This window comes from Paenibacillus sp. VTT E-133291, assembly GCF_002264395.1.
Lineage (GTDB): Bacteria > Bacillota > Bacilli > Paenibacillales > Paenibacillaceae > Paenibacillus_AQ > Paenibacillus_AQ nitricinens.
On record NZ_NFVA01000030.1, the window covers coordinates 1 to 57,671 of the forward strand.

Below are 57,671 nucleotides of genomic sequence, written 5' to 3' on the forward strand. Positions count from 1 at the left end.
GGCTTCATTGAATTACTTCGAACAAAACTCACTTCGTAAGCACCGGCTTTAGTTTTATGAGCATAGGCTTCATTGAATTACTTCGAACAAAACTCGCCTCGTAAGCATCCGCTTAGATTTATGAGCGCTTACTACGTTGAACTACATCGAATAAAACTCGCTTCGAAAGCATCCACTTAGTTTTGTGAGCGTTTCTAGAATTTCTTTGAACAAAAAGGGGACTGCCGAAGAATGCTCTCTTCAGCAACCCCCGTTGCATTTGTTCATAATGCGCTCAAGGCGTATGCCTTAAGCTCCCTATAAGCACTACTCAGCCAAGATGTATTGGTTAAGTGTAGCTCTCAGGTATTCTTGACGTCCGGATTGGTTAGGACGTGGGTTCTCATTGTTCAAAGCATATTCAGCCAAAGAAGCCAGAGTTGCTTTGCCGGACACGATATCCGCACCAACACCTTCATTGAAGCTGCTGTAGCGTTTGTCGACGAAATCTTCGAATACGCGGTCTTCGATCAATTTAGCAGCTACTTTCAAGCCTTTTGCATAAGTATCCATACCCGCGATATGTGCTAAGAACAGATCCTCAGGCTCGAAGGAAGGACGACGTACTTTAGAGTCAAAGTTGATTCCGCCTTTGCCAAGACCATCATTCTTGAGTACTTCATACAGTGTGAGTGTTGCATCGTAGATGTTCACTGGGAATTCATCAGTATCCCATCCGAGCAATGTATCCCCTTGGTTGGCATCAAGCGATCCAAGCATGCCGTTGATACGAGCTACACGAAGCTCATGTTCAAAGGTATGACCTGCAAGTGTAGCATGGTTAGCTTCTAGGTTCAGCTTGAAGTGCTTGTCGAGATTGTATTTTTGTAAGAATGAGATCGTTGTTGCTGCATCAAAATCATATTGATGTTTCGTAGGCTCTTTTGGTTTAGGCTCGATCAGGAATTGACCGTCAAAGCCGATTTCCTTAGCGTAATCTACAGCCATGCTGAACAGACGAGCAATGTTGTCTTGTTCAAGACCCATATCTGTATTCAGCAATTCTTCGTAACCTTCACGACCGCCCCAGAATACATAGTTGCTAGCGCCCAGACGTTTACCCACTTCCAAACCTTTCTTCACTTGTGCTGCTGCGTGTGCAAAAACATCAGCATTAGGTGTAGAACCTGCACCGTGCATGTAACGTGGGTTAGTGAACATATTAGCTGTATTCCACAACAATTTCTTGCCGGAAGTCTTCATGCCTTGTTCTAGGATATCAACGATAGTGTCGATGTTGCTATAGAATTCACGCAAAGATGCGCCTTCAGGTGCGATATCTACATCATGGAAGCAGAAGTAAGGCAGATCCATCTTGTCCATAAATTCAAATGATGCTTCAGCGCGAGCCTTAGCTTTGTCCAGACCATTCAATTTATTCCAGCTGCGAATTGCTGTTTCAGCGCCAAACGGATCAGAACCGCCAGCAGTTAATGTATGCCAATAAGCCATTGCAAATTTCAGATGCTCTTCCATAGTTTTGCCGGCTACGACTTCTTTAGGATTGTAGAATTTAAATGCGAAAGGGTTGGTGGAACGGCTTCCCTCGTAAGAGATTTTGTTCACTGTCTCAAAATAAGCCATTGTGTAATCCTCCTCAATTTGTGCTTCGCCCGCAAGCGTTTACAGGATCATCTTAACACATCTTTCGGACTTTGTATATTGGTTAAACAAAGTTTTGAAAAGTTTTTTATATCCATTTTTTTTGACCCTATCTAGCCTCCTCTCTCCGCTTCCCAAATATAGGAGAGCCCTGTTGGAAATTTCCCTCTAGACGCTATGTATTGCAATTTCCAGCACATCACTCTAGACTAAGTGGCATACAACAAATGGGAACAATGCCAAGCTAAAACGCCTTTAGCGTCCTTTTAAGGACGGTAATCGTTTATGCGAGAATTATAAGGAGAAAGTATACCGTGAAGCTTATACTTTCTTATAATTTAAGAAGGATGTGTGATTTGTGAAGGTTACTGGAGACCAAGCACTGGTCAAAAAAATAAATAAATCGATTGTACTACATACCATTCGAAAACACTCTCCACTCTCGCGCGCGAAGGTCTCAGAGATGACCGGACTGAATAAAGCTACTGTGTCCAATCTGGTAGCCGAGCTGTGCACGCAAGAATTGGTAACTGAAGTCGGACCTGGGGAATCAAGCGGTGGCCGCAAACCATTAATGCTGCATTTCAACACGATGGCTGGTAGTGTAATCGGCATAGAATTGCGGGTAAAGCAACTAACAGCGGTCTTATGTGATCTGAGCGGGGGCATTCTTTACGAAAGCGATTTCTCCTTAGAAAACCATGATTTCCCTTACGTTCTGGAACAAATGAAAAAACTTATCTCAAGCTTGATTATCAATGCTCCAGAATCCCCTTACGGCATCGTCGGTATCGGAGTAGGTGTCCCCGGCATGGTGGATGAAAATGGTGTTGTACTCTTCGCTCCCAACCTTGGCTGGGAAATGGTCCAGCTGCGAGCGATACTGGAAGCTGAATTTTCAGTTCCTGTCACCATTGATAACGAAGCGAACGCAGGTGCACAGGGTGAACTCAACTTTGGTGCCGCACGAGAGGTAAGGCATCTCCTTTACATCAGTGCGGGATCAGGGATTGGATCTGGAATTATTATTGGTGGAGAGCTATACAAGGGTGCAAGAGGATATGCCGGCGAAACCGGACATATGACGATTGAAGCACAAGGCAAGCCTTGCAGTTGCGGGAGTCGTGGCTGTTGGGAGTTATATGCTTCTGAGAGAACTTATGATAATCCCGATCTCTCCCTCCCTGCACATACTACGCCAAAGCTGGTTCGATATGCAGCCAGCGGGCAAGAAGACGCTCTGCATCACTTCTCAACGATGGGCGAATATCTCGGTATCGGGGTGACCAATCTAATCAATAGCTTCAATCCCGAGCTTATTGTGATTGGTGGGGCATTGTCTGAGGCTGAAGAATGGCTAGGCGAACCGCTGCGCCGGGTTGTAGCTGAGCGTACTCTTCCTTACCATAAGCAGCAACTCGAAATTACATTCTCTAAGCTCGGCAGCCGTGGAACGATGATCGGCGCAGGTTTCTCTGCTGTTATGCATTTCCTGGGCGACATTCGAGTGACCCTATAGTCCATAACGGTAGGCGTTTTATGTGAGAAATATAAGAATAATTTATAGCGTGGAACATATACATTCTTATATTTTGAAATAATTGACGTAAAATTGACGCATTTGAGTGAATCAAAAGTGCAGTAAAAGGAACAGAAATCCTATATAATAAAGGTCAAGCTAGTGTGACATTTATCACTACAACCCCTTTTTTGAAATGGAGAGCGAGTCCATGACCTATGTTGATACGTCTGATATCTCGGCACAGATGTTCATCACTGTGTTGCTTTTTCTGCTCATTATTGCCCCTTTGATCAGCCTCGGTGTGCTCCGTTTTTTTCAAGCTAAAAAGAAATCAGGATTTATTCTTATTGGCAGCGGGGTTGCTGTATACGCGCTATTTCAGATCATTACATCTTTCACTCAAACCTAAATTCTACTTCTAGATCTACTTTCATAAAAATAGTCTGCGCACAGATGCGTCAGACTATTTTTTATATGCTAAAAGCTCACAACAAAAAAGACCGCCTCCTGACCGGAAGAGGTCTTTTACAATTCCCTTGCGGAAATCTTATTTAATTAAACAGTTGAAAGCGCTTTGTCGAACTGCGTTTTGTTCATGCCAACAATTTTATGCTCACCGATTACAGTTACAGGAATAGCTCTCACGCCCATGTCCCATACTTGCTGCGCAAAATCATCGCTCTGCTCGACATTGCGTTCTTCGTAGGATACGCCTTTTTCGCTTAAAAAGCTCTTCACCTGACGGCAATGCGGGCAATTTGTTGAGGTATATACAATTACTTTCTCCATGATATGACCTCCTATAAAAGATATACAGTGATGATATCAATGTAGCATTGAAGGCTTTTCAAACCCAATTATAGAATGACTGCACTGTGCTCCAAGCTTTCGATATATTTCTCAGCATCCATAGCTGCCATACATCCACTACCTGCTGCAGTAATCGCTTGTCTGTAACGAGTATCCTGCACATCACCACATGCGAAGACGCCTGGGATATTAGTTTCGGAAGTGCCTGGGTTCGTCATGATATAGCCATCCGCATTGGTTGTGATTTGTCCACCTAAGAAAGAGGTATTAGGATGGTGACCAATCGCAACAAACACACCGCTTGCTTCGATGATTTCTTCTTCTCCAGTCTCATTGTTAAGCACTTTTAGTCCATTGACGCCTCTTTCGCTCGAAGTCACTTCCAAAGGAGTACGGTTCAAGTTCCAGTCTACTTTAACATTTGCGCGTACACGATCCTGCATGATCTTCGAAGCACGCAATTCTCCACGACGATGTACCAAAGTCACTTTGGAAGCAAAACGAGTCAAGAAACCCGCTTCCTCAAGTGCCGAATCTCCACCGCCAACAACCACGATTTCTTTATTACGGAAGAAAAACCCATCACAGGTAGCGCAAGTGCTAACACCACGTCCCACGTTATCTTGCTCCCCTGGGATACCGAGGTATTTTGCTGTAGCGCCTGTGGAAATGATCAATGTATCTGTAGTAAGAACACCCATTCCTTCAACATTCAGCTTAAAAGGACGCTCTCCAAGTTCTACACTGTTCACCCAGCCCGTACGGAATTCCGCACCAAAACGTTCAGCTTGTTTACGCATATTATCCATCAAGTCAGGGCCCATGATTCCTTCAGGAAATCCAGGGAAATTCTCCACTTCTGTAGTTGTGGTTAATTGTCCACCGGGTTGGGGTCCTTCGATTACTAGTGGGTTCAAATTGGCACGAGCCAAATAGATAGCGGCGGTTAATCCTGCCGGTCCAGTACCAACAATTATTGATTTATACATATCTATGTCCTCCTTGAGCTAAACGGCAATGACGTCGCTTCTTATTTAAAATAATTATAATGTAGTGTTAATTATGATAACTGAAAGCAAATATGTCAATATGCCAGACTCCCAAGTCCCGAAACTATTTTGTGAACAATTTAATTTTAAGAAATATTATCTCAATAATCTTAGTCCATTTAGAATCACTAATATTGTACTGCCTTCATGACCTATCACGCCAAAAGGAAGGGCAATCCCTTGCACAAAGTTGCTGATCATAAGCACTGCGATCACAGTCACAGCAAAGATCATATTTTGTTTCACAATACGCTGTGAACGGCGTGCCAATGATATCGTGGAAGCAATCTCTTCTATATTATCATTCATTAGCACTACATCGGCTATTTCGAGTGCTGCTCCGCTCCCTTTCATGCCCATACCCATGCCTACGGTAGCTGTCGCCAAAGCTGGTGCATCATTCACACCATCACCTACCATAACGACGTGACCATACTTTTCACGCAATGCCTTGATATGCTTCACTTTATCCTCTGGTAATAGATCGGCAAATACCATATCTACGCCAGTTGTACCTGCAATAACCTGAGCCGTAGCCTCACGGTCACCTGTAAGCATGGCTACTTTAATCCCAAGTTCGTGCAGCTTCCGCACTGCGGCTTCTGCTTGTGGACGAACCGTATCCTGCAAAGCAATCATTCCGGCAATTTGCTCACCGTCCAGAATGATGGAGACCGTCTTTCCTTCTTCAGCCAACTGCTGCCGCTTAAGTTTCCAATGCTCTAGTTCAGGATTCATAGCAGATGGAGCCAGCTCATCGAGCAAATTAGACTTTCCTATTCTCCAAAGACGTCCGTCGATTTGACCTTCAATTCCCCAGCCTGTGATGGTCTTACTGTCCTCTACTCCCTGTAGCTCTAAACCTTCCTCTTCCGCTTTACGCACAATCGCTTCCGCCAGTGGATGGCGGGACATATGCTCAATGGATGCGCTAACCGTTAGCAACTCGTGCCGACTGTAGCCTTCACCTGCAATAAAATCAGTTACCTGAGGAGTTCCCTCTGTAAGCGTCCCTGTCTTATCGAATGCCACAACCGTTGTACGTGCCATATTTTCCAGATGGACCCCGCCTTTAAACAGAACCCCTTTTCGCGCACTTTTGGAGATGGCCGACAGCATCGCCGGCATTATGGAAGAGACCAAAGCGCAAGGTGATGCTACTACTAGAAAGACCATCGCTTTATAGAAAGTTGCGCTCCAGCTCCAGTCCAGCAAAAACGGTGGAAGTATAATCAGTGCCACTGTCGAGGCAACGACAACCCGTGCATAGATGGCTTCTAGTCTTTTAATAAAACGCTGCGAGTTTGGAACTTCCGTTTCTGCCTCTTCTACCATTTTGATGATTTTAGCAAAAAGGGTATTCTCAGCTGCTTTCGTTACCTCAATATAAAGGGGACCTTCTCCATTCACAGTGCCTGCAAAAACTTCGCTACCAGCACGTTTCTCTACAGGAACCGATTCTCCCGTAATGGAAGCCTGATCTACTGCCGATTCCCCCCGATATACTTTACCGTCTGCAGGAATCAAATCTCCCGGGCGCACAAGCAACAGATCTCCGATCACCAGCTGGTCGATATTGACCTCATTCATACTTCCTTTTTCAATGCGCATAGCCGTGGCCGGCTTGAGTGCCATCAGCGAGGAAATATCCTTTTTACTACGTTCCATCGTATAGCTCTCTAATGCTCCACTGAGTGCAAAAATGAAAATAAGCATAGCTCCTTCATTCCAGTACCCAATAGAGGCTGCGCCCAGTGCGGCTGCAATCATTAATAGGTTTACATCGAGATCTCGTTCTTTGACGAGCGTCTCTACGCCTTCCTTCGCTTTGTTCCAGCCACCAATCGTATAAGAAATGATATAGAGTGTTATGGAAAGAAACTCTGACCATCCACCAACTGACCAAGCAAAAAGCATTAGCAGTCCGCTGCCCAGAGCAGCCTGCATTTCAGAATTGCTGAGCATGGCACGCGGATCGAACCGACGCTTTGGAGCGCCTGGCTTCTTCATACTGCCAGAGATAGATGACTGCTTGGGTAAATGTTTTGATGTTGCTTGCATAATAATCGCCGTCCTTTAAAGTTTTGTGAAGCTTAACTTCATTTGATTTCTCTTCGAAACAAAACTCTCTTCGTGAGCATACGCTTTGTTTTATGGAGTTTTGCTTCTGCCAAATGAGAATGAGAGCCATTATTAAGACCCCTAAAATGACACATGCTGCCCCGGCTTAGCCGGGACAGCATGATTGATAACTATGGGTAGTGAGAATGATAATCATTGTTGCAATAGTACAACTATATTTCCTTAGTGCAACTTATATTTTAATCATACCATCAGAAATGAAAAAGTAAAGCCTATCTATTCAACTAACCCAAGAGGTCTGACCGCCGGTTTGGGCCAAGCACCACACGCCGGAAATCAATTTCAGCTACCCGCTTAGTGGCGTATTTTTCTTAATAGCTGATCCTCAAGCTGTGCCTTCGTTTCACGGGTTTTGGACTTTTCTCCGGCGGGGAAAGAAAAAGCTCCGCATGAAAACCGTTCTGAATCAGCTGTTCCAGTAAGGCTTGTCCATACAGCACTTCAACTTTGGAATCCGTAATTATTGCAAATTTGCTCACATTCTCTACGATTCCTTGTTTTAAGTCCTCTATTAATGAGTTAAATAAAGTTTCACCGATCTCAATGTCGTAAGAATGGTCAACAATCTTCTTCAGGGCAACTCTAAAATTTGCGGACATGCGCAGCGCCTCTTTTCAGCAGGGTGCTAATAGATTCGATCCGCCTCTTCCATTATCCTTTTTATGTAAATTAATAAAGGTCTGAAAGCAAATCGTCTGGAGCAAGACGATTTGACCCTGAAGACAGGATTTATAAATGAAACGCTCAACATGAAGAAGATCCCCCAACAATAAATTACAGTGAGCATTCAATAACGAAGAGCAGTGATCCTCTAATCATAAAGAGCAGTGATTCTCCAATAACGGCAGAATCCCTGCTCTCTTGTCTTTTTATCTTATTTAGAAGAAGAAGCGGCTTATGTGACAGCCGCTTCGTTGTTGTCCTACTGCCTTCCACCGGCGGCAGTGTCCAGTGTTTTCTGCTGCCTGGCGATCCAGATCAGACAGGCTGCTCTAAGCAGCGCTTCGGTCCGCTGGCCGGCGCTGCAAAAGATCCCGCTGAAGCCGATCTGATACAGATCGGCCAAAGCCGACGCCGCCGGAGTCCCCGCGGCGAGAACTACCGCCGCCGGCTTCACGCTCCGCACGGCGGCAAGGATCTCCCCCGCCGCCAGGGCAAAGCCCTCTGCGGCGGCCCCCTCCGGCGCGAGCTCGCTCGCTGCGCCGTCGAGCACTAGGAAATCGGCGATGCGCGCGATTTCCGCGGCGGCGGAGGGCGCCACATCGGGCGCGATCAGCGCCCCGATGCGGCACGCCGCCGCATAAGCGTGGCCGAGGGTCTGATCGGCCACGACCTCGATGAATTCGCGCTTTGCCGCGAATTCGGCTCCGCTTGCGGTGTAGGCGGCCAGCAGGTCCAGGCGGCAATCGCCGCCTTGCCGCTGGCTCTCCGCCACCGCAGTAAAAAGCGCTTCGAGCTGCGCGTCCTGAAGCGCGGTGAGCTTTGCGGGCTGCGTCGCAAGCTCCTCTGGATGCAGCAGCGTAACTGCTGCCCATTCACCATCCGGTGATTCCAGCAGCGCTGTCGTCGCTGCCTGCAATCGATAATAAATCCGCTGCAGCATTCGATTGGCCTGCAGCTCATCTTCACTGGATAACCAGTTCTCATAAAGACAGAACAATTCAGGTTCGAGCAGCCATTCCTCACTTCGTATCAGACAAGGGCCAGCTTGAACGGATCTTATTCCTTCCCTTGTTGCAGGGCGCTCTTCACGTTCTTCTCGTCCTTCACGCAGCACTAAGAAGGCCGACGGTTCCCCAGGCCGCTTAAAATAAGAACGGTTCAAAGGTTCTACGACATCCTTCTGCTCTACTCCGTTGATAAATTCTGCGGCAGCGGAGGCTACAGATCCGGCTTGGCTCATCTCCATCCCAACAGCCCGATCACTGGCCTTATACATGAACTTGAACGGGCGCTCTTCACTACTCCGAAAACCATCCTGCTGACGTTCACCCTTCATCTTCGCACCCACCCTTTATCTTTGGATTGCTGCCGGTACGCCTAGTACATAAACATCATGCCACCGACATCTTATTACCACACTTATAAATACGGGAACCTCACATGAAATATGCAAGCGTTGCCAAATCATATGAAGATTTAGCCTTATTAAATCACAAAAAAAAGGCATCGCCGCATAGCAGCAGATGCCTTCCTTGAACTTCATTGTTCTATTGTTGACTAGCCGCAATGGCCTGTTCCAGATCATAAATAATATCATCAATAGATTCCGTACCAATCGATAAGCGGAGCAATTCCGGGGTTACTCCCGCTGTGGTTTGCTCTTCTTCGGACAGCTGTGCATGTGTTGTACTTGCAGGGTGAATAATCAATGACTTGGAGTCACCGACATTCGCCAAATGCGAGAACAGCTTCACATTTTCAATCAGCTTGCGTCCCGCAGCACTTCCACCTTTAATACCGAAGGTAAGGATCGCTCCTTGACCTTTAGGTAAATACTTTTGCGCTAATTCATGAGATGGATGAGTAGGAAGTCCAGAATAACTTACCCATTCTACATCTGCATGTGCCTCCAAATATTGCGCAACCTTCAGCGCATTCTGGCTGTGACGCTCCATTCGCAAATGGAGGGTTTCTAGCCCTTGCAACAGCATCCAAGAGTTAAATGGTGAAATAGCAGCACCTAAATCGCGAAGTAATTGAACGCGGGCTTTGATAATATAAGCAATCGGTCCAACAGCTTCCGTATAAACAACGCCATGATAACTTGGGTCAGGCTCTGTAAGTCCTGGGAACTTACCGCTTGCCTTCCAGTCGAACTTACCACCGTCCACAATAATTCCACCGATGGATGTACCATGTCCGCCGATGAATTTGGTTGCCGAATGAACAACAATGTCAGCTCCATGCTCAATCGGACGCAGTAAATATGGACTTGGGAACGTATTATCCACAATCAGAGGAATTCCATGTTCATGTGCAATCGCTGCAATGGCTTCAATATCTAAGACATTCCCCTGTGGGTTACCAATGGTTTCTGCATACAAAGCTTTGGTTTTGTCATTGATCGCAGCACGGAAATTTTCTGGATTATCTGAATCCACAAAATGCACCTTAATGCCAAGCTTAGGCAGTGTTGTAGAAAAAAGATTATAAGTTCCACCGTATAGGCTTGCCGCAGATACAATTTCATCTCCAGCGCCCGCAATATTTAGAATGGAAAAAGAAATAGCCGCTGCCCCGGAAGCTGTAGCAAGTGCACCTGCTCCACCTTCTAGTGCTGCCAAGCGCTGTTCAAATACATCTGTGGTCGGATTCATCAGCCGAGTATAAATATTCCCAAATTCCTTGAGTGCAAACAGATCTGCTGCATGATCAGCATCACGGAACCCATAAGACGTGGTTTGATAAAGCGGTACAGCACGTGCGAAAGTAGTTGGATCAATTTCCTGGCCTGCATGAACAGTCAAAGTTTCAAATGACAGCTTACGGTCTTCTGACATTGGTATTTCCTCCCTTTATAAATAAGAATAGAAATCTTTAACAAATAATAATTGTACCCATTCTCTCATAAACAGCACCATTTGAAAAGAAAAAAATCTTATTATTCCGGTGTGAATTATTATATTTTGATTCATTCGAAGGAAACCCTGTCCGACAAATATCAGATAACGCTTTCAATAAAAGTCTTTAAACTAAAAAACTTATGAAAACCTATGTAGCTAGTACAGAATGTCTACGTAATAAAAAAGAATAGCGGCGAATAAAGCTTGTCCACCTCATCTCACCGCTACCGATTCACTTATCTTTTTATCTTCTATTAGTAATTGCTTTGGCTTGTTTCTCCCTTAGCAATCGCTACACCACCGCTAGTACCAATACGGCTTGCGCCTGCTTGTACCATTACTTGGGCATCTTCTGCACTACGAACACCACCGGAAGCCTTCACACCCACATTAGGTCCAACCGTTGCACGCATCAGCGCGATATCTTCCTTCGTTGCTCCACCTGTAGAGAATCCTGTGGATGTTTTTACGAAGTCTGCTCCAGCTTCAACAGAAAGCTTGCAGGCACGGACTTTTTCTTCCTCCGTTAATAAACAGGTCTCGATGATGACCTTAGTCAGTGCTTTACCGCGAGCTGCGTCTACAACTGCTGCAATATCACGTTTAACGAGCTCATCGTTACCATCTTTCAGTGCTCCGATGTTGATGACCATATCCACCTCACCCGCACCATTAGCGATTGCATTGGTGGTCTCGAATGCTTTGGTCTCTGTTGTCGAGGATCCAAGTGGGAAGCCGATAACTGTACATACTTTAACCTCAGGCGTATCCTTCAGCACTTCATGGGCAGTAGCTACCCAAGCAGGGTTCACACAGACCGAAGCAAACTTATAGGCTTTTGCTTCCTCTGCCAATTTAACGATATCTTCTTTCCGTGCATCTGCTTTAAGCAGTGTATGATCAATGATCCGCGATAGTGTAATTTCGCTCATTTTTGTCATTCCTCCATGATTTGGATAGTGAATTTTTTTCATCTCTGTAATCATACCAATAGAACTCTGCTTTGCAAAGTCGACTGGGTGATCAGAACCACCCTAACCTGGGTTAACTCATATAAATATATTTAAAGCAGGTCATTATTAACTCAATTATCTTTTCAAGTTAATTTTATAGCTTCTTGTATTTTTTAAAATATAAAGGATAATCCCCCTAAACTTTCCCATTAAAAAATACGATAATACCTATATAAATAGGTTTTTTAGCCTATTTATTGAATTTTTTCTTTTATCTACTTAGGAGGAGATTGATTTAAAATGGGAAACTTTAATTTCACCTCAAACGCTACAGCCCAAAAACTGAATGTACAAGTGGAAGGTTCTATGTCCACTGAGGACGCCGGGCGCTTCATTCAGGAGTACAATCAAATTGTAAGTACATTTGACCCGGCACAATACGAGATCATTTTAGATTGCAAGACATTAAACGTATCCTCGCCGGACACTCTTCCTATGCTTGAGCAATGCTACATACTGTATAAAGAATCAGGATTTAAAAAAGTAACCTTCATTATTGCCAAAAGCCCTGTCTTAAAAATGCAGCTAAGCCGAGTAGCACGGGCAACGAAATTAGAAAATTACGAAATTATTGAAGCATAGGAGGTTTCATTTGGGACATATAACCATCCGCCAAGCCGCTTATTACCATCCGGAGCATGTCGTATCTAATGATTATTATCTGGAGCATTTCCAGAGTATGGGCAAGGACATCAAGCGATTCCTAGAAGTCATGGGTCGTGACCGGAGGTACATCGTAAAGGAAAAGGATGAAAATGCCCTAACGATGGGACTAAAGGCCGCCCAAAAAGCGCTACAAGAAGCCAATTTACAAGGTGAAGATATGGATATGATCATGTTCGCTTCACAGACACCGGAATATACCTACCCTACCAATGCACTCCTGCTGCACCGTATGCTTCAAGGTAAACATCGGACCATTACGCAAGATTCCAATGCCAACTGTGCAGGAATGGTGTCTGCCGTGGAGCAGACAAGTCGTTATATGCAGGCTAATCCTAGCATCCGGTATGCGCTCGTCGTGGGAAGCGACTATAGCTCGGTGAACTGCAATACGGATGATGAAATTACTTACCCTAACTTCGGGGATGCCGCAGCAGCTGTCATTCTGGAGCGAAGTAGCGAGCAATCAGGCTTCATTGACTCCCTTTATTACACTGATTCTGAGGGATCTGAGAATATTATGTTCCCTGCTTGCGGTTTATCGAATATTTATCATGAGGACATTACACCGGAGCAAATCCGGATACGCTGGACACCCTTTGACGGTACAGTTTGTGTAAATGCGGCGGTTGCAGACATGAAGGAGCTTCTCTCAAGAAACGGCCTGACTACAGATGATATCTCTGCCTTCTGCCTTTCACAATTCTCTCTCAAAAATATCGAACTTATCCAAGAGGGTCTTGGACTAACTAATGAGAAATTCATCTATGTAGGTGACGAGTTCGGGTATACAGCTACAAGCAGTCCTTTTATCGCCTTTCAACGCGGCATCGAAGACGGACGAATCAAACGTGGCGATTATGTCTTCTTCTGGTCGGTTGGCGCGGGTTGGCAAATTCCTACAATGCTTTATCAATATTAATAGTAAAAAGAGCTCTTCTTCTATTGAAGGAGGGCTCTTCTATATTTTCATAATTTCAATCAAAATTTATTTAGTCAGGGATTGAATATCTACAAATGGAGTGGCTCCCCCTGTTACAGACGGCAGCACGCCATTCCATTTTTCTAACGCTTTCTCTTGGACCTCTATTTGCTTCAGCTGCACCAGCTCAGGAGTAACCTCTTGCTTCTTAAGTCTTAAGGATTCAGCCTCTGCTTGCGCCTGGGCGATTTTTTGCTTCGCTTCAATCTCGATCCGCCGGAGATCATTTTCAGCCTTCAGCGCCTGCTGCTGAGCGACCTGCTTCGCTTCAATCGACTGATTGAACGCCTCCGAGAATTTAAAGTTAACAATGTTAATATCGTTGACGATCAGGTCATATTTTGCCAGCCTAGCAGTTAAATGCTCACTGATCTCACTCGACACTACATCACGACGTGTAATCAAGTCCTCTGCTGGATATTTTGCCGTCACTTCCTTGACGATTTCCTGAATAGCCGGATTAATAATTACATTATCAAAATTACCTCCGATATTGTTCATCAGATTAAAGGCGGAAGCCTTATTTACGGAATAGTTCACCGCCACATGTGTGGATACGGGCTGAAGATCTTTTGAAGAGGCGGATGTATCGGTCTCCGCTTTCGTTACCTGCGTATTGACTTGAATCACCGTCTGAATAAACGGAACTTTAAAATGAATGCCAGGTGACAACGTATTGTCATTTAATTTACCAAAGGTTTTGTACAAACCTACATGCCCATATTCCACAGATACAAAAGAGTTCGCGCCAATCAACAATACAATGAGCACTGCTGCAACACCGCTAACTATTTTTCCCGGACGCAGCTGTTTCAATTTCGGATTCATTTGCATATTCATCCAATACCCCTCCTAGATTATGGATAATCATTTAAGCTTAATCGTCTATACGGAGTTTTGAGGGAATTGGTCGCAGGAAATATTTCAGCAGCAGTAGTCATGGCGTTACCGCTCTGGGATCAGTCCTTCTAGGGTCAATCGGAATCTTTTGCTCTGCTTGTCCCCGATATCAGAAGCTTCATATATTCCTTCATCTGTTAGCACCACGGAGTCCGCCTTCAAAGCATCATTAACGTAAGTTACCTCAGCGTGATCAACATTCCAGCGGTAAATGTAGGCACTCATCGGATTTCCATGTGCAGCTACACTCTCTATAGAGCCATCCCCATCAACATCCAGCTCATTGGAATGTCCGGTATCTATTTGCAGCAAACCCAAGGGGTTACCGCTCTCGTCGATTAAATAATAGTTACTGAGCGAGTTATTTGCTCCTAGTCCTCCGGTGATTTTCAACACCTTTTCGTTAAACAGCCGCACTACTTCTACCTTGATATCCTCCGGTTGACGATAATTATAAGTTCCTATCGCCCCTAGACTGTATTGTCCTTGGGATGTAGAAATTCCGGCATACACATAGTCTTCGTCACTAGCCATCGTATACACACTCACTTGGATTCCTCCGAAATCATCCAGCTTCTTCTCTGTAATCAAAGTAGCGCCTGTGGGTGGAGCACTAAGTTGAGAGACTACGGGGATTGTATCCACCAGCTTCCACTCCAGCTTTATGAGGTTAGCAGCGGTGTCTGTTGGCTTCGGTCTTAAGGTGTGGTAGCCGTTAGCCGATTGAGGGGGGGATGGGTCAACCTGATGTTGGCAGCCTGCCAGCAAATTAATTAGAAGCAAGGCTGTCAGCGTAACGGATTTATGTAAAGGAAACATCTCTTGGTCACTTCCTATCCTCTTTTTAAAATTTAATCTTTCATTAATCATAGATGAAGTTAGAATTTCAAATGTTACTTTTAGGAGGCGGTAGGGTTAATTTATTGTCTTTTGAGGGTATGTATCGATCAAATGGCTAAATTGGCATACAAAAAACCCGCATCAAATGCGGGTTTGAGAGGAAAGAATCAAGAGCCTAGCAGTTCACGCGCCAACAGTCGATACACCTCTAGACGTTTCTCCTGCGAATGCGGAATGCTGCATATCATTGCTTCTTGGAATCCATATTGTGCTTGTTCTTCTTGCAAACGTACAGCGATGTCTTTAACCGCACCAACCAAATGAATCTTGCGCCCTTCCTTGATTGACATCCGGTCAATTTCCGATAACGAAATGTTCTGAGCTTCTTCTGGTGTCAGCACCTGAGTAATCCGGCCCTTACTCATCATCAACCGAAAAATATCCTGCGGTAATGCTTCATACTCAGCTTCTTCCTTCGTTTCTGCTGTGGTCACCATATAGGATACACTGATCTCTGGTTTGTCCATAAAAATAGAAGGCTGGTAGTTATTCCTATAATGGTCCAAGATCTCATTACTCATCGCACCATTAAAAAATTGTGCGAAGGAGTATCCGACTCCCATTTGTGCAGCTTTTCGCGCACTATTGCCACTTGAGCCTAACAACCATACTTCAGGAAGCGCCACCTTCGTTGGAGCAGCGAGATTTTTGGCATATAGCTCATCTTCCGGAATCTGATCACTAAGCAGCTGCATAGTAATGCCAAGCTTGTCATACATATTATGCAGCATTAACTCGCGGCCTTCAGACAAAGCGTACATGGCGCTTGTATCGCCACCCGGAGCTCGCCCTACACCAAAATCAATTCTTCCCGGGGAAAAAGCACTTAACGTTTTAAATACTTCCGCCAGCTTAAGCGGAGAATAATGCATCATCATTACACCGCCGGTGCCGATTCGAATACGGTTGGTTTTGGCGGCTAAACGGGCAGCCGTTACTTCCGGAGCTGAGCTAGCAAATGTATTTCCGCCATGGTGCTCTGCCATCCACATTCTGCTATATCCCAGCTCATCTGCTAAAATAGCCAGTTCTTCTGCTTTATTCAAGGCACCTTCCGCAGTGTTACCGCTTGTCACGGGTGCCTGATCCAATATGCTTAATCTCATGCGAATACATCCCTTCTTTGGTTAGATGACCATTTTATTGCTGACCCATTCCTCTAAGGCTGCAATCTTATCTTTAAAGCGTTCACTACGCATTTCCTCCGACAACGAAGCAATGGTCTCCCGCTTTAATACAGCTTTCCAAGAGGATTCAGCTTCTTCCATCAGATTCGTTAACAGGCAACAGCTATCTTCTTTTTCTAAATCCAACATGTCTACCAAAATACCATTGGATGAGTACAGCGACTGCTGGCCTTCCACTGCCAGGTAAACGTCATATACACGAATATCTTCAGGTCTTTTCTTTAATTTAAAGCCACCTTTAATGCCGGGAACAGACGTGATGATGTCTGCGGTTACCAGCTTTCTTAACAGTTTCTGAAAATAGGTCGCCGATGCTCCGAGCTGCTGGCTAATCGCTTCTCCAGGCAGCACCGCCTTGTCCGGCAGCATGTTAAGCAGAACCAGTGCGTACACCGACTGTTCTACCCCTGTTTTCATATGCATGTATAGCACCTCGATTTACGTAAATAGCTTGATTAAAAATGTAGATAGTACCGTCCGCGTATAAAGCGGATAAACATTATCCACTTTATATTTTATATTAGATTGTACCAAAAGTAAAACCTTGCCCGTCTTCTCTTACCGTTAATATCTGCTATAAAAAAAAAGATCACGCATATAGCGCAATCTTTTATCAGGGTATCCGTTATTTTCTTGTATGTCCTACTGTATAGATAACCCCACCCGCTGAACCAGCTGTGAGCTCTGATCATTAAGTCCGGTAATGGTGACTTTTTTGCCATGCTCAGCATATTTGCTCATTGTCTTCGCTATGGCATGAACTGCAGATTGGTCCCACACATGGGAGTGTGAAAAATCGATAATAATATGATCCGGATCGCTATCGTAGGCGAATTCATGAATGAAGTGGCTTGTCGTGCCGAAGAACAGCTGGCCGGACACCGCATATGTTTTGGAAGAGGTTGCTTCCTGAACCGTTAGGCGGATCGAAGCTATTTTCCAAGCAAACGTTAAAGCACTTAACAGAACCCCAAACAAAACTCCAATAGAAAGGTTGTCCGTAGCCACCACAGTAACCACCGTTACAATCATAACGAGTGCATCGCTTAGCGGGACACGCGTTAAAGTTTTGAGTGAGCCCCATTCAAAGGTGCTGATACAGACCATTATCATTACGCCGACGAGAGCGCCCATCGGGATCTGCTTCACCACATCGCCAAGTACAATAATTAGAAACAATAAAAAGATCCCTGACACAAACGTGGACAGACGCGTGCGTCCTCCTGACTTCATGTTAACCATCGACTGGCCAATCATCGCACAGCCTGCCATCCCTCCGAAAAAACCAGTAACTACATTCGCCAGCCCCTGTCCCTTCGCCTCTCTGTTCTTATCACTACCTGTGCCCGTAATATCGTCTATTAAGGTGGCAGTCATCAGGGATTCCAGTAGCCCAACTACGGCCAGTGAGAGTGAATATGGCAAAATAATAAGCAGCGTATCCAGCGTGAACGGGATCTCAGGGAGATGGAATAGGGGCAAAGTTGCTGTAATATTCCCCATATCGCCTACAGTTCTTACGTCCAGATGAAGAGCGATACTAAGAACAGAAACGATAACAATCGCTACAAGTGCTGAAGGTACGGCTTTGGTAAACCGAGGAACCGTGTAGATAATAAGCAAGGTCAGAGCTACCAGGCCGTACATTACCCAACCTTGTCCCTTAAAATGGGTAAGCTGCGCCATGAAAATCAGTATCGCCAGCGCGTTAACAAAACCCGTCATGACCGGCTGTGGCAAAAACGTAATAAATCGCCCCAGCTTTAGCATCCCCATCAATATCTGAAACACACCAGCCAATACCGTTGCCGCGAACAGATACTCAATTCCGTGTTCTAGTACAAGACTTCCGACTAATAGAGCCATAGCCCCCGTAGCTGCCGAGATCATTCCGGGTCTGCCCCCGGCAAGTGCGGTTACAATTGCAATACAGAAAGAGGCATATAAACCAACCATCGGACTTACTCCTGCCAGGATCGAAAAGGCAATCGCTTCAGGAATGAGTGCAACGGCTACGGTCATCCCCGATAAAATATCGGTCCGAGTGTTAGAAAACCACCCATTATTTAAGGTAAGCTGCTTCAAAATCTAATTTCCTCCTGTGACTAATAAGGTATATAGGCCTTTTTCAAAAAGACCCGGGGCCGGTGCAACGCTTATGTTCCTTATTGTACTCGACCCGCCTTCACCTTCACAAAAAGATTAGATAGACTTGTAAGCGCTTATTCACCTCATTTTCTAGCCAATCCTTGAAATATCATTTAAATTCTATATTTCTAGATTACCGGTATAGTCCGGAAGCTTTCACTTCATTAAAGAAGGTGTTGAACTCATCAATATTCAGCTGCTGCGCGGCATCGGACAACGCGGTTGCAGGATCAGGATGCACCTCGACCATAATACCATCGGCTCCGGCTGCGAGTGCGGCTTTCGCACATGGGATAAGAATATCTTTGCGTCCTGTGGAGTGAGTAACATCGACCAATACTGGTAAATGGCACTCCTGCTTGAGAATAGGCACCGCTGAGATATCGAGCGTGTTGCGGGTCGCTTTTTCATACGTACGAATTCCGCGTTCAATCAACATAATTTGTGTGTTGCCACGAGACATAATGTATTCCGCTGCATGGATGAATTCATCGAGCGTGGCAGCCAATCCGCGTTTCAACAGCACTGGCTTATTAACTTCTCCGACCGCTTTTAGCAGCTCGAAATTATGCATGTTCCGTGCACCGATCTGGATGATATCTACATAGTCCAAGGACTCTTCAATATGTCTTGGATCTACAATCTCACTGATGGTCAGCAGGCCGTAATCATTTGCTGCTTCACGTAGTATTCTTAGGCCATCCATGCCTAGACCTTGGAAGTCATAAGGGGAAGTCCGCGGCTTGAAGGCACCTCCACGCATTACACGTACGCCAGCTTTTTGCAGGGCTGCAGCTACGGTGCGGGTCTGTAGTTCACTCTCCACAGAGCAAGGACCGGCTACCATCAGGGAAGAAGAACCGCCAACGGTCACATCTCCCGGCAGAACAATTACTGTGTCTTCTTTGTGACTCTTACGTGCGACTAGCAAAGTTTTTTTATGTTCATCGGACTGTAAGTCCAGAGATGCTGAAAAAATTTGTTTGAAGAGGCTGCGGATGGTCCCGTTAGTGAAAGGTCCTTGATTGCTCGCTACGAGCTGATCGAGCATTTTCTTTTCACGTTCTGGATCAAATTTAGGCACACCTTGCTTTTCTTTAACTACTCCAATCTCCTGCACAATCTTAGCCCGCTCGGAGATCAGCTCCAGCAATTGACCATTGATTTCATCCAGACGACCTCTAAGCACATCCAATTCCACGTTACTCATTACCCTTCCACTCCCTCTTGTTATTTATAATTTGAAACGCAAAAAGGCCCCCCGTCGCAAGGGACGAGGAGCCGTGGTACCACCCTTATTTAGAATTAACCTGAATACTAGCACAAAGGAATAGACAATCCGATTCCCTGGACTAAAGATTAACTCTGTCTTTCACCCGGTAACGCGGAGCGCGGGCCTCCCTACTCATACCTGTCACGACCTGTGACAATTACTTCAGGGGCCGACTCGGAAGTGAACTTCGGCATTCATCGTCTCATGAGGGTGCTCTCAGTCTCCGGCACGCCTTCCCTGTTAAGATCCGCTATAATGCTTACTCTCTTCGTCATTGTCTTTGATTATGTCAGCGCGTCTTTTACGCTGGTTTCTGCTATCTTAATCAAAAAATGTTGCCGACGCAAGATAATAATGTAACGCTGAGTAGCTTTAATGCATTAAAATCATTTGAAGTAAAGTTTTTCCTATAACAACTTGTTTGAATAGGCTTTGAAGATGAAATGACCCATATGCATACTATGATAGCAATGCCTTAAAGGTTCCTATCCCTTTCTATGTATGATGTTGACAGCGATATTTTGATTGTTTACAATTAAATCATTGAAAATATTTCCTTTTCTTATTCACTGACAGCTTTAACGTTTTGAATACACAACTGAAGGGATGTAACAGCATGAGCATTTATCCATATACAGCACGCAGTATTCGGGGAAAAGATATCGAACTAGAGCAATACAAAGGTAAAGTCCTTCTGATTGTGAATACAGCAAGTAAGTGCGGATTTACCCACCAATATTCCGACCTGCAAAAGCTCTATGAGAGATACGAAGATCGCGGCTTCCAAATTCTCGGATTCCCATCCAATCAATTTGGGGAGCAGGAACCTGGCAGCAATGAAGAAGTGAATGTATTTTGCCAAATCAATTACGGCGTTACGTTCCCTCTCTTTGAGAAGGTTGAAGTAAAGGGCGAAAATAAACATCCCCTCTTCACTCACCTTACTGAGCAGGCTGGATTTGAAGGTTTCGACATGAACCATTCTTCAGGAAAGCTGCTTCAAAGCATGCTTGAGAGCAAAGATCCGGAAGCATTGAACAATGATGAAATCAAATGGAATTTCACTAAATTCCTGATTGATCGCGAAGGCAATGTTATCACTAGATTCGAATCTACAGTAGACCCGCTGGATATTGAGCCAGCTATTGAAGCACTACTATAGATTTTAACGTATCAAAAAGCCCCCCATTTCGGGTGGCTTTTTTAGTTTTTGTACACTAGCACTTTCACGTACGGTACTGCTCCGTAAACACTTCAAAATAAGGGGTGGTATCCCTTTCCGCCATCGAGCCGTTAGCCTCTGGCCCCCAGCCGATCTCAGCCCTCCAGCTTCCTAGCACTCCCGTCCGAATTAACGTCTCCTCATTTACACCAATCAACCGATCTGCCTGCGGCGCTACATAAAGTGCATCTACAGGACAATAAGCTTCACACATGAAACAAGTCTGGCAATCTTCCTGACGCGCAATGACCGGAATCTTCCCCTTCATCTCGAATACGTTCGTTGGGCAAACCTTCGTACACAGTTTGCAGCCCACACAGCGTTCCAAGCTAATTAGTTCGATCATATCGCTTGCCCCTCCTTTAGTGGATTCAGTTCATGAGCATGGGGCACAGCCTCGGTACTGATCCTTATTTGCTCTATACCGGATACAATCAGCCGGTAGGTTTGACGCGGATCAAGCGCTGGATATTCCGCGAGCTTTTGCAGGCCGCGCGTCTCCTTGCGGGCGAGCGCGGCGGTGTACATCCACCTGCCGACCGCGAGCATTGCCGCGGCTTCACGCGATTGCACGATGCCCTGTACGGTGGAGGGAACCCGCCCGTTCAAGAAGGGCATCAAGGCATTCAGCCGCTTCAAGGCTGAAGAAATGCCCGGCTCGCTGCGGAAATAATTGATCTGCAGCGGCAAGATTTCACGCTGGATCGCCGCGACTAGCGGCTTCACCTCCAGCGTGTCCGAGGTGTTGGCGCCAGCCGCCAGACCGTAGCGTCCCGCTGCGGTGAGGTTGCGGCTGTTCGCCTGCCCTCGGCTGGAGCGCGCATGCTGCGCAGCTCCCTGGCCTGCCCAGCTTCCACTGCATATGGCCCAGGAAGCGTTATAAGCCCCGCCGCCGGAGATGGCGCCGGTCACTTTCTCGCGTGATGCGGCATCTCCGGCCGCATAAAGTCCGGGCACGGTCGTCCGGCAGTCCGTACCCGTAAGGCGCAGACCCCCAGTGCCGCGCATCGTGCCCTCATAGCGCAGGGTGAGCGGGAATTTCTGCTTAAACGCATCAATTCCCGCCCGCTCCAGCGGCATAAAGAAAATCGGATGCGCTTTTCGCAGAAAATCCTGTTTCTCCGCTGTATCTGCCAGATCAAGCGAAGCATAAACCGGCCCCTTGAGCAGCATTTCAGGAATGCTGCCAAAAGTCCGATCCCCTTTATGCAGCGGATGACCGTCCGCGTCATAAAGGGTGGCCCAGGCCAGCATACGTCCACGTGTTACGGTTCCGTCTGCAAAGCTCGGCGCGTATTGGCGGCTGAATTCCATACCTGACAAATCGGCTCCCACTTCAGCGGACATCAGCAGCCCTTCGCCTGTCAGAACGTTGCAGCCAAGACCTTTGCTGAGAAAAGCACAGCCTCCGGTTGCCATCACAACGGCGTTAGCCTTCACTTCCCAGGTCTCTCCTGTCAAACGATTGATCCCGCGAGCCCCGCCAACCCCATGTTCATCATGAAGAAGTTCCAGCGCTGGCGACTGATCGAGGATCGTGACCCCCGCTTTGCGGACAACTCTTCGCATAATCCGCATGTATTCTGGTCCGTGCAGATGTGTGCGCAATGAGTTTCCTGCCTCATCTTTTGGAAAAGGATAACCCCACTGCTCGATTAAAGCCAGATTCTGTTCTACCTGATCCAGCACACGGTGAATCCAAGCATTCTCCGACAAATATCCACCGGATTTTAGCCTGGATTGTACCGCCTGCTCCCGCAGCTCAGCAATTGGAGGGATAACGAGCAGCGTCGTCCCTCCAGGCGCAGTTGCGCCGCTTGTGCCCAAGTAGCCCTTATCTGCAAGGACTACCTTTGCACCTTGTGACGCTGCACTCCATGCCGCCCAAGCTCCTGCAGGACCTCCGCCAAGCACGAGGACATCCACTGTCAGTTCCTTCTTAAGCTGCGACATTTGACTTCCTCCCCAAAAACTCGCTAGTACATGTTATTCTAGACAGCTTCAAATTCAGTTTTCGCTTTCCAGCCATAGTTATTTCAGCTGCCAATCGCTAATATTAAAGTCTTTTTTCGCTAGTTTTTCTTCGACAAGGAAGTTCTTGGTACCCTCTAGTAGCTTGGTTCCTTCGTCAGTAAACGCGGTATCTTTGATATCACTGATTGGATTTACTTGCTTCGCCAGCTCTGGCGTTGTATCTCCGATTTCAGCCAGAAATTGATAATACTCATCCTCATGCTGCTTCAGATCTGCTAAAGCTTTCTCACGAGCCTCGTTCCACACCTTCGGAAAATCAGGGAATTTCGCCAGATAGTCCTCAGACACAACAGTTGCACTGGTGCCAAGCAGATTCGGATGCTTCGAGGCATCATCTAAATGAGTGTAGCCTTGGTCAATTAACTTCAGCGCAGGAACACCAAGATTCGTTGTAGCATCTACATCTCCACGGGCTAAAGCTGCGGTAGCATCCGGAATGAGCATATGCACGAGTTTGTAGTCAGTTACGCCTTCCTCCTGAAGTAATCCAACGACATAACGGTGCATAAAAGAGCCTTTTTGAATGGCAATAGTCTTCCCTTGCAGATCTTTCACCGTCTTTGGTCCATCTTTCTTACCGATTAGATAACCGATAGTGTTGGCTGAGGATTGTGAAATCAGACGTGTCTTGGCACCAGAAGCATAAGCAATAATAGCAGGTGTATCCCCAAGGCTGCCGATATCTAATCGACCACTAATTAAGGATTCTGTCTGATCGGGACCGTTTGGAAAGCCCGTAAGCTTCACTTCAGTAATGCCATATTTCTTCAGCTCTTCTTGAATGATCCCTTTATAAAATCCCCAGCCCTCCGCGCCACCTGGCACATTCAACTTATTAGAGCCTATAAAACCAAAGTTCAGTACCGCTGAAACGTTACTTTCGGATTTGCCTCCAGATTTCTCTGTACTAGAGCCGCCGGATGCAGATGCTCCATTACCTCCAGCGTTATTTCCGCAAGCCTGAAGTACCAGCATAACCATCATAATCGTAGTTAAAAGTGCAAATCGTATCCTTTTAGAACGTTTCCCTTGAATCTCTCTGTACGCTGGTTTCATTTCTTTCTCCCCCTAGATTTATGTTATTTATCTTAATCTTAATCAAGGTCAGAACCCTGCCCTCGACGCCAATTGGTACATAAAGTCATGACTTGCTACCGGTTGTCTGCCTTTGCCCCAGCCTACCTTTTCACGATAACCACCAAGTAATCCCTGCTCCTCTAGCCCTGCCTCTGTCACCCCAATCACTTTCTCTGAATCTGGCGCAACGTAGAGAGCATCCACAGGACAATACAGCTCACACATAAAGCAAGTCTGGCAATCGCTCTGCCGGGCAATAACAGGAATGCCATCCTCTACCCGTTCGAAGACATTGGTCGGGCAGACCGATACACATTGGTTGCACTCTACACATCTGGCAGCGCTGATCACCTCAATCACGATAGAACCCCCTCCTTGGCCACGACTTCTGTCTTCACCCATACCTGATCCAATCCACCGCTAATTAAGCGATGATGCTGTTCTTGATCCGTTCCCTTAAAATCTTCACGCTTATGCATGCCCCTCGTCTCCGTACGGGCAAGGGCGGAATTGTACATCCAACGGGCAGTTGCAGTCATGGCTTCTGCTTCACGCGCTTTAACCCCTTCAGGGGTACGCTGAATCTCACGGCTACGCTGTTCTTTCCACAATTCATTCAGACGGCCTAATGAAGAGGTCAGCCCTTTGTCCGTACGGAATAAATTAATGTCATACGGCTTCACTTCAGCCTGCACAGCAGACACAACCTCTGACGTATGAGCTGATACTCCAGGCTTCACTTCTTGATGAACCAGTGGAGAAGATGATAAGCCGACTGGATTACGGTACGCTGCATTCGAGCCAAGGCTCTGCGCATAGATAGCAGCCCCTTCTCCTGCAAAACTGCCGGATGACATAGCCCAAGCCGCATTATGGCTGCCACCACCAGTAAATCCCCCGCAAATTAGCTCACGAGTAGCTGCATCTCCTGCCGCATAAAGTCCGGGAACACCTGTGCCACAGCTTTCGTCTGTGATATGAATACCACCCGTCCCACGAACCGTTCCTTCGAGACGAAGCGTAACCGGAAAAGCATCCTTGAAAGGATCGATCCCTTGTCGATCAAAGGGTAGAAAAAAGTTCGTCTGCGCCACCCGCAGAAGAGGTCTTAAATCTTCTGGTGCTCCATCCAACTTGGCGTATACCTGATTGCCTGCTAGCAGATTCCGAGCGATAACTGAACGCCCTTTCTTGGAACCCGCCCCTTCCACAATGCTTCCATCCTCATAATAAAAGCTGGCATAGTTGTAATATGCTGTCTTGGTTACAGAGGAGAACGTAGGGCAGATCGCGTAGGCATTAGAGAATTCCATGCCGGACAAGTTCGCCCCAGCCTCAGCTGCAAATAGATAGCCATCACCAGTAAGCACGTTGCAACCAAGCGCCTTACTTAGGAAGGCACAACCCCCAGTAGCAATAACGACTGCCCCTGCTTGAACCGTCCAGGTATCACCACTCTGGGTATGGACCCCAGCCGCTCCAGCTACGCCATGCTCATCCGCAAGGAGCTCCATGGCTGGGCTATGATCTAAAATTTTAACGCCCGCCTTTTTCACCAGCTTACGCATTAATTTCATATATTCCGGTCCCTGAAGACTTTTACGATACTGGTTACCCTGCTCATCTACAGGGAATGGATATCCTGAAACGCCAAGTTTGTTCATATTGGCATAGGTACGGTCTAGCACTCGGTCCATCCAGCGGGATTCAGCCAACTGACCGCCCAATGTATAACGACTTGCTTTGGCCTCCTCCCGGAGCTTCTCATCCGGCTTCACATACCAGACTCCTGTTCCTGAGGGGGCGGTTGCACCGCTCGAACCGCAGTAGCCTTTATCTGCGAGGACAACTTTCGCACCCTTCGCTGAGGCCGTAAGGGCTGCCCACGTTCCTGCCGGTCCTCCACCTATAACAAGCACATCCGCCACCAAATTCAACGATCCTTTTTGTATCGATCCACGCATAGCTCAAGACCTCCTCAAATGATTTACCCTTCGTAACTATCGCGCCAGAACAGGAACTTACGTTCAATGATTCGGAACAATGAATCGATCAGCTTACCGACGATAGCGAATATAATAATGCCTACAAACACAACCTCTGTATTGGAATTCTGCTTCGCCTCATTGATAAGGAATCCAATGCCTGACTGTGATCCAATGAGTTCAGCTACAACAAGACCGATCCATGCTACAGCCAAAGACAGCCGTAATCCTAACAAAATTCCGGGCAATGCTGCTGGTAAAATCAGCCTGCGCAGCTTTTGATAAGGGCTAAAACCTAACACCCGAGATACCTCGAATAGCTTATTGTCCACATTGCGTATGCCCATAAATGTATTAATATAGAGCGGAAAGAATGACCCTGTCAGAATGATCACTATTTTGGACATTTCCCCAAAGCCGAACCATAAAATGATCAGCGGTGCTATAGCTAGATGAGGAACAAGCCTAAGTACCTGTACACTGGGATCGAGCACATACTCCACACTGCGAAACAAGCCAGTCAGTACTCCAAATAAAAGGCCTAGAACGCCTCCGATAAGAAATCCAATTCCCGCCCTCCCCATACTGACACCTAGGTGATGAGTTAACTCTCCAGTCACCAATAGGCCTGTAAAAGCTCTGGCGATCGACAATGGAGTCGGCAGAAACTGCGCAGAGATCATTCCGGTGCTTCCTGCCAGCTGCCAAAGAATGAGCGTCACCACCGGAATGATAGCGCCCGTTCCCCAATCTGACAGTAGAGATTTCCATGCTATAGATACCGCCGATTTCTCCAATTTCTTAGTCGATATAGGAGCAATATCACTGCTATCTAGCGATTCTCTTGCTCTGGTAGTGTTTTTTAAAATAGCTTCTACTCCATCGCTCATGGCGTATCCCCCTTTCGTTTCATGCGCGTTTTCTGTTTATCCGCGATAGTTGTCCTGCCATCTCAGCAGCCATCGTTCAATGTAGCGAACAAGAGAATCACTCACCAGTCCTGCAATGGCAAAAATAATAATTCCCACGAACACCACAGGTGTATCCGCGAATTGACGCGCGTCCGACATCGTATACCCAATGCCTGAAGTGGAGGCAATCAGCTCTGCGACTACCAGACCTAACCAAGAGAGCCCCAAGGAAAGGCGTACTCCGAGAATAATATTCGGCAGCGCCGCTGGAAGTACTAATCTTGCAATTTGCTTTATAGGGCTAAATCCAAGCACTCGAGATACTTCGAACAGCTTGTTATCCACGCCGCGGATGCCCATGAACGTATTAATATACAGTGGGAAAAATGCCCCCTTAGCAATCAATAACACCTTCGACTCCTCACCGATGCCGAACCATAAGATGAACAGCGGCACTACCGCCAGACTCGGGATCATACGAATCATTTGCAGGGATGGATCTAGCAATTTCTCTGATCTGCGGAACAGACCTACGAGAATGCCTAATAGCAGACCAAGTCCACCACCGAGTAGGAATCCGGAAAGGGCTCTGACCAAGCTGATCCTAAAGTTCGGCCATAAATCTCCTGAAGCGGCCAAGGCTACAAAAGATTCAGCAATGGTATACGGCGTCGGGAACAACATATCTGAGATCATTCCGTAGTGTCCAAGAGTCTGCCACAGAATCAGTACACTGCCCGGCAGCAGGAGACCCAGTCCCAAAGTCGTTACCTTTCCGGGGCGTCCGGAAGTTCTTACGGCCATCGCCCGATTTGTCATACTCTGCACCCACCTTTTTTAAGCTTTACCTTCACTTTAAATAACAAAAAGAGACCCTCGAATGTTAGTTCATTTCGAAAGTCTCCATCGGTATGGTCGACATCTTTATAGTCATTAAACTACTTAAATTTGTGAATTCTATATTCCTGCCCCATCAATAAGCTCAAGCTCATCGACTTTTTCAAAATAATTCAGTACCTTCAGGCGTAGCTCTTGAAAGGAAGACGTTGTTTTTTTACGTGGATACGGTAAATCTACCGGTACAATCTTACGTATTTTTCCGGGGCGGGGTTCTAGAATCACTACCCGATTACCTAGAAATACAGCCTCATCAATATCATGCGTTACAAAAATCATGGTTGTTTTGTTGGCCCTCCAAATGTCCAGCAAGACCGTCTGCATATGCGCTCTAGTGAATGCATCCAGTGCACCAAACGGTTCATCCAGCAACAGAATTTTTGGATTTCGCAGCAGCGCACGGGCTATCGCTACCCGTTGGGCCATCCCTCCCGATAACTCCCGGGGATAGGATTTCTCAAACCCATTTAGCTTGACGAGATCAATCAACTCATCGACCTTGCGTCTAATTTCCTTGTTGCCTAGCGTCAAATCGGAAGCAATATTCTTCTCTACGGTGAGCCAAGGAAATAGACGATGCTCTTGAAAAATAAACCCCTTATCGATGCCGGGACCTCCAATTTCCGTCCCTCCTAAGGTAACACTCCCCGTATATCCACTGTCCAAACCGGCCACGATGCGCAGCAGCGTGCTTTTTCCGCAGCCACTGGGCCCGATGACCGTAATGAATTCGCCCTCTTGCACATGGAGATCAACATTATACAGTGCCTGAACATGCCCTCCGGCAGACTCAAAACGTTTATTTAGATTTGAAATCGACAGCAACGCTTCTCCCATCGTGACCCCTCCTTCAATTCTGTATACAAAAAAAACAGAGGTATTGCGCTTTTACATTCGCAATACCTCTGTAGGAACAGTCGGTAATTATTATTCAAAGTAAATCAATTGGAATTATAATATTTAAAATATCATCCATTTGAAAAGCTGTCAACAATAAAACTTTTTCAGACACACTTGTTCACATTAGATATCTTAAATATAAATATACACTTGAGATCACAATGGACAGCAGCATTAAAGGGAAACCCACCTTCAAATACTTCATAAATGTAATCGGATAGCCCTCCTTTCCAGCTAGACCCGCAACGATCAGATTAGCACTGGCACCGATCAATGTACCATTGCCACCCAAGCAGGCACCCAAGGCTAGACTCCACCAGAGGGGATCCAGATTGGTAATCCCCATCTGCCCCATCTCCTGTATTAAAGGAATCATCGTTGCTACAAAAGGAATGTTATCAAGAAACGCAGAAGCTATTGCACTGACCCATAAGATCATCATCGAGCTCATGAGCACATCCCCACCCGTTAAATCAATTGCTTTGGCAGCCAGCTCCGCGATGACACCTGTTTCGACGAGTCCTGATACCAACACAAACAATCCGATAAAAAAGAAGATCGTAATCCATTCCACGCTGTGAAAAGCTTTTTCCAGCATGTGTTCTCCTCCAGTTAATAAGAGCAATAAAAAAGCCCCCGCTAAAGCAACTGTAGCGGACTCCAAATGTAATGCCTGATGTAAAAAGAACCCGGTAATCGTAATTCCGAGTACAACCAGGCATTTTCGCAGCAGCTTATGATCCGTAATCATTGCTTTCTCATCCATGTCCATGATACTCTGCTGCAATTCTGGTGTGGATTTAATTTGCTTCCCAAACATCAGTAATAGGAGCGGGATATACGCCAACATAATGATGATAATCACGGGTGCCAGATTGTTGATAAAAGACATAAACGTTAGCTCTTTCACAGCACTGCCAATCATAATATTCGGCGGATCTCCAATCAATGTTGCTGTTCCACCGACATTTGATGCGATAATTTGTGACATCAAAAAAGGCAGCGGATTTATGCGCAATTGCCTTGTAATACTGAAGGTAACGGGTACCATTAGCAGTACTGTTGTCACATTGTCCAAGAAAGCTGAAGCGAGTGCAGTAATAACAAACAAGGCAATCAGTATCCGTCTCGGCTTTCCTTTTGCTAACTTAGCTGATTTCACAGCCGCATATTTAAAGAGTCCTGTCTCTGCAGTAATCCCTACAATCATCATCATCCCCACAAGTAGTCCAAGGGTATTAAAATCAATATGATGCAGTGCCGTCTCCTGATCCACAATGCCCATCGCTACCATAACAATAGCGCCTAACATCGCTAAGATTGTACGGTGAATTTTTTCGGAAATAATCAGTCCATAAATCAGTAGAAAAATACCTATTGCCCAAATCGCTTGCTGTTCCATGTTATCCCCCGGTCCTTCTCTTTAATTTCGTTAATGTATAACCTACTCATTATATAACCTATTTATCATAAAATAGATTTGTTTTTTTCACACTGGAATTGTGGATATCCATAAAAAAAACGACCCCACCGAAATTCTTCGGCGAGCCGCTTAGATGTTCTACTATTTCATCTTGAGAGCCTGCGGCTCCGTAAAAGCAGTTAACTTCCCTTTGCTCTGCACAATGATCATACCGCTTTCCAGCAAGGTTGGTCCAAATACTCTATCCGAAGTTTTGAGCTGCACCATCGGTTTTGCGGAAATCAAATCTATTGCGATTAATTTGCCGTCGGTCTGGGCGACATACATACCATGTCCCAGTAGATCGAAGCGGGCAATCGGATTGCTGATTCCACTATACTGAACCGCTGACTTATTCGCCATTTTAACACCATAAATGCTTTGTCCGTTGCTGAAGAGGATTCTTCCATCATAGGGACCCGCCGCGTAGGACAGCTTATCTCCAATGGATTCGTAGGAATAATTATCGCGTATTACGGTAGAAGGGTCAGCATTGACTGGGTAGCTGTAGACTCCTTTTTATCCTGTTATAAGAATTCTGTCACCATCACTCCAGGCACTGCCCCCCTTTGGTGCCTCGGGATCATTTGGGTCTATATTAGCAGGGTTATAAACGACTGTCTTCACTACTTTACCTGTCTTAACATCCAAACTATCGAGTGTAGTAAGAGGAAGAGCATCGAATAAGGTAGCCTTTCGTTGTGTGATAAGCGTTCCGTTAATCTCAGTAATCGGAAAATAATAATCTCTGTTATTCCAAAGTTCTTTACCCGTATTTCGATCAAAGGCATGTAGAATGTCATACGTATACGCTCCGGATTCTGAGTTTTGAGCTAATATCAGGTTTCCCTCAACCATGAACGGTTCATACAGCTTTTCACCGAAATTATCACGCCACTGCAATTTTCCATCCTTTAGATTGAAGGCATGAATATCCCCATTGGCGGCAAAAAGCTGATCTTTATCAATAACTAATTGGCTGATGCCTTTACTGTTTGCTGATGAACTCCATTTATTTTTTCCAGTAGCCGCGTTGACTGCGTAGATCGTGCCCGCTTCTGAAGTCACATAGGCCACGCCATCTTGATAAAGTATCGGAGCCTTTAATTTGGAGCCGTATTTCCACATTACTTTTCCCGTCTGGGCGTTAATGGCTAAAAGCTGGCCCTTTTGAAGGATAAAAGTTTTACCTGTGCCGGCTGCAACAACGCCCTTACCCATGAGGTAGTCTGTCGATATATCTCCTAAAGTTGGTAAATCCATCGTGGTTGACCACTCAACCTTTGCAGCAGGCAGGTTTGCATAATAGTCATCAAAATTTGAGCCTATATACGAGGTATGTGAATCAACCACAGCAGCTTGTACAGGATTTACCATAAACAATACTCCTAAACCAATAACTGTAGCACGAAGACATGATTTCAATAATGTTCCTCTCACGGCCCAACTCCTCCTCATATGTACCTCATTTCCCCATTTCAAAAAAGCTGTGTGTACGTGATTCCCCTCATTAGGATAGATTCTCAAAATCAAATATAATACTAATGAAGATGAGAATGTAAAAACATGGATTATTATTCCTCATTTTGCCATTAACAAAAGAAGAAATCAAAACATTTACTCATAAACTTACATTTTGTAAGTAATTGTGTTATAATAATCACATTCTTTCATAAAACGAACAAGATCCAACAAATATATGAATAACAAGGGGTTTGTGAACATGAGTAACGAGGTAACCACAGCATCAGCATCCGATTTTGAATTCGGTATCTACACTTTAGGAGACATTGTAGCGGATTGTCATACCGGTAATAAGATCAGCCCGAAACAACGACTCGACGAAGTGATAGCTGCGGCCAAGCTGGCAGATGAAGCAGGGCTTGATGTATTTGGTGTAGGTGAACATCACCGACTTGATTTTGCAATTTCTTCGGTTCCAGTCGTTCTGGCAGCCATCTCTCAGGTTACCCGTAGAATCAAGCTGACGAGCGCCACTACTGTATTAAGCACCATTGATCCTGTGCGCGTGTTCGAGGATTTCGCCACACTTGATTTACTGTCAAATGGCCGCGCAGAGATTATTGCCGGACGTGGTGCTTTTGTGGAATCTTTTCCGCTCTTTGGATATGAACTTGAAGACTATCATAAGCTATTCGCCGAGAACATTAATCTGCTCTTGGAGCTGAATAAGCATGAAATTATGAATTGGGAGGGTTCCTTCCGCTCATCCTTGAAGGATTCTGAGATTGCACCACGCCCTCTTCAGCAAAGCCTTCCTGTATGGATTGGTGTAGGTGGTTCTCCTGAAAGCGCGGAGAAAGCTGGAGCACTCGGAACTGGAATGGCCATCGCCATTCTTAGCGGCAGTCCAGAACCTTTCCAAGAGCTTGCCGCTACTTATCGACGCGCTGGAATTCAGGCGGGGCATGCTCCTGAGTCATTAAAGATTGCAATTACTAGCCACGGCTACATTGCTGAAACCTCACAGCAGGCACTCGATGAATATTACCCGTACTACTATAGCTATCGTAATTCCATCAGGCCAAAACCTGGACAAGAATACAACGTCTCTCGTGACGACTTTGGACGATATGTATCTGTTGATAACACAATGGCTGTGGGCAGCCCGCAGCAAATTATTGAAAAAATCCTCTATCAGCATGAGCTGTTCGGCCATAGCCGCTTTATGACTCAGCTCGACATCGGCGGCCTTCCTTACGCCAAGGTAGCCAAAGCTATTGAACTATTGGCAACTGAGGTCGCCCCTGTTGTACGACGCGAGATTGCCAAGAAGAATAGCCGATAGAGCTGGAGGCTGTCTCAGTAAGCACAGTAGCGCTTCTCCTGTTAATGGAGAAGCGCTACTATGTGCTGCTGCAACATTGTTTGTGGCTTGGTTGCACTATGACTTGCTGCAACACGTTATGTAGAGCGCCCTCACAACGGCTGAGTTGATCCTACTCAAAAAACAAGGCTGAAGAATTGAAACGGAAGCTCATCTTAGGAATTAGGGAATATCTCCCTAATAATCGAAGGTTTCTGCTCATTAAACTAACAATTAGGGAATATCTCCCTATAATTGACCTGATTCGGTGATAAATATAGATATTGCTCTTATTTTTAGGGAGGAATTCCCTGATTCCGTTCATTTAGGGTAATTACCAACTATTTTCAGGGAGTTTTTCCCTAATTACTCTAAATAAATCTTTCATTAGTCCTCGTCTCACATCACATCCCACAATGGACATATTATTTCCTCTATTTATCCATACCTATCGCTGATCTAGAGAAAGCCTGCAAATGCGCTGCTTTTTGTGCAAATATTCTCTTCATTAATCGATCCTTACATTTACGCAAAAAAAAGCTGCCCCCTAAGTAGATTCACTACTTTCGAGACAGCACTTATGCTCTTTACGCAAAGGATGGTTTATTGTTGTCTACCTTCCCGCTAATAAGCTTCTTATATTCATCGTCTCCACCATCTAAAGAAGGCGCAGTATAAATTTGAGCTGAAGCTGGTTGCTGAGCGGAATGGCTCGACCCTGTTTTGCTTGTGGTATTCTTATTATCTTCTGCACTCCTGCTTCCACCACTTGCAGAGCGGAGAACAGCACCCGATAAGTTGTTAATACCCTTTATTCGCTTCATGCTGAATCCTCCCCTACTAAATGATTGATGGTACGGAATAAATCCTGATTATTCGCAACTACCGCCTTAAGATCATCCGCAGATAATCCATCACTCCCTGAAAAGTGTACGGAAAGAACATACTTCTTACCTAGAGGATAGCATAGGATATATACCTCCGCAACTTCCGTGCGTTGAAAAAAAGTCCATTTGCTCGATAAAAATGCATCTACCACACTAGGCTGCTTCTCCTTCCCTTTCGTTACAGTCAAGGAATAGGAGTGCCCACGTCCGACATTTCCTCCCACCTGAACAAGCTGTTCTTTCTCTTGAGCCTGCCAGATCGCAGCACCGATCACACGACAATGCTTCGGAGGTAAGAAAGAATTGCGGATCGCCTCACTGAGTGCGTGATACTTCTCTCCATCCTCAGAGATGGTCACATTACTATTATATTGCCAAAAAAAATGAAGGATACTTTCTTTGCGCCTTAATTCCATCTTTAGCTGCTCTAAATCTTTCACCGGGTCACGGAATTTCCCAAACCCCTGGACACTATCAATAATCTTACCACAGCTCACATCCACAGCAGCCGTAGGATTATCATGGTGCATCTCATACTCTAAAGCTGTAATTCCCGACAAATCGGACAATAGATGATATTCTTCAACATTCTGTCCAGGGATTAAATCATCGCGGGCAGTCACCTGATCCGGCACTAAGCAAAAGACGCGGTTACGCCGTAATCTGGCCCAAAACAATCCCATTTCAAACCCCGTATTATCACGAGTCACATAATAAAATTTACCGCGTATTTTGGCAACATCATCTGGCGAGAACACAAATACGGCAAAATCACTCTCATCCAAATTTCTCTCCAATGCCTCCATCGTGTATTCATTCGCTCGAAAGGCATTGGCATACCAAGGATGTACTTCAGCATCCCTCTTCAGCTGCTCATGAATCGCTCTTGCATAACGTATGGATTCCCTGGAAGATCCAATGAATAGCTTTGGTTTAGTCACGGCAGTGCTCCTTCATCCTTCCCGATATGTAATAATTATACAAGTCTTTAGACCACCGGAAAAGAGGCCAAGTTCTCATAAATATCTCAAAAAATATTATTCTAAACCTCGTAAAATGGGTAAAAAATTACGACTACTTTGAAAAAGCGAGGATACTATGAAAAAAATGATAGGTGTCACATGGCTTGCAGCAAGCCTTATGGGTATAACAGCGTCACAGCCTGCTGAAGCTAAAACGGCAGCCGTTAGTTATACCGCTCAGGTATACGCGAACTCTTTAAATGTACGCAATGAGCCGGCAAAGAATGCAACTGTTGTAGGATCTATTAAGAACGGAGCAAAAGTAACTGTGACCGATGAACAGCACGGGTGGTTAAAGGTTAAGACGGGGAACACCTCTGGCTGGGTAGCCGGCTATTACCTTAAAAAGGTGAACAATAGCTCCAAGCCATCTGGCGCTTCTGGATCATCGGTAGCTTCCAAACCCAGCACTATTTCTTCCACCTCAACCAGCGCCTTGAGTAGTACCACAAAGGTTACAGTTACGGCAGATTCACTACGCGTACGAAGCGGTCCAGGCACACAATATAAGGTGCTCGGTTCTTTAAAAGCTAAGGATACAGCTACCCTCCTCCTTCATCAGAACGATTGGGCACGAATTCGAACAGCCAGCGGTGACATCGGTTGGGTCGCAGCGCAATATATCCGATCTGGAACCACGCCAAAAAGCACAAGCACTACAAGCAGTATTTCACGCACAGGGAATTTGCGAGGTAAATTAATCGTCGTAGATCCTGGTCATGGCGGCAGTGATCCGGGAATGCTTGGCACTACATATAACACCATGGAAAAGGATTTGAATCTGCAAACTGCAATTTATGTTCGTGATGCCCTTGTAGCTAAAGGTGCACGGGTAGAAATGACGCGTACCCGGGAGGATCAGAAGCCTACACTCGCTCGGCGTGTTCAGATGAGTGAGGCTCTGCGTGCAGATGCATTTGTAAGCATTCATTATAATTCTTCTCCGAAAAAGGTGTCCGGGACACTAACCTTCTTTTATTCCGAATCGGATGATCTGAAGCTCGCTCGGGCGATTGAAACCAGACTTGGGCAAGGCATTGGTCTAAAGAGCAACGGGTTGTCCTTTGGTGATTATCATATCCTTAGGGAGAATCGCATACCAGCTACCTTAGTTGAACTCGGATTTCTTACCAATCCTACAGACGAGTCTATTGTCCGTAAATCCTCCTATCAGAAAAAAGCAGCCAAAGCGATCGCTGAAGGATTGGCAGACTATTTCAAAAACTAATCAGACGTACAAATAATCAGTAAAGAAGCAGGCTAGGAAATTCCCTAGCCTGCTTTAAGTTTAGATTTGTATTTAGCCTTCGATTAATCCCTTCTTGATCAGGAAATTACGAGCTACATCCTCTTCCTTGAGCGCATCCACATCAACCTCTGCGTTCAACTGCTGCATTTCTTCGTCACTGATTTGTCCGCTCAATTGATTCAGGATACCTTCCAATTCAGGGTATTTATCTAGCGTATCCTGACGAATAATCGGTCCTGCATCATACGGTGGGAAGAACTCTTTATCATCTTGCAAAATCACCAGATCATGTACTTTAATTTGCGCATCCGTCGCATAGGCATTGGTTACATCGGTTTCCCCATCGTCGATCGAACGATACATGATACCATGGTCCATTCCTTTGCTCTGCTTGAAATCCATACCATAAAGTTTTTGGATACCAGGGTATCCGTCCTCACGATCCAAGAACTCGAACTCTACGCCAAGAACCATATCTCCAGATACTTTCGCCAAATCGCTAAAGGTCTTCAGATTGTACTTCTCAGCCGTTTCACGACTAACCGCTAAAGTATAGGTATTATTTATGCCGAATGGGTCCAGGAACGCCAATCCATCTTTTTCGAGCAGCTCTCTGGTTTTTGTCAACGACTCCTCAGAGTTTCCCGTCTCCTGCTGATAGTAATTGGCTACAATGGTACCGGTATAATCCGGATATAGCTGGATGTTATTATTCTCAAGTGCACTCCAAGCTACATTAGAGCCGCCTAAGTTCATCTGGCGCTTCACTTTAATATCGGTTTTATCTTCTATTAGATCTGCCATCATATGAGCGAGTAGAACATTCTCCGTGAAGTTTTTGGAGCCAATCGTAATTTCTCCACCGTTACCGGCAGCAGCTTTATTATTCCCGCCACCACATCCAGTAAGTAACGCCCCTATTAATACTGTAGTTAAAACGCCTGTCATTAATTTTGGAATTTTCATATAATATCTCCCCTTTTTATATTCTTTCGAGACCAGAGTTTTAGTTATACTTTTAATCCCTTTGGAGTCGTTACCCGTTCAAGCAAGCCGAGTAGATAATCCAGTATGAGTGCAAGAATCGCGGCTGGAATAGCGCCAAGCAAAGTTAGAGCTTCGATGTTCCGTTGAATACCGAGGAAAATAAATTCACCCAATCCGCCAGCACCGATAAAGGCTGCCAAGGTTGCTGTCCCAACATTAATAACTGCAGCAGTGCGGATCCCCGCCATAATTACACTTAAAGCTAAAGGGAGTTGAACCCTGAATAGAATCTGCCAGTTCTTCATCCCCATTCCTCGGGCCGCTTCCACGATAGACTGATCCACATCCGTAATTCCCGTGTAGGTGTTGCGGATAATTGGCAGTAGTGAATACAGAAATAATGCAACAACCGCCGTCTTCATTCCTATGCCAAATAGAGGAATCATAAATCCGAGCATCGCCAGACTAGGTATCGTCTGAAGAATCCCTGCCGCGCCAAGCGTAATGCCTTTCAGAGGTTTAACCCGGGTAATCATAATTCCAAGCGCAATGCCAACAATAATTGCAAATAACATGGACAAGAGCACAAGTTGCATATGCACTCCCATAGAATGAATCAAATCATCTCTACGTATATCTAATTGATAGATGAGTTGTTGCCATAACGATTGATCTCTCATACAGACACTTCCTCCTCCTTCACGCCTCCCCATTGTGCAGCAAACGCCGTCAGAAGACTGCCTCTTGTAACAATCCCGGCAATGTTCCCCTCAGCGGTTACGATCGGAATAATGCCGTAAGGAGCTTCCGTAATTAATGATAATGCGTCTCTTGCTGTTGCTGTATCCTGCAGCACCACCCCAGGTGGTGTCATAATTTCTTCGATAGTAAGACTTTGTTCCATTTTAGCGGTAACATCATAAGCGGAGACGATGCCAAGCAACTTACCTTTTTCGTTTCCAACCAGTAAGGTATCCATTTTGCGTTGACGCATAAAGGTAAGAGCCTTACCCAGTGTGCGGCTTGGAAGGGATGTAGATGGATTGTCACGCATGACTTCTGTTACGGGGATATACTCAGGGTTTTGGTAAATACGGTTTTTGCCGATAAATGACTCTACAAAATCATTAGCAGGCCGGCTGAGTAGCTCATACGGTGTATCTAGTTGAACGATTTCACCATCTTTTAGGATAGCGATTTTATCTCCAAGCTTCAGTGCTTCATCCATATCATGTGTTACAAATACTATTGTCTTCTTCACTTCTTGTTGCATGCGTAGCAGTTCATCCTGCAGCTGCTCACGGGTAATAGGGTCCAAAGCACCAAATGGTTCATCCATCAATATAATCTCGGGATCAGCTGCCAATGCACGAGCTACACCTACACGCTGCTGCTGTCCACCTGATAATTGTTTCGGATAACGTTTAGCATATAAGACCGGATCAAGTCCGACTAGACGGAGCATTTCGAGCACCCGTTCTTTTTTCTTATTCACATCCCACCCCTTTAGGTCGGGAATCAGGCCTACATTGTCTTCTATGGTGTAATGCGGGAATAAACCAGCTTGTTGTATAACATAACCGATGTTCTTGCGGAGAGTTACGGGGTTCTCCTTGGTGATATCTTTGCCGTGGATATAAATATGGCCTGAAGTATGCGGAACAAGACGATTTATCATTTTCATCGTTGTTGTCTTTCCGCAACCGCTCGGGCCGATCAATACTAGTATTTCTCCAGCTGCGATTTCAAAACTAATATTCTTAACTGCTTCATAACCATTTGCATACTTCTTACCTACTCCTTCAAATTTCAGCATGGGTTTCCTCCTTCTAATAACTATCGTCAGATCATCTCTCCGGCGACTCTGTAAGTTAAACTATAACAAACAACTCCCAAACTGACAACCTATATACTAGCTATAAGTTGTTTGTAAATAATTGTAATAATATAATTATAAAAAAAACTATCCAGTGATAAACCCTGCTGGATAGCCTTTTTCAATCTATTTTTATAAATGATTCTCTGAATTTTTATTGATAAATTGTTCCGTTCTTTGGTACATTTTCTCATCACCAACTGCTACAAGTACATCATGTTCTCTGAGGATGACATGAGGACCTGGGGAGATCGTTATATTAGCACCTCGGCGAAGCGCTATAATCGTAGCACCTGTATTCTGCCAAAATTGTAATGTTCCAATGGTTTTGCCAACCACATGTGATTCTTCATGGATTGTGATTTCTTCCGGATGGTACGGCTTTAAATTCTTCATCCGGTCTGATGCTTCGATAATTCCAGTGAGTACCCTTTCGAACTTACCGTCGAGCTTCTTTTTTTCAAGCAACAATTGCTCTAGGTCCTGTTTCAACGAATAAGCTGATTTCAGATAGTTATTCCTGGTAATATACTCATACGCCTTTTGATCAGAGATGACAATAATCTCTTTCCCCTGTGAAACAAACACTATATTCTCATCCTTCAATAATCCCATAGCCTTACGAATCGTCTCGGGAGAAACATGATATTGCCCTGCCAATAGAGAACGCCCGGAAAGCTTACTCTGTACGGGAAATTCCCCGCTTACAATTCTTTGTGCAATATCAAGGGCTATGGACTTATAACCGGATATTTCTTGCATGGACATTGTCGATCTCCTTACTCTGGCGTGAATTATAAACATGCTCAAGTATACCTTTTTTCACTCACCAAATAAAGATGTCCTGCCTTATACAAACATTTGATATACCAAAAATAAATTTAACGATACAACCAGACCCGAGATAACCCAGCCGAGCGCAGCTGTCATCTTACGGTTCACTAACCCGCCCATAATCTGACGATTGCTTGTAAACACAACCAGTGGCACCAGTGCAAAGGCAATCCCAAAGGACAAGATCACCTGGCTGATCACGAGCGCCTTCGTTGGATTTACACCAAAGCCGATGATCGCCAAAGGTGGAATAATTGTAATCGCACGGCGTAAGTACAGGTTAATTCTTTTGTTGATGAAGCCTTGCATCACTACATCACCAGCCATAGTTCCTACAGAAGAGCTCGATAGTCCTGCGATGAGTAGTCCTAAACCAAAGGAGATGGCCGTTACAGGTCCAGCTAAATGACTAAATTGCTGAAACGCAACATCCAAATCCTCAACCACGATACCATTTTTGAAAAATAATGCGGCTGAGACAATAACCATTGCCAGATTCACTGCCCCTGCAATAATCATTGCAATAATAATATCTATGAATTCCAGTTTAAAGATCTGTTTCTTCTCCGCTTCATTTACTCCGACAATTCGGTTCTGTGTAAGGGATGAATGTAGATAAATGGCATGTGGCATCACGGTCGCGCCTAGAATTCCTGCGGCTAAAAGGATGCTATCCACCCCTTCAAACTTAGGTGTGAACATGCCTACAGCAACTGCCCCCATATCCGGCTTAGCTACAATAACTTGAAAAGCAAAGGCTAATACAACTATAAGAATCATTGCAGCAATTCCTGCCTCAAGGGAACGGTAACCCCGGCGCTGAAGCTCTAGGATAGCAAATGAACCCACTGCAGTGATGAGTGCTGCCGGCAGCATGGGAATATCAAATAATAGATAAAGCCCCAATGCCGCCCCGATAAACTCCGCCAGATCCGTAGCTATAATCACCAGTTCACTTTGAATCCATAAGAAGATCGAAACACTCTTCGGAAAACGATCATGAGCGATCTCCGGCAGGTTCTTTCCTGTAGCAATACCTAGCTTGGCGGATAACGCCTGAATAAGAACGGCCATTAAATTCGAGGCTACAATCACCCACAATAAAAGATAGCCGTATTTTGAGCCTGCCGTAATGTTGGTGGCAAAATTACCCGGATCCAGATAAGCAACCGCAGCGATAAACGCTGGACCTAAGAAAGGCAGTAATCTTTTAATGCCTTTGGTCTCCCCATTAAGTACGGCCTGCGCCGAAATGGAGTTTTTATGTTGTCTCATTTGCGGTTGTTCTATATGTGGTTTTTCTATTAAAGTTTGTTCCAACATGTCAATTCCTCCTCTTGCCCAAAAAAAGTTGTCTATATACACGAAAGTTTCCTATGTGCAACTTATATTTAAAGTATATGCTCATTCCTGAAAAATGTAAATATGTTTCATAAGAAATTTTCATATGCTTGTCCACCTACGACCAAGAACAAAAAAAAGCTGGACGATGATCAGAAATTACCCGATCTTCGCCCAGCTTAAGCCAATTACTCCGAAATGCTTATGGTGTGAGACTTTGAATATCTCTATGTGCTGTGAATTACGAATTTTTCTTCCATGTATCCTTCAGCGGTACAATTCGGTTCAGTACCAGCTTATCTGCTGTGGTATATTTCTTATCCACACAGAAGAATCCATGCCGGATGAATTGAAATTTATCTTCTGGAAGTGCACTCGCCATGGAAGGCTCCAACAAACAATCTTTCAGAATGGTTAGAGAATCTGGATTAAGATACGCGTCCCAGCGTTCATCCTCTTCTTTAGGACCCTCGTTATCTTTTAGCAACCTCTCATATTGATGAACTTCCGCCTTGATCGCGTGCTCAGCCGATACCCAGTGGATGGTCGCCTTAACCTTCCGTTCATTAAATCCGCTTCCACTCTTCGTTCTCGGATCATAGGTGCAGCGAAGCTCTATAACTTCTCCAGTTGCTTCGTCCTTGAGCACCTCATTGCACTTAACGAAGTAGGCGCCCTTTAACCTAACCTCATTCCCTATGGTCAGCCTGTGATAACCTTTGGGTGGCTCCTCCATGAAATCCTCTTGTTCAATATAAAGCGTCCGTGAAAAAGGAACTTCCCTTTCCCCAAGCGTCTTATCCTCACTGTTATTCTCAATCTTCAGCCATTCGCTTTGATTCTCAGGGTAGTTAGTAATAACTACCTTTAGAGGCTTTAGAACAGCCATCACGCTAGTTGCCTTCGCCTTCAAATCTTGTCTTAGCGAATGCTCCAACATGGCAATATCTACAATGGTGCTATTCCTAACAAATCCAATTTCCTTCACAAAATTCCGAATACTCTCCGGCGTAAAACCTCTTCTCCGCAGTCCGCGAAGCGTTGGAAGTCTTGGATCATCCCAGCCATCCACATAATGTCCTGTAACCAGTTGTCTAATATACCGTTTGCTAGTAACGACGCCGGTGATATTTACGCGTCCGAACTCCCTTTGCTTTGGAGCCTCAGGGGTATCCAGTTCATTCAGCACCCACTCATACAGTGGTCGATGATCCTTAAACTCAATCGAACATAGGGAATGCGTAATCCCTTCGATCGCATCTTGTATAGGATGGGCAAAATCATACATCGGATAGATGCACCAATCGTTGCCTGTTCTATAATGCTCCGCATGAATGATTCTGTAAATCACTGGATCACGCAAGTTGATATTAGGTGAGCTCATATCTATTTTGGCCCGTAATACTCTGGCTCCCGTCGGATAGGCTCCATTTCTCATCTCCGTGAATAACTTCAAATTCTCTTCCACAGAACGCTCCCGATAAGGGCTGTTCGTTCCCGGCTCCGTAAGCGTTCCTCTATAAGCTGACACCGCTTCAGGTGATAAATCGCAAACGTAGGCTTTTCCTTTTTGGATTAACTTTACCGCGCTATTGTATATTTTTTCCGAATAGTCTGATCCGTAGAAAGTATGGTCTGGCGGGTAGCCCATCCATAGCATATCTTCGCAAATAGCATTTACATACTCCAGATCCTCTTTTAAAGGATTGGTGTCATCGAACCGCAAATGGAACTTTCCGCCATACTTCTTCGCCGTCGTATAGTTCGTGTGAATAGCATACGCGCTGCCAATATGCAGATACCCATTAGGCTCCGGTGGGAATCTCGTGCAAATATCTCTACTGTAAGTCCCAGCTTCCAGCTCTTCTTGAATCAATCTGTCGATGTAACTCTCTGCTAATACTTCCGGTTCCTTGTTCATTGTTATTACCTCCTGTTTATGAGTGATATCCGCTTTGTTTATCTGCAAAATAAAAAGAACCTCACCTCCAAGACTTATGGTCTTGGGGACGAAATTCTCGCGGTACCACCCCAGGTTCATTAATATGTCGCCATATTAATCTCATCAAGTACGGCAATGCAACTTACGCAGCGCTTATACTCTAGCTCTATAACAGGAGCTCCCGTCATACCATCCCCGTCGATCGGTTCCGATATACCGCTCAGAGGCTTGTTTCGATAAATTCTCCCTTACCCTGTTCTCATCATCCAGGGCTCGCTGTGAAGGAATGATTTTATTTACTCTTCTCGTCATCGCGTTTGATTATTTTGTATAGGATACCAAATAGAGGGTCCTATGTAAATGGTGCTTTCACTTCTATTTAGCTTACGCTCTATTCCTCGCTCAGAGCCGTTATCAGTTCCAATACCACTTCATTATCCGGCTCTACAGCCAAAGCTCTACGCGCGTATTCCAGTGCAGCCCCTTCAGCTCCAAGCTCATAGTTACAAATGGCCATGCTATAAAGCACTGATGCTAACGGTTCTTCCATGTTGATATGCTTAGAACGCTCTAAGTAGACTAATGCCTCCTCGAACTTATCCATTTCATACAGCAGTAATCCAGCGTCCAGTGAGAGGTCATAGCTCTGTTCCATCGGATAATAACCTGTCCACATGAGCTGTATGCCTTGCTGGAGATCCAGCATTTCTTCATCACTAGCATCGGGTAACAGCTCCGAAATCTTTTCAGCACTATGGATAAACCATTCCGCTTCGTACCCACCCAAACGCCAAAAGGCCAAAATTTGCTGCAGTCCCATCGTATCTAATTGCTGATCCATCCATTCCTTCATACTGAAGAAATCATCCGGACCAAAACGCTCTATAAACCGCTTGTACCCCAGCCGAGTGTTCGTATAACTTTGAGGGGCTTCCACCATAAGAATACATCCGATGTTCAGGTTCTTATAGTGATGTGTAGTAAATAAAGAGTGTGCCCCTTTTTGTTCCAACATATGCTGGATCGCATGATAATTCGCCGTTAAGGAGAAGCTACCGTGGTGAATTAGCATAGGCGGTTCCTCAAATTCCCAATTCTCTATTCGGTGATCCCCCTTATCCGCTGTAAGGAGTACGAACCCTTCTGTAGACAACCTAGCCAGCCGCTCCAGACAAGTAAGCCCCACCACAGGAAACAGAATATGGGAATCCTCCAGCTTCTGCTGATAAAGTTTTATAACATCGTGATAAGGGTAAGTCTCCGCTTCGTAACTAGCCCCACGACGATAATGATACTGTGGAATGATTGTGCCCAGAACATCTGAGGGGTTATCCGAATCTGCATCCTTTGAATACTGAATAGATACCTCACATTCAAATATTTTACCTTCATCCACATAAATCAATTCCTGCGGGATACTATCAAAAAAATAATTCGCAACAAGCAGCAGCGGCTGCTGTAAATCACCGGGCCTGATACTGAGCTTCGCACGTACTAAATACAGTTGAGTATCCTGTACTGCATCAAAACGTGCGAAATCAAGAATACCCTGCTCTACGAATGGAAGTAAGCTTGGGTGCTGCTGCCAGCTGGTTATATTTTTAGCAGGCAAATCACTCATCACATAACGAAAAGGAGGAAGTGGAGTCCCTGCGTAATCTATGATTTCGCAAAGCTTCTCAAGGATATGAAACGCTAATCGTCCCGCCCCTGCCCCTAATTCCAGTATGGTAACTGTTTCAGAGAAATGTCCTTGTCCAGCCCGATCTTGCAGAAATCCGAAGATCATTTCCGCATAGGCAGTCGCTATCATAGGATTACTCGTAATATACTGTGGGACCTGATCATTATTCCAAGCCTTTAATCCCTGTTCCTCATAATAAGCTCGTTGCAATTCCCAAATTGGCGCTTCACTGAAGCGATAGCGCTGCCCTTCTTTACCTATCATCTATTTCTTAACCTGCTCTCTATATATCTTGTTGAACATGCAATGATCCTTACTCCGCTCTCAAGGTACGTGATCTGAAAATGACATATTCGGCCTCTGCCGGAATGGAAACGGAAAATGACAATAATGCCGCTTTGGAGGTTAACGAATCAGGCCCTTTTAACGTTTGGTAGTAAGAGTTCCCTTTACTGTCCACACTCACCAGCTCCAGTTCCGCATTCCCTTTAGGGATAACAAAGCCAGAGGTATTTTGCACGCCTAAGGTTAGTTTGTATTCTTTCCCAGATGGTGTCTGCGTTAGCTTAAATGGATATAACGGATATGGATGGGCTGTCGTTTCCACTGGGTAAGGGGCAAGCGCTAGATCCGCCTCAGGCTTTGCCCATTCCTCCCCTTTTCTGGCGCCAATACCAAGGGTTAATTTATTCACGTTATTGAACTGAGTTTCCCAGCGAAATGTCTTTAACCCCTCTAGAATAGGGGATGCTGGAACAAATAGGATTCCATCCTTGATCTCTGGGGCGATCCCTAATGAATCTTCTGTCTCCCCATTAAATTCTGCCTCAAGTTGCCCTGCTTTAATCTTTCCAACCGATCGATCCAGTAGTGAAACCGTAACACTATTCGTTAACGCGTCATAGAGCAAATCTGCACCAATCGCACTCGAGAAAGCCCGAATCGGCACCATTAATTTACCTGATTTAAAATAAGGAGCGAGTTTACCTGGAAAAAGGACGTAATACCCCCCGTATGATAGTGGCATTACCTGAGTCCCTAACTGAACAGCTGCCGACACCGATGTAGGTGTAACCGCGGAACCCGCGGCGAACATGATTACCAATAGACCTATGACATAAGCTCTTATTCTCCCTAATCGTTGCAAGGACTCCTTAATGTGATTCATCTCAAACCCCTCTCCCTCTCTACTCCGTCTAGAACAAAGCCTCTATTAGTAATAATCAATGATCCCCTTCCGCATGTCAACTTGTTCCACTTCTGCTATTCATCATAAAAGACAGGATTCCGCATATATTTTCATTGAGTTATTTAGAATCATGAAAGGAGTGCGATGGATGACTGCAGATGGACAGGATTCGCCAAGAAAGACAAATATCCCCCAGCCCATTCGAAGTGATGGCGCAGGGGGATTAGATAAAGGACCGCGTGATATCATGCGGGATTTGGAGAATCCGGACATGTTTGTCCCTCCCGTGACCGATGCCGGTCTCGTCCCCAATTTAAAATTTTCTTTCTCCGATGCACATATGCAGCTTAATCATGGTGGCTGGTCGAGAGAGGTGACGGTCAGAGACCTCCCCATCGCCACTACATTAGCTGGCGTCAACATGAGCCTAACCCCCGGTGGAGTACGTGAACTCCATTGGCATCAGCAAGCGGAATGGTCTTATATGCTGCTAGGTCGAGCTCGAATTACTTCCGTAGATCAAAATGGTCGAAACTTCATCGCAGATGTGGGGCCAGGTGATCTATGGTATTTCCCGCCAGGTATTCCCCACTCTATACAAGGTCTTGAAGAGGGCTGTGAGTTTCTGCTAGTATTCGACGATGGAAGTTTCTCTGATCTAAACACCTTGTCCATTTCCGATTGGTTTGCCCATACTCCGAAAGAAGTTCTTTCGGCTAACTTTGGGGTGCCTGCTGCTGCATTTGACTCTATTCCCACCGAACAGGTCTATATTTATCAGGATCGGGTTCCGGGCTCATTGCAAAGTCAAAAAGTAGAATCTCCATACGGTGAGATTCCACAAACCTTTAAATATTCCTTATTGGCTCAGCCTCCGCTGAAGACTCCCGGCGGGAGCGTCAGAATTGTCGATTCCAGTAACTTTCCGATCTCCAAAACCGTCGCTGCCGCATTGGTAGAAATTGAACCCGGAGAGATGAGAGAGCTGCACTGGCATCCAAATAACGATGAATGGCAGTATTATCTTACCGGAAAAGGACGCATGACCGTATTCGCTGGAAATGGTGTAGCACGAACCTTTAATTATAGAGCAGGTGATGTAGGATATGTTCCTTTTGCGTTTGGACATTATATTCAGAATACAGGCGATGACTCCTTATGGTTCCTTGAAATGTTCAAAAGCGATCGTTTTGCCGACGTTTCTCTGAATCAATGGATGGCTCTCACTCCCCAAGAATTGGTTCAAAGTAATCTGAACGTTGGACCAGAGGTTATAAACGCCTTAAGGAAAGTGAAATGGCCCGTTGTGAAATACCCTGAGCCAAGTAAAAACGCCTCCAGCTTTCCTAAAGGACGATAAATGTTATGCTGGAAATATAAGGATAAGGTATAAAGAGAAAAGGATTCTTCACCTGGTAACTATTCACCGGTCTCCGCAAATCGTTTGATTCTTTCCTCAATCTGGTCACGCACACGCTGGAACACTGCCCACTTCTCTTCATCGGTCCCTTGCGCTTTTGCCGGATCATCGAAGCCCCAGTGTTCCCGTTTGACCTTCGGAGGCGTCATTGGACATTTATCCGCAGCGTCCCCACATAACGTAACGACTAGATCAGCATTATTCAGCAGATTAGAATCAATCATATCCGAGGTCTGTCCGGTGATATCTATGCCTACTTCGCTCATGGCTTGTACAGCTTTTGGATTTAGACCATGGGCTTCAATTCCAGCGCTATACACGTTCCATGCTTCCCCTAGATACCGCTTCGCCCAGCCCTCAGCCATCTGACTCCGGCAAGAGTTTCCTGTACATAAAAAATAAATCGTTTTCTTGTTCATCTTGATCTTCCCCTTTTCAAATTAAGTAATCAACAACCACAGATAAAGACCTAAAAGTGTAATAAACAACGTTGGAATAGTTAATATAATACCCGTCTTAAAATACGTTCCCCAGGATATCTTCACCCCTTTGGCCGAAAGCACATGGAGCCACAGCAGCGTTGCTAGTGAGCCAATCGGGGTGATTTTAGGCCCTAAGTCTGAACCTATAACATTCGCATATATTAACGCCTCTTTAATAACTCCGGTTGTATGCGTTGCATCAATTGCGAGTGCGTCAATCATTACAGTAGGCAGATTATTCATCAATGATGAGATCAATGCAGCAATGAACCCCATACCCATAGTTGCAGCGAATAGACCCTCATCAGCAATCATTCCTATCGCCTTAGCGAGCAGATCAGTTAGACCCGCATTCCGAAGTCCATATACCACGACATACATTCCAATGGAGAAGAACACAATCGCCCAAGGTGCTCCTGTAAGCACTTCTTTCACCTTGACGGAAGGGCTTCTTCTCGCGAGGAGCATGAACACAATTGCAATGATTCCCACAACCACTGATACCGGAATCTTCAAGAATCCACTAACGAAATACCCTATTAAAAGAATAGCCAGTACAATCCATGATAGACGGAACATCTTCTTATCTTTGATAGCCTCTTGCGGATCTTTTAGCTGGGAATCATTAAATCGCTTCGGAATACTTTTACGAAAAAAGAAATAAAGCACTACGATACTCGCCATCAACGAGAATAGTGTAGGTACAATCATTTTCCCCGCATACTCCATAAAGGTAATTCCAAAAAAGTCAGCCGATACGATATTCACAAGATTGCTAACCACAAGCGGTAATGAGGTGGTATCCGCAATAAAGCCGCTAGCAATAATGAATGGAAATACTTTTTTCTCATCAAAATTCAGCGCTCTTACCATAGCAAGTACAATAGGGGTAAGTATTAGAGCCGCTCCATCATTTGCAAAAAAGGCAGAAACCAATGCACCAAGAACGATGACATACACAAACATTCGTGTTCCGTTCCCCCGTGCCGCTCGCGCCATATGTAAAGCAGCCCATTCAAAAAATCCGATACTGTCTAAAATCAAGGAAATTAAGATGATTGCAACAAACGCCAACGTAGCATTCCATACCATCTGTGTTACATCCAGAACATCATTAAAGCTAACTACCCCAGCTAGTAAAGCAATGATCGCTCCGCCGCAGGCTGACCATCCAATCGATAAATTTCGAGGCTGCCAGATTACAAAAATTAAAGTGACTATAAAAATAAGTATGGCTAGCATGACCACTTTCTCAACACTCCTATAATCTGCGAATGAATCCTATATCACCATATAACTATATAGTTATATACACTCTAAAAAACTACAACTATATTTTAGTCACAGCACGGTGCTTTAACTTCTTTATTTAAACTAGCCAATATCGCGGCTGAACTGGGCATTTGTTGAAGAACAGCCCTAAGATGCGGTTTATCCTCGACATTTAATGAATAATGCACCCACTGTCCTCGTTTGCTTTCTTTCACGATCCCTCGACTCTTCAATTTCCGTAAATGCTGACTAATCGCCGGCTGGGATATATCAAAAATATCAAGGAATTCACACACGCACCATTCCCGTTCTTTCAAAAGTGATAGCATGGCCAGTCGCGTCTTATCTCCTAAGAGCTTCAAATCATCTGCAATATCCGTCAGTGATTGCATCCCTACTTCTCCTCCTTCCAACATATATATAAGCGAATACTTATATTGTAATGAACTAGACATTGAGAAGCAAGAATTTATTTTAAATTGTCTTGCTTACACCACTCGTGCTCCAGCATACTGAACATCAAAGAATCACGCCAGCCATCTTTTATGAGTAAAGCATCTCTTAATCTGCCTTCATAGGTCATGCCAATCTTGGTGAGCACCTTGGATGATCCACTATTTCGAGGGTCACAGGTCGCGTATATTCGATGTAGATGCAGCTCTTCAAAACCAAACTTCAACATTAGTCCGGCTGCTGCTGTAGCGACTCCCTGTCCCCAGACATCAGGATGGACAATATAGCCGATTTCACCGCTTCTGTCCGTATGGCTTCTTATATTTAGTTCAACCATGCCGATCAAATTTTCAGTTCCTACTGCAACTATGGCTTGTGCGAACCTAGTTCTGGGAACTTTTCGAGAGTCATCTAGTGCCTGACTCACAAAGGAAAGGGTTTGATCAGGAGTATTTGGGCCCCAGGCTTGAAAACGACATACACGATCCTGTGAACAATACGCATGAACATCTCTCCAGTCCGTTTGCTTCAATTCGCGTAAATAGATTGGATTTAGATCTTGCATCATCATCCCCCTCAAAGTTTCCCTTTAGCTTTATCCCATTAGCTATTCATGTGGTTTAGGTTCTAGGAATCGTTACAACAAACTGTGTTCCTTCTCCAACTTTACTCTCCACTTCAATTCTACAATCATGTATTTTCAGAATCTTCGTTACAATGGAAAGTCCAAGTCCATTCCCTTTAAGAGCGCTGCTACGCGCCTTCTCCACCATATAAAATCGATCAAAGATAAGCGGAAGTGCTTCCTCAGGAATGCCTTTTCCAGAATCTTTAATATATACCTTCACAAATTGCGCGTTCATCTCAATTTCAACATGAATGGTACCTTCTTGCCCCGTATATTTTATAGCATTATTTATTAAGTTCTGCCAGACCTGATCAAATAAATCTTTATCCACCGTGATCTCGCAAGGCAATAAATCCAATTCAATCATAATATCTTTCCGTGCCCATTGTGGTTCCGCTAATACGATCGTTCTTCTTAATTGTTCATCTAATTGGAATGTGGTGGGATTAACCGGATGGTGTTCTGAATCGAGTGAGGCTAATCGGAGCAGATTATCACTAAGCCTAGATAATCGTAAGGTTTCCTCATAGATAATATCCAGATGCTCTTTTTGCTCTTCTAATGGAATGACACCGTCTTGTAGCGCTCTTGTAAATCCTCTGATCGATGTAAGTGGTGACTGCATTTCATGAGAAACATTGCTGACAAAATCATCACGAACTGAGTCCATTTTCTGCAGCTCACTTGCCATACGATTAAAGCTCTCCATCAGTTCACCAAATTCATCCTTATTACGATAGGTCAATCGGACAGATAAATTACCTGACGCCATTTCCTTAGCTGCAACAGTCAGCTTCTTAATAGGCTTCACAATATACCTGGACATGAACAAAATAAGCAAGCTTCCGATGACTAGTACAGCTAATAGTGTAAACAGAAGCGTAATTCTCAAGCCTCTTACAATCGATGAAAAATCAATCTTGATAATGAAAGCACCTTTCCCGTCATCTATCTTAGGAATCCCTACGATAGCAAGTCCGCCCCTACCCGATAAAAAGACCGCATCGGTTGTGTTGGATTTGAATAAGGTAGCAACCTTCTCCTTGTCTAATGAAAAAACAGATTCACTTGGCTCATTAACAACCGCTATATCAATACCAAATCGATTAAGCAGATCTGCAAATGCGTTTACTTTTTCCGGATCATCTATTAGATTTGTCACCTTAGCTATATCTTTAGCAATATTAATGAACATATGGTTTGGGGTATTATTTTTTTCTGAAAACTGCATAAAAAGAAAAAAGGAAATAATTAAACTGACTAAAACAATCCCAATGAACGTAACGACGATTCGAAGACGCAAACTTTTTCTCACCATCTAGGCTAGCTCCAGTCGATAACCAAGTCCTCTTACCGTAGAAATAATGACCTGAGGAATAGGCTCAAGACGTTCCCTTAAGCGTTTAATATGCACATCAACCGTACGATCATCACCTTCATAGTCCATTCCCCATACATTTTCTATAAGCTGAGTCCGTGTGAAAATTTGCTTTGGCGAACCCGCCAAAGCAAATAACAATTCACATTCTTTCTTTTTCAATTCAACCATTTGATCGGCATTAGAGACTATTAAATTCCCTAGATCAATCGTTACTTCCCCTAATTGAATAACATTCGAAGGTGTCACATGATATCTCTTCAATAATGATTTGACACGAAGAATCAACTCTATGGGATCAAACGGCTTTACTAAATAATCGTCTGACCCGGCATTAAATCCCCTGACTTTATCTTTAGACTCTCCCTTGGCTGTAACCATCAGGATTGGCATATCGATATAAGATCGAATATCTTCTGTCAGTTCAATACCATCGATATTCGGCATCATCACATCCACAATCACTAAGTCAATTTTTGTATGAGCTAGAATGTCTAATGCTATTTGACCATCTTCCGCTTCCACTACGGAAAACTGATTTTTTTCAAGATATAATCGGATTAGCTTGCGGATATGGGAATCATCATCAACCACTAGAATTGTGCTCATACATCAATTTCCTTTCCAACATTGTATTTATTCGTATCGTAGAGATTCCATCGGATCGAGCTTGGCAGCCTTCGATGAAGGCATCAAACCAGCGATAATACTAATCCCTGTACTTACAACTAATCCGAATACGATATAAGATCCAGATAAGTTAATAAGCTTTACGCCAAATGCATTTTCCAGAAGTATATTTAAGCCAAAGCTAATGATAGCTGCAAAGATTATGGCGAAGACACCGCTAAATATTCCCAATAATGCGGATTCGGAAAAGAATATTCGCTTGATATCTTTCTTTCTTGCCCCAATCGCACGAAGGATCCCAATTTCTTTAGTCCGTTCCACTACACTAATATAAAGTACAACCAATATCATAATCCCTGATACGATGAGCGAAATCCCCGCAATACCAGATAGAACGATCGTAGCCATATCCACATAAGTTGTGATACGCTCCATGATTTTTGCCGTTTGGGAGCCCGAGAAGCCCGCATCAACAGCCGCTTTATTTATATCATTCACATATTTCATATCCGTTGCAAAAGCATTAACCTGAATCGGGCCAATGGTAATCCCTTTATCAGTATACATTTGCTCCAGTGTCTGTGTTGGAATATATCCTGTTGGTGACATTTGCGCTCTTGGATCAGTGGCTTCATAAACACCAGAGACCGTGATTTCTTTTTCCAATGTGATCGGTTTATGTTTAGCATCCATTTCATTAATATACAGATGAATAGACTTCCCTACCATAGCATTCGGTTGGTCATTTCCACTTAATTGACTCGCTATTTTCGTTGGTAATAATACTTCATTTTCTTTCGGTAAAGCCCCTGCTTTAATCGTCGCTTTATCAAACGTATCGTTTAAGGTGGTTAATTGTGTAAGACTACTCGTTTGTTCCCCAAAAACCGTAGTAGATTTGCCTGTAATGGTTGTTATGGACTCTACATGATCTACATTTGGAAGGTTACGAATCGTTTCAACATCGGCCTTTGTAAATGTAACGCCGGGTAACATCATCGCTTCTGGGCCCTTCATGTCCTTGGCTTCTGGATTTGGCTTAGTGATATCCACCAGCAAAGGGTCCATACTTGAATTTATTTCATTATTAATATAGCTCGTGATCCCATTTCCTAAGGAAAGCATCAAAAGTACACTTAAAATACCTATCGAACCACCCAATGCTACCAATACATTACGTTTGGCATTAAGCTTCATATTTTGAAGAGCCATTTTGAAAGAAGCCATTAAGCTGAGGTTTCGAGCCGAACCATCTCCACCATTGTAGGTAGCCATGGAACGTTCCTTCAAATGAATATCGTCTTTAACCAATCCCTCTTCAAGCTTAACGATACGGCTACCGTAATCAGCTACTTTCTGCGAGTGGGTCACGGTAATGACCAAAATCCCTCTTTTCGCTATGCTGTCCAACAAGACTAATATTTGATCCCCTGTATCCTTATCCAGCGCACCCGTAGGTTCATCTGCCAGTATAATATCTGGATTGTTCGACAATGCGCGTGCAATGGATACCCGTTGCTTCTGTCCACCGGACAGTTGATTCGGACGTTTTTTCAGATGATCCTTTAATCCTACCTCCGTCAAAATCTCTATAGCACGCTTATTACGTTCCTTTTCGCTTGTATTCGTCATCTGCATCGCAACCGTAACATTTTCCAAGACGGATAAGTGTGGAATCAGATTAAAGTTTTGAAATACGAAGCCGATGTTGTTTTTGCGATAGTCATCCATTTCCTTTTCGGTCATCTTGCTTAGGTTCTTCCCGCGAACAAGGACATCGCCTTCATAATCAGAGTCCATTCCACCAATGATATTCATTAGTGTGGACTTGCCGCAACCAGACTCACCGAGGATGGAAACAAATTCACCTGTCTCAAAGCTTAAATTCACATCATGGAGTACTGGAACCTTTTCCTTACCATACAAAGTATACGATTTTTTAACATTCTTAACCTCTAATATGTTCATTCCGATCTCTTCCTCTCCTGGGTCACGCTCTTTTTCTCTGTCTTTGATGTTGCCTATCCTAACAAATTTATGTGAACTGATAATGAACTGGAGACTTTCATGATTTGCAGCGAAAAAAGACAACCTTCAATAACTGAGGTTGTCTTGTCCTGATCTATAAGAAATTAGTGAGTCATATAATAGGCAATTCGCCCAATTTCTTTACCTGCGTAATAAACGATATCAAAGATTAGCACTGCTAAGATAAATTTAGAGAACAACGGATACTTGTTAAATAAAGGCTTAATACTCTTCTCTATGAACTCCATTCATGTTCCCCTTTCTTTAAGCTAGCGCTCTTTTTCGTAACAATCTAATTTGGCCTCTGTGATTAATTTCATCTTCGAATACATGAAACCACATGAAATAGTAGTTCGCCTGTTTGTTATGCCAGAATTCCTCTTCTGTATATAACCAGTCATCATCAACGTTTGCGAACAATGCATACGTTCTTTCTCTTACTTCATTTAAACGGTCTAAATAATAGTTAAGATCATTCCCTTTAATCATTGCTCGCCCTTCGTCACCTAAGCTTAACGCTGGCCCCCATATGGTTAATTCTTCCTCAGACAAATCTCTTCCCTCAAACGTTGCCACTTGATACGCATATTCTACCGCAGCGTAGTGTGATAATAACGCTCCAATGGAGTTGCTTTCTGAGTCCAATAAGTAGTCCAGTTGTTCCACTGTTAGACCGGCAACGGCTTGTAGTGTTGTGTGTCTGGCATAGTTCATCATGGATAAAAGACGACTAATTTGCGGTGAATAACCGGGGATATCTGTAATCAGATATATTTTGTCCATGTCGATCATAGTGTGATCTCTCCTTCATATCTTCGAAATTGTAAATTTAACAAGACTATGTATTTGTCCAGTTCAAAATTGCTCCGTTCTAACAAGTCCCAGCCGTTTTCCCTCCACGATAGCTTCGGATCTGGAGTGTACACTCAGCTTCTCAAAGATTCTCGTCAAGTTATACTCCACAGTTCTTTGTGACATTAAAAGTTTGCTGGCTATGTCTTTGTTGCTTTTTCCACTGGCAACTTCTTGGAGTATCTCTTGTTCTTTTTGATTAATAGATACTTCTTCAATGAACTGATTATCCCGGTTACTGGATATCTTGATATCACTTCTGCGCAGCTGCTTTAGTAAAGATACTGGAATGACAGCCTCATTTCTTAGTGCACAACGAATGATATTTAACAACTGTTCTCTGGAAGCTGTCTTAGAGATAAATCCTGTAACCCCTGACTCTATCAACAGGTTATAATGCGCACTGATTTCATATCCGGTATATATCACTACTTTAGATTCGGGATCACGCTGAACGGCTCTTTTGGTGAATTCGAGTCCGCTAATGGTAGGCATATTAAGATCGCATAATATCACATCAAATCCTTGCTGCTCCAGCCTATCGAAAGCTTCCATTGCTGACAAAACAAAGGTTACCTCCATATCAGCATCCTGCTCAATCATGTTTTTGGTTCCTTCTCCAACTGAAGGATGATCGTCAACCAACAAGATACGTATCATCGTCATCGCCTCCTCTATTTTTCTCCTCTACAAGTGTCATTGTCGGTAAATAAATAGTAACCTCCAACCCTTTACCCTTCTCCGAGTTAAACTTACATTCTCCTTCTAAACTCGCTACACGCTCTTTGATACCGGACAAGCCCATATGATGAAATGATTCTTTAATATCTCCGATATTCATTCCTACTCCATCATCCTTGTAACGGAAATAGAGCTGCTCTTTCTGTTCCAGTTCAATCTCAATCTGATTTGCCTTGGCGTGCTTCCCGGCATTTCTCAGAAGTTCCTGCACAATTCGATAAAGAGCTATCACCAATTCATCACTTAACTCGCCTATCGGATTTGATGTAAAGCTAATAAAATAATTGGACTGCAGCTGAGCATACTCAAATAAAATTTCCAGCGCCTTCACAATCCCAGCTTCCCTAAGAAGCGGAGGACGCAGTTCATTGCAAGTCTCCCGGATCTGATAGATAACATCCAACAGCCCCTCTTTGATCTGAAGCAGCTCCGGTAAGATTTCTTTTGAAATGTCGTGATCGGAGATCAGCGTTTCTAGCCTACGAAGCCAAATAAGTTGATCTTGAAGGGCAGAATCGTGTAAATCTGCCGCCAGCTTTCTTCGCTCATTCTCTGACAAGTTAAAAATCAGGCGCAGAACCCAGGGTGACCCATGTTGCTCTTTTTTCATTTCAACTTCAAGGTCTTCAATCAGACCTTCAATCAGATATAAATTCTCATAGACGATGCTTGCATAGTTTGCGATGGTATTTAACCAATTTAGCTCATCCCTATTCGTCTTGATATGATTCTTCTTATGATCGATCCATAGGAGATGAACACTCTTTTTATGGCGACCTATCACTAGTAGGATCCCTTGCTGGAGTTGAATGACCTCCCCTACTTTAAGAACAGGGTATTGTGATACAAATTGTATATAGATGTCTTGGCCAGAATCATCCACGATTGGCTCGAGACTATGCAAATTCTCATCCTCATCTATCTCAAAAAAAGCCAACCGATTAACCGGTAAAATCTCATTGATCTCCTTGTTGAGTGCAGCTTCCAAATCAGATACCTTCATAACCTTTGAGATTTGCTTAGAGAATCGTTCCAAACTCCCTTGATAATGATGAAGTTCATGGACCAGCTTAGGCCGGAAATAATGATCTATTTTCTCCTTAAAAAATAAGAAAGTCGTAATCGATAAATACACCACCAAAAACATCTGAACCCATTTGATCCAATCATATTCCGGCCTACTCTGAATGATCGCCAGGACTACCACAATGATCAGCGCCGGAATGAAAGCAATGAACAGATCATATTTGAATCGACTAAAAGCGAAATCAATATCAAATAGCTGTTTAGCAGTGAGCAGATAAAAATAGGTAACTGGCATTAAAAACAAGAAAATCGTAGTGATTTCGTAAGGAATCAAGTCGATCCCAAAAGCTATCGGCACAGCTGAAAGAAAAATAAATGGTGTAAACGCAAGGATTTGTCCGGTTAGCATAATTTTAAGCATCGATTTAAGTGCTGTGCTCCGATAATTGATGTATACATAGAGCAGCTTAAATATGCTGTATAGGATGCCTACAACAAAAAAACCAATAATAATTAGACGCATAAAGGAATATAAGGCTCTATCCCAGGAGTAAATAACTAAACTAAAGCTTGAAACCATAACAAGTAAAATGACGAATCCGTAGGATGTCTTGATAAGAAAATTAGAAAGAAATAGAA

Annotated in this window: 54 protein-coding genes and 1 other annotated feature (1 of these 55 running past the window's edge); of the genes, 8 read left to right on the forward strand and 46 right to left on the reverse strand. The window is 44.4% G+C overall.

Features of this window, described 5'->3' with window-relative positions:
• Positions 1-306: 306 nt before the first annotated feature.
• Entirely contained in the window at positions 307-1,623 is a 1,317-nt protein-coding gene (gene xylA / locus CA598_RS13950; RefSeq protein WP_094870989.1) for a xylose isomerase, read from the reverse strand.
• Between the two features lie 376 nt (positions 1,624-1,999).
• Between xylA and CA598_RS13955 the strand changes: the two genes are divergently transcribed.
• Entirely contained in the window at positions 2,000-3,160 is a 1,161-nt protein-coding gene (locus CA598_RS13955; protein ID WP_094876894.1) for an ROK family transcriptional regulator, read from the forward strand.
• Positions 3,161-3,371: 211 nt separating this feature from the next.
• Positions 3,372-3,572 (forward strand): hypothetical protein, encoded by a 201-nt coding sequence (locus tag CA598_RS13960; RefSeq protein ID WP_094870992.1) that lies wholly within the window; start codon positions 3,372-3,374, stop codon positions 3,570-3,572.
• Between the two features lie 146 nt (positions 3,573-3,718).
• On the opposite strand, the gene CA598_RS13965 is transcribed toward CA598_RS13960, so the two are convergent.
• From CA598_RS13965 to deoC, 7 genes are all read right to left on the reverse strand, one after another.
• Positions 3,719-3,952, reverse strand: coding sequence for a glutaredoxin family protein (locus CA598_RS13965; RefSeq protein WP_094870993.1), 234 nt, complete (start codon positions 3,950-3,952; stop codon positions 3,719-3,721).
• A 68-nt stretch (positions 3,953-4,020) separates the two neighbouring features.
• Entirely contained in the window at positions 4,021-4,962 is a 942-nt protein-coding gene (gene trxB / locus CA598_RS13970) for a thioredoxin-disulfide reductase (RefSeq protein WP_042191901.1), read from the reverse strand.
• A 156-nt stretch (positions 4,963-5,118) separates the two neighbouring features.
• Positions 5,119-7,083, reverse strand: a complete 1,965-nt coding sequence (locus CA598_RS13975; RefSeq protein ID WP_094876895.1) for a heavy metal translocating P-type ATPase — start codon at positions 7,081-7,083, stop codon at positions 5,119-5,121.
• A gap of 392 nt (positions 7,084-7,475) precedes the next feature.
• Entirely contained in the window at positions 7,476-7,763 is a 288-nt protein-coding gene (locus CA598_RS13980) for a dehydroquinate synthase/iron-containing alcohol dehydrogenase family protein (RefSeq protein WP_094876896.1), read from the reverse strand.
• 323 nt (positions 7,764-8,086) lie between these two features.
• Positions 8,087-9,163, reverse strand: a complete 1,077-nt coding sequence (locus tag CA598_RS13985) for a hypothetical protein (RefSeq protein WP_094876897.1) — start codon at positions 9,161-9,163, stop codon at positions 8,087-8,089.
• A gap of 211 nt (positions 9,164-9,374) precedes the next feature.
• Positions 9,375-10,667: a homocysteine synthase gene (locus CA598_RS13990; protein ID WP_094871001.1), complete on the reverse strand. Its 1,293-nt coding sequence runs from the start codon at positions 10,665-10,667 to the stop codon at positions 9,375-9,377.
• 317 nt (positions 10,668-10,984) lie between these two features.
• Complete coding sequence (gene deoC / locus CA598_RS13995; RefSeq protein ID WP_094871003.1) at positions 10,985-11,662, reverse strand: deoxyribose-phosphate aldolase; 678 nt, start codon at positions 11,660-11,662, stop codon at positions 10,985-10,987.
• A 321-nt stretch (positions 11,663-11,983) separates the two neighbouring features.
• Between deoC and CA598_RS14000 the strand changes: the two genes are divergently transcribed.
• Both CA598_RS14000 and CA598_RS14005 read left to right on the forward strand, forming a co-directional pair.
• Complete coding sequence (locus CA598_RS14000) at positions 11,984-12,325, forward strand: hypothetical protein (RefSeq protein ID WP_094871005.1); 342 nt, start codon at positions 11,984-11,986, stop codon at positions 12,323-12,325.
• Between the two features lie 10 nt (positions 12,326-12,335).
• Entirely contained in the window at positions 12,336-13,328 is a 993-nt protein-coding gene (locus CA598_RS14005) for a ketoacyl-ACP synthase III (protein ID WP_256989859.1), read from the forward strand.
• Positions 13,329-13,394: 66 nt separating this feature from the next.
• Here CA598_RS14005 and CA598_RS14010 read toward each other — a convergent pair whose 3' ends face one another.
• The 6 genes from CA598_RS14010 to CA598_RS14035 form a co-directional block, all read right to left on the reverse strand.
• A complete protein-coding gene (locus CA598_RS14010; protein WP_256989860.1) occupies positions 13,395-14,228 on the reverse strand; it encodes a prohibitin family protein in 834 nt (277 codons plus the stop codon).
• Between the two features lie 105 nt (positions 14,229-14,333).
• Positions 14,334-15,107: a hypothetical protein gene (locus CA598_RS14015; RefSeq protein ID WP_094876898.1), complete on the reverse strand. Its 774-nt coding sequence runs from the start codon at positions 15,105-15,107 to the stop codon at positions 14,334-14,336.
• 188 nt (positions 15,108-15,295) lie between these two features.
• Entirely contained in the window at positions 15,296-16,294 is a 999-nt protein-coding gene (locus CA598_RS14020) for an LLM class flavin-dependent oxidoreductase (RefSeq protein WP_076128737.1), read from the reverse strand.
• 21 nt (positions 16,295-16,315) lie between these two features.
• On the reverse strand, positions 16,316-16,798 hold the full coding sequence (locus CA598_RS14025; protein ID WP_094876899.1) for an RrF2 family transcriptional regulator: 483 nt from the start codon (positions 16,796-16,798) through the stop codon (positions 16,316-16,318).
• Positions 16,799-17,017: 219 nt separating this feature from the next.
• Positions 17,018-18,463 carry a SulP family inorganic anion transporter gene (locus tag CA598_RS14030; protein WP_094871012.1) on the reverse strand — a complete coding sequence of 482 codons (1,446 nt, stop codon included), beginning with the start codon at positions 18,461-18,463 and terminating at the stop codon, positions 17,018-17,020.
• 193 nt (positions 18,464-18,656) lie between these two features.
• Entirely contained in the window at positions 18,657-19,733 is a 1,077-nt protein-coding gene (locus CA598_RS14035) for a bifunctional 3-deoxy-7-phosphoheptulonate synthase/chorismate mutase (protein ID WP_094871014.1), read from the reverse strand.
• Between the two features lie 679 nt (positions 19,734-20,412).
• Between CA598_RS14035 and CA598_RS14040 the strand changes: the two genes are divergently transcribed.
• Positions 20,413-20,958: a glutathione peroxidase gene (locus CA598_RS14040; protein ID WP_042131085.1), complete on the forward strand. Its 546-nt coding sequence runs from the start codon at positions 20,413-20,415 to the stop codon at positions 20,956-20,958.
• A 64-nt stretch (positions 20,959-21,022) separates the two neighbouring features.
• Here CA598_RS14040 and CA598_RS14045 read toward each other — a convergent pair whose 3' ends face one another.
• From CA598_RS14045 to CA598_RS14095, 11 genes are all read right to left on the reverse strand, one after another.
• Positions 21,023-21,364 carry a 4Fe-4S binding protein gene (locus CA598_RS14045; protein ID WP_094876900.1) on the reverse strand — a complete coding sequence of 114 codons (342 nt, stop codon included), beginning with the start codon at positions 21,362-21,364 and terminating at the stop codon, positions 21,023-21,025.
• Complete coding sequence (locus tag CA598_RS14050) at positions 21,361-22,971, reverse strand: FAD-binding protein (protein WP_094876901.1); 1,611 nt, start codon at positions 22,969-22,971, stop codon at positions 21,361-21,363. Before CA598_RS14050 ends, CA598_RS14045 begins: the two co-directional genes overlap by 4 nt.
• Before the next feature lie 78 nt (positions 22,972-23,049).
• On the reverse strand, positions 23,050-24,108 hold the full coding sequence (locus tag CA598_RS14055; RefSeq protein ID WP_094876902.1) for an ABC transporter substrate-binding protein: 1,059 nt from the start codon (positions 24,106-24,108) through the stop codon (positions 23,050-23,052).
• A 48-nt stretch (positions 24,109-24,156) separates the two neighbouring features.
• The gene (locus tag CA598_RS14060; RefSeq protein ID WP_094871020.1) at positions 24,157-24,489 is read right to left on the reverse strand and encodes a 4Fe-4S dicluster domain-containing protein; all 333 of its coding nucleotides are present in this window, start codon (positions 24,487-24,489) and stop codon (positions 24,157-24,159) included.
• Entirely contained in the window at positions 24,486-26,093 is a 1,608-nt protein-coding gene (locus CA598_RS14065; protein WP_094876903.1) for an FAD-dependent oxidoreductase, read from the reverse strand. The genes CA598_RS14060 and CA598_RS14065 overlap by 4 nt, the downstream gene beginning before the upstream one ends.
• A 23-nt stretch (positions 26,094-26,116) precedes the next feature.
• Positions 26,117-27,004: an ABC transporter permease gene (locus tag CA598_RS14070; protein WP_094876904.1), complete on the reverse strand. Its 888-nt coding sequence runs from the start codon at positions 27,002-27,004 to the stop codon at positions 26,117-26,119.
• 36 nt (positions 27,005-27,040) lie between these two features.
• Positions 27,041-27,844 (reverse strand): ABC transporter permease, encoded by an 804-nt coding sequence (locus CA598_RS14075; protein WP_094876905.1) that lies wholly within the window; start codon positions 27,842-27,844, stop codon positions 27,041-27,043.
• 138 nt (positions 27,845-27,982) lie between these two features.
• Positions 27,983-28,759: an ABC transporter ATP-binding protein gene (locus CA598_RS14080; RefSeq protein ID WP_094871028.1), complete on the reverse strand. Its 777-nt coding sequence runs from the start codon at positions 28,757-28,759 to the stop codon at positions 27,983-27,985.
• Between the two features lie 181 nt (positions 28,760-28,940).
• Positions 28,941-30,224 carry an ArsB/NhaD family transporter gene (locus CA598_RS14085; RefSeq protein ID WP_094876906.1) on the reverse strand — a complete coding sequence of 428 codons (1,284 nt, stop codon included), beginning with the start codon at positions 30,222-30,224 and terminating at the stop codon, positions 28,941-28,943.
• Positions 30,225-30,386: 162 nt separating this feature from the next.
• Positions 30,387-30,647 carry a hypothetical protein gene (locus CA598_RS14090; protein ID WP_094876907.1) on the reverse strand — a complete coding sequence of 87 codons (261 nt, stop codon included), beginning with the start codon at positions 30,645-30,647 and terminating at the stop codon, positions 30,387-30,389.
• A gap of 156 nt (positions 30,648-30,803) precedes the next feature.
• The gene (locus CA598_RS14095) at positions 30,804-31,724 is read right to left on the reverse strand and encodes an outer membrane protein assembly factor BamB family protein (RefSeq protein ID WP_179283667.1); all 921 of its coding nucleotides are present in this window, start codon (positions 31,722-31,724) and stop codon (positions 30,804-30,806) included.
• Between the two features lie 283 nt (positions 31,725-32,007).
• On the opposite strand from CA598_RS14095, the gene CA598_RS14100 reads away from it, so the two are divergent.
• Complete coding sequence (locus CA598_RS14100) at positions 32,008-33,093, forward strand: LLM class flavin-dependent oxidoreductase (RefSeq protein ID WP_094876909.1); 1,086 nt, start codon at positions 32,008-32,010, stop codon at positions 33,091-33,093.
• Positions 33,094-33,698: 605 nt separating this feature from the next.
• On the opposite strand, the gene CA598_RS14105 is transcribed toward CA598_RS14100, so the two are convergent.
• Together CA598_RS14105 and CA598_RS14110 are read right to left on the reverse strand one after the other, a co-directional pair.
• Positions 33,699-33,935 carry a hypothetical protein gene (locus tag CA598_RS14105; RefSeq protein ID WP_076285512.1) on the reverse strand — a complete coding sequence of 79 codons (237 nt, stop codon included), beginning with the start codon at positions 33,933-33,935 and terminating at the stop codon, positions 33,699-33,701.
• A complete protein-coding gene (locus CA598_RS14110) occupies positions 33,932-34,939 on the reverse strand; it encodes a TIR domain-containing protein (RefSeq protein ID WP_094871036.1) in 1,008 nt (335 codons plus the stop codon). The genes CA598_RS14105 and CA598_RS14110 overlap by 4 nt, the downstream gene beginning before the upstream one ends.
• Before the next feature lie 157 nt (positions 34,940-35,096).
• Between CA598_RS14110 and CA598_RS14115 the strand changes: the two genes are divergently transcribed.
• Complete coding sequence (locus tag CA598_RS14115; protein ID WP_094876910.1) at positions 35,097-36,248, forward strand: N-acetylmuramoyl-L-alanine amidase family protein; 1,152 nt, start codon at positions 35,097-35,099, stop codon at positions 36,246-36,248.
• Between the two features lie 72 nt (positions 36,249-36,320).
• On the opposite strand, the gene CA598_RS14120 is transcribed toward CA598_RS14115, so the two are convergent.
• The 8 genes from CA598_RS14120 to CA598_RS14155 form a co-directional block, all read right to left on the reverse strand.
• Positions 36,321-37,235, reverse strand: coding sequence for a glycine betaine ABC transporter substrate-binding protein (locus CA598_RS14120; protein WP_094871040.1), 915 nt, complete (start codon positions 37,233-37,235; stop codon positions 36,321-36,323).
• A gap of 44 nt (positions 37,236-37,279) precedes the next feature.
• A complete protein-coding gene (locus CA598_RS14125) occupies positions 37,280-37,936 on the reverse strand; it encodes an ABC transporter permease (protein ID WP_094871042.1) in 657 nt (218 codons plus the stop codon).
• Positions 37,933-39,072, reverse strand: a complete 1,140-nt coding sequence (locus CA598_RS14130) for an ABC transporter ATP-binding protein (RefSeq protein ID WP_094871044.1) — start codon at positions 39,070-39,072, stop codon at positions 37,933-37,935. The genes CA598_RS14125 and CA598_RS14130 overlap by 4 nt, the downstream gene beginning before the upstream one ends.
• 192 nt (positions 39,073-39,264) lie before the next feature.
• Complete coding sequence (locus CA598_RS14135) at positions 39,265-39,900, reverse strand: GntR family transcriptional regulator (RefSeq protein ID WP_256990502.1); 636 nt, start codon at positions 39,898-39,900, stop codon at positions 39,265-39,267.
• Between the two features lie 81 nt (positions 39,901-39,981).
• Positions 39,982-41,241, reverse strand: a complete 1,260-nt coding sequence (locus CA598_RS14140; RefSeq protein WP_094871093.1) for an Nramp family divalent metal transporter — start codon at positions 41,239-41,241, stop codon at positions 39,982-39,984.
• Between the two features lie 307 nt (positions 41,242-41,548).
• Complete coding sequence (locus tag CA598_RS14145) at positions 41,549-43,228, reverse strand: glutamine--tRNA ligase/YqeY domain fusion protein (RefSeq protein ID WP_094876911.1); 1,680 nt, start codon at positions 43,226-43,228, stop codon at positions 41,549-41,551.
• A gap of 81 nt (positions 43,229-43,309) precedes the next feature.
• Positions 43,310-43,570, reverse strand: a binding site (T-box leader).
• Between the two features lie 70 nt (positions 43,571-43,640).
• Positions 43,641-45,197, reverse strand: a complete 1,557-nt coding sequence (locus tag CA598_RS14150; protein WP_094876912.1) for an SAM-dependent methyltransferase — start codon at positions 45,195-45,197, stop codon at positions 43,641-43,643.
• A gap of 49 nt (positions 45,198-45,246) precedes the next feature.
• Positions 45,247-46,101, reverse strand: a complete 855-nt coding sequence (locus tag CA598_RS14155) for a copper amine oxidase N-terminal domain-containing protein (RefSeq protein WP_094876913.1) — start codon at positions 46,099-46,101, stop codon at positions 45,247-45,249.
• Positions 46,102-46,270: 169 nt separating this feature from the next.
• Between CA598_RS14155 and CA598_RS14160 the strand changes: the two genes are divergently transcribed.
• A complete protein-coding gene (locus tag CA598_RS14160) occupies positions 46,271-47,482 on the forward strand; it encodes an oxalate decarboxylase family bicupin (RefSeq protein ID WP_094876914.1) in 1,212 nt (403 codons plus the stop codon).
• Between the two features lie 59 nt (positions 47,483-47,541).
• Here CA598_RS14160 and arsC read toward each other — a convergent pair whose 3' ends face one another.
• The 11 genes from arsC to CA598_RS14210 form a co-directional block, all read right to left on the reverse strand.
• Positions 47,542-47,961 carry an arsenate reductase (thioredoxin) gene (arsC, locus tag CA598_RS14165; protein WP_094871053.1) on the reverse strand — a complete coding sequence of 140 codons (420 nt, stop codon included), beginning with the start codon at positions 47,959-47,961 and terminating at the stop codon, positions 47,542-47,544.
• Between the two features lie 21 nt (positions 47,962-47,982).
• A complete protein-coding gene (locus tag CA598_RS14170) occupies positions 47,983-49,266 on the reverse strand; it encodes an arsenic transporter (RefSeq protein WP_179281633.1) in 1,284 nt (427 codons plus the stop codon).
• 95 nt (positions 49,267-49,361) lie between these two features.
• Positions 49,362-49,688, reverse strand: a complete 327-nt coding sequence (locus CA598_RS14175) for an ArsR/SmtB family transcription factor (RefSeq protein ID WP_094871057.1) — start codon at positions 49,686-49,688, stop codon at positions 49,362-49,364.
• 77 nt (positions 49,689-49,765) lie between these two features.
• Positions 49,766-50,320, reverse strand: coding sequence for a GNAT family N-acetyltransferase (locus CA598_RS14180; RefSeq protein ID WP_306440468.1), 555 nt, complete (start codon positions 50,318-50,320; stop codon positions 49,766-49,768).
• Between the two features lie 49 nt (positions 50,321-50,369).
• The gene (locus CA598_RS14185; RefSeq protein ID WP_094871061.1) at positions 50,370-51,695 is read right to left on the reverse strand and encodes a sensor histidine kinase; all 1,326 of its coding nucleotides are present in this window, start codon (positions 51,693-51,695) and stop codon (positions 50,370-50,372) included.
• Positions 51,696-52,364 (reverse strand): response regulator transcription factor, encoded by a 669-nt coding sequence (locus CA598_RS14190; protein ID WP_094871063.1) that lies wholly within the window; start codon positions 52,362-52,364, stop codon positions 51,696-51,698.
• Positions 52,365-52,391: 27 nt separating this feature from the next.
• The gene (locus tag CA598_RS14195; protein ID WP_094876916.1) at positions 52,392-54,353 is read right to left on the reverse strand and encodes an ABC transporter ATP-binding protein/permease; all 1,962 of its coding nucleotides are present in this window, start codon (positions 54,351-54,353) and stop codon (positions 52,392-52,394) included.
• Positions 54,354-54,517: 164 nt separating this feature from the next.
• The gene (locus CA598_RS32290) at positions 54,518-54,661 is read right to left on the reverse strand and encodes a hypothetical protein (protein ID WP_179283668.1); all 144 of its coding nucleotides are present in this window, start codon (positions 54,659-54,661) and stop codon (positions 54,518-54,520) included.
• Positions 54,662-54,677: 16 nt separating this feature from the next.
• Positions 54,678-55,205 (reverse strand): DinB family protein, encoded by a 528-nt coding sequence (locus tag CA598_RS14200; protein ID WP_094871066.1) that lies wholly within the window; start codon positions 55,203-55,205, stop codon positions 54,678-54,680.
• Positions 55,206-55,268: 63 nt separating this feature from the next.
• Positions 55,269-55,925, reverse strand: coding sequence for a response regulator transcription factor (locus CA598_RS14205; protein ID WP_094876917.1), 657 nt, complete (start codon positions 55,923-55,925; stop codon positions 55,269-55,271).
• Positions 55,903-57,671, reverse strand: partial view of an ATP-binding protein gene (locus CA598_RS14210; RefSeq protein ID WP_094876918.1) — the 3' portion only. 619 nt of this gene lie beyond the right edge of the window; 1,769 of the gene's 2,388 nt are visible here — the last part of the coding sequence; the start codon falls outside the window, past its right edge; the stop codon is at positions 55,903-55,905. Before CA598_RS14210 ends, CA598_RS14205 begins: the two co-directional genes overlap by 23 nt.

What these genes read in the sequence shown, in the direction of transcription:
- CA598_RS14040 (WP_042131085.1), top strand. Translation starts at nt 20,413, where the DNA reads ATGAGCATTTATCCATATACAGCACGCAGTATTCGGGGAAAAGATATC.
- CA598_RS14135 (WP_256990502.1), bottom strand. Translation starts at nt 39,900, where the DNA reads ATGTCCATGCAAGAAATATCCGGTTATAAGTCCATAGCCCTTGATATT.
- CA598_RS13985 (WP_094876897.1), bottom strand. Translation starts at nt 9,163, where the DNA reads ATGAAGGGTGAACGTCAGCAGGATGGTTTTCGGAGTAGTGAAGAGCGC.
- CA598_RS13980 (WP_094876896.1), bottom strand. Translation starts at nt 7,763, where the DNA reads ATGTCCGCAAATTTTAGAGTTGCCCTGAAGAAGATTGTTGACCATTCT.
- CA598_RS13990 (WP_094871001.1), bottom strand. Translation starts at nt 10,667, where the DNA reads ATGTCAGAAGACCGTAAGCTGTCATTTGAAACTTTGACTGTTCATGCA.
- CA598_RS14160 (WP_094876914.1), top strand. Translation starts at nt 46,271, where the DNA reads ATGACTGCAGATGGACAGGATTCGCCAAGAAAGACAAATATCCCCCAG.
- CA598_RS14070 (WP_094876904.1), bottom strand. Translation starts at nt 27,004, where the DNA reads ATGAGCGATGGAGTAGAAGCTATTTTAAAAAACACTACCAGAGCAAGA.
- CA598_RS14190 (WP_094871063.1), bottom strand. Translation starts at nt 52,364, where the DNA reads ATGAGCACAATTCTAGTGGTTGATGATGATTCCCATATCCGCAAGCTA.
- deoC (WP_094871003.1), bottom strand. Translation starts at nt 11,662, where the DNA reads ATGAGCGAAATTACACTATCGCGGATCATTGATCATACACTGCTTAAA.
- CA598_RS14035 (WP_094871014.1), bottom strand. Translation starts at nt 19,733, where the DNA reads ATGAGTAACGTGGAATTGGATGTGCTTAGAGGTCGTCTGGATGAAATC.
- CA598_RS14105 (WP_076285512.1), bottom strand. Translation starts at nt 33,935, where the DNA reads ATGAAGCGAATAAAGGGTATTAACAACTTATCGGGTGCTGTTCTCCGC.
- CA598_RS14015 (WP_094876898.1), bottom strand. Translation starts at nt 15,107, where the DNA reads ATGTTTCCTTTACATAAATCCGTTACGCTGACAGCCTTGCTTCTAATT.
- CA598_RS14115 (WP_094876910.1), top strand. Translation starts at nt 35,097, where the DNA reads ATGAAAAAAATGATAGGTGTCACATGGCTTGCAGCAAGCCTTATGGGT.
- CA598_RS14000 (WP_094871005.1), top strand. Translation starts at nt 11,984, where the DNA reads ATGGGAAACTTTAATTTCACCTCAAACGCTACAGCCCAAAAACTGAAT.
- CA598_RS14020 (WP_076128737.1), bottom strand. Translation starts at nt 16,294, where the DNA reads ATGAGATTAAGCATATTGGATCAGGCACCCGTGACAAGCGGTAACACT.
- CA598_RS14180 (WP_306440468.1), bottom strand. Translation starts at nt 50,320, where the DNA reads ATGATGATGCAAGATCTAAATCCAATCTATTTACGCGAATTGAAGCAA.
- CA598_RS14075 (WP_094876905.1), bottom strand. Translation starts at nt 27,844, where the DNA reads ATGACAAATCGGGCGATGGCCGTAAGAACTTCCGGACGCCCCGGAAAG.
- CA598_RS14080 (WP_094871028.1), bottom strand. Translation starts at nt 28,759, where the DNA reads ATGGGAGAAGCGTTGCTGTCGATTTCAAATCTAAATAAACGTTTTGAG.
- CA598_RS14200 (WP_094871066.1), bottom strand. Translation starts at nt 55,205, where the DNA reads ATGATCGACATGGACAAAATATATCTGATTACAGATATCCCCGGTTAT.
- CA598_RS32290 (WP_179283668.1), bottom strand. Translation starts at nt 54,661, where the DNA reads ATGGAGTTCATAGAGAAGAGTATTAAGCCTTTATTTAACAAGTATCCG.
- CA598_RS14175 (WP_094871057.1), bottom strand. Translation starts at nt 49,688, where the DNA reads ATGCAATCACTGACGGATATTGCAGATGATTTGAAGCTCTTAGGAGAT.
- CA598_RS13975 (WP_094876895.1), bottom strand. Translation starts at nt 7,083, where the DNA reads ATGCAAGCAACATCAAAACATTTACCCAAGCAGTCATCTATCTCTGGC.
- trxB (WP_042191901.1), bottom strand. Translation starts at nt 4,962, where the DNA reads ATGTATAAATCAATAATTGTTGGTACTGGACCGGCAGGATTAACCGCC.
- CA598_RS14085 (WP_094876906.1), bottom strand. Translation starts at nt 30,224, where the DNA reads ATGGAACAGCAAGCGATTTGGGCAATAGGTATTTTTCTACTGATTTAT.
- CA598_RS13965 (WP_094870993.1), bottom strand. Translation starts at nt 3,952, where the DNA reads ATGGAGAAAGTAATTGTATATACCTCAACAAATTGCCCGCATTGCCGT.
- xylA (WP_094870989.1), bottom strand. Translation starts at nt 1,623, where the DNA reads ATGGCTTATTTTGAGACAGTGAACAAAATCTCTTACGAGGGAAGCCGT.
- CA598_RS14145 (WP_094876911.1), bottom strand. Translation starts at nt 43,228, where the DNA reads ATGAACAAGGAACCGGAAGTATTAGCAGAGAGTTACATCGACAGATTG.
- CA598_RS14205 (WP_094876917.1), bottom strand. Translation starts at nt 55,925, where the DNA reads ATGATACGTATCTTGTTGGTTGACGATCATCCTTCAGTTGGAGAAGGA.
- CA598_RS14155 (WP_094876913.1), bottom strand. Translation starts at nt 46,101, where the DNA reads ATGAATCACATTAAGGAGTCCTTGCAACGATTAGGGAGAATAAGAGCT.
- CA598_RS14010 (WP_256989860.1), bottom strand. Translation starts at nt 14,228, where the DNA reads ATGAATATGCAAATGAATCCGAAATTGAAACAGCTGCGTCCGGGAAAA.
- CA598_RS14025 (WP_094876899.1), bottom strand. Translation starts at nt 16,798, where the DNA reads ATGCATATGAAAACAGGGGTAGAACAGTCGGTGTACGCACTGGTTCTG.
- CA598_RS14090 (WP_094876907.1), bottom strand. Translation starts at nt 30,647, where the DNA reads ATGGCGAATAAGTCAGCGGTTCAGTATAGTGGAATCAGCAATCCGATT.
- CA598_RS14130 (WP_094871044.1), bottom strand. Translation starts at nt 39,072, where the DNA reads ATGCTGAAATTTGAAGGAGTAGGTAAGAAGTATGCAAATGGTTATGAA.
- CA598_RS14120 (WP_094871040.1), bottom strand. Translation starts at nt 37,235, where the DNA reads ATGAAAATTCCAAAATTAATGACAGGCGTTTTAACTACAGTATTAATA.
- CA598_RS14140 (WP_094871093.1), bottom strand. Translation starts at nt 41,241, where the DNA reads ATGAGACAACATAAAAACTCCATTTCGGCGCAGGCCGTACTTAATGGG.
- CA598_RS13960 (WP_094870992.1), top strand. Translation starts at nt 3,372, where the DNA reads ATGACCTATGTTGATACGTCTGATATCTCGGCACAGATGTTCATCACT.
- CA598_RS14050 (WP_094876901.1), bottom strand. Translation starts at nt 22,971, where the DNA reads ATGTCGCAGCTTAAGAAGGAACTGACAGTGGATGTCCTCGTGCTTGGC.
- CA598_RS14195 (WP_094876916.1), bottom strand. Translation starts at nt 54,353, where the DNA reads ATGAACATATTAGAGGTTAAGAATGTTAAAAAATCGTATACTTTGTAT.
- CA598_RS14170 (WP_179281633.1), bottom strand. Translation starts at nt 49,266, where the DNA reads ATGCTAGCCATACTTATTTTTATAGTCACTTTAATTTTTGTAATCTGG.
- CA598_RS14045 (WP_094876900.1), bottom strand. Translation starts at nt 21,364, where the DNA reads ATGATCGAACTAATTAGCTTGGAACGCTGTGTGGGCTGCAAACTGTGT.
- arsC (WP_094871053.1), bottom strand. Translation starts at nt 47,961, where the DNA reads ATGAACAAGAAAACGATTTATTTTTTATGTACAGGAAACTCTTGCCGG.
- CA598_RS14150 (WP_094876912.1), bottom strand. Translation starts at nt 45,197, where the DNA reads ATGATAGGTAAAGAAGGGCAGCGCTATCGCTTCAGTGAAGCGCCAATT.
- CA598_RS14055 (WP_094876902.1), bottom strand. Translation starts at nt 24,108, where the DNA reads ATGAAACCAGCGTACAGAGAGATTCAAGGGAAACGTTCTAAAAGGATA.
- CA598_RS14125 (WP_094871042.1), bottom strand. Translation starts at nt 37,936, where the DNA reads ATGAGAGATCAATCGTTATGGCAACAACTCATCTATCAATTAGATATA.
- CA598_RS14185 (WP_094871061.1), bottom strand. Translation starts at nt 51,695, where the DNA reads ATGGTGAGAAAAAGTTTGCGTCTTCGAATCGTCGTTACGTTCATTGGG.
- CA598_RS14100 (WP_094876909.1), top strand. Translation starts at nt 32,008, where the DNA reads ATGAGTAACGAGGTAACCACAGCATCAGCATCCGATTTTGAATTCGGT.
- CA598_RS14065 (WP_094876903.1), bottom strand. Translation starts at nt 26,093, where the DNA reads ATGCGTGGATCGATACAAAAAGGATCGTTGAATTTGGTGGCGGATGTG.